The 57,671-nt window shown below is 71.6% G+C and carries 45 protein-coding genes, 4 pseudogenes and 1 riboswitch (1 of these 50 running past the window's edge); of the genes and pseudogenes, 28 read left to right on the top strand and 21 right to left on the bottom strand.

The window, feature by feature from the left end; translation table 11 throughout:
• Window positions 1-960 carry the 3' portion of an ammonium transporter gene (locus tag ABZ795_RS24455; protein ID WP_357532012.1) on the top strand. It extends 690 nt beyond the left edge of the window, so only the last 960 of its 1,650 coding nucleotides appear in the window; the start codon falls outside the window, past its left edge; it ends in the stop codon at window positions 958-960.
• A 42-nt stretch (window positions 961-1,002) separates the two neighbouring features.
• On the opposite strand, the gene ABZ795_RS24450 is transcribed toward ABZ795_RS24455, so the two are convergent.
• Window positions 1,003-1,419 (bottom strand): cold shock domain-containing protein, encoded by a 417-nt coding sequence (locus ABZ795_RS24450; protein WP_357532011.1) that lies wholly within the window; start codon window positions 1,417-1,419, stop codon window positions 1,003-1,005.
• Window positions 1,420-1,780: 361 nt separating this feature from the next.
• Here ABZ795_RS24450 and ABZ795_RS24445 point away from each other — a divergent pair, with 361 nt between their 5' ends.
• Window positions 1,781-2,305 carry a hypothetical protein gene (locus ABZ795_RS24445; protein ID WP_357532010.1) on the top strand — a complete coding sequence of 175 codons (525 nt, stop codon included), beginning with the start codon at window positions 1,781-1,783 and terminating at the stop codon, window positions 2,303-2,305.
• Between the two features lie 31 nt (window positions 2,306-2,336).
• On the opposite strand, the gene ABZ795_RS24440 is transcribed toward ABZ795_RS24445, so the two are convergent.
• The 4 genes from ABZ795_RS24440 to ABZ795_RS24425 form a co-directional block, all read right to left on the bottom strand.
• Complete coding sequence (locus ABZ795_RS24440) at window positions 2,337-3,719, bottom strand: rhodanese-like domain-containing protein (protein WP_327026991.1); 1,383 nt, start codon at window positions 3,717-3,719, stop codon at window positions 2,337-2,339.
• A 122-nt stretch (window positions 3,720-3,841) separates the two neighbouring features.
• Window positions 3,842-4,264, bottom strand: coding sequence for a carbonic anhydrase (locus tag ABZ795_RS24435; RefSeq protein WP_357532009.1), 423 nt, complete (start codon window positions 4,262-4,264; stop codon window positions 3,842-3,844).
• Window positions 4,261-6,015 carry a sulfate permease gene (sulP, locus tag ABZ795_RS24430; RefSeq protein ID WP_357532008.1) on the bottom strand — a complete coding sequence of 585 codons (1,755 nt, stop codon included), beginning with the start codon at window positions 6,013-6,015 and terminating at the stop codon, window positions 4,261-4,263. The genes ABZ795_RS24435 and sulP overlap by 4 nt, the downstream gene beginning before the upstream one ends.
• Entirely contained in the window at window positions 6,012-6,602 is a 591-nt protein-coding gene (locus ABZ795_RS24425) for a rhodanese-like domain-containing protein (protein WP_357532007.1), read from the bottom strand. The genes sulP and ABZ795_RS24425 overlap by 4 nt, the downstream gene beginning before the upstream one ends.
• A 163-nt stretch (window positions 6,603-6,765) precedes the next feature.
• Between ABZ795_RS24425 and ABZ795_RS24420 the strand changes: the two genes are divergently transcribed.
• Window positions 6,766-7,032 (top strand): metal-sensitive transcriptional regulator, encoded by a 267-nt coding sequence (locus tag ABZ795_RS24420; RefSeq protein ID WP_327026985.1) that lies wholly within the window; start codon window positions 6,766-6,768, stop codon window positions 7,030-7,032.
• A gap of 179 nt (window positions 7,033-7,211) precedes the next feature.
• On the opposite strand, the gene ABZ795_RS24415 is transcribed toward ABZ795_RS24420, so the two are convergent.
• Window positions 7,212-12,674 carry a carboxyl transferase domain-containing protein gene (locus ABZ795_RS24415; RefSeq protein WP_357532006.1) on the bottom strand — a complete coding sequence of 1,821 codons (5,463 nt, stop codon included), beginning with the start codon at window positions 12,672-12,674 and terminating at the stop codon, window positions 7,212-7,214.
• A 276-nt stretch (window positions 12,675-12,950) separates the two neighbouring features.
• On the opposite strand from ABZ795_RS24415, the gene ABZ795_RS24410 reads away from it, so the two are divergent.
• From ABZ795_RS24410 to ABZ795_RS24390, 5 genes are read left to right on the top strand one after another with little or no spacing between them, the layout of a single operon-like run.
• A complete protein-coding gene (locus tag ABZ795_RS24410; RefSeq protein WP_327026982.1) occupies window positions 12,951-13,397 on the top strand; it encodes a helix-turn-helix transcriptional regulator in 447 nt (148 codons plus the stop codon).
• A 31-nt stretch (window positions 13,398-13,428) separates the two neighbouring features.
• Window positions 13,429-15,813 carry an excinuclease ABC subunit UvrA gene (locus ABZ795_RS24405; protein ID WP_357532005.1) on the top strand — a complete coding sequence of 795 codons (2,385 nt, stop codon included), beginning with the start codon at window positions 13,429-13,431 and terminating at the stop codon, window positions 15,811-15,813.
• Between the two features lie 57 nt (window positions 15,814-15,870).
• Window positions 15,871-16,281 carry a VOC family protein gene (locus tag ABZ795_RS24400; RefSeq protein ID WP_327026980.1) on the top strand — a complete coding sequence of 137 codons (411 nt, stop codon included), beginning with the start codon at window positions 15,871-15,873 and terminating at the stop codon, window positions 16,279-16,281.
• Between the two features lie 48 nt (window positions 16,282-16,329).
• Window positions 16,330-16,905: a hypothetical protein gene (locus ABZ795_RS24395; RefSeq protein ID WP_357532004.1), complete on the top strand. Its 576-nt coding sequence runs from the start codon at window positions 16,330-16,332 to the stop codon at window positions 16,903-16,905.
• A gap of 52 nt (window positions 16,906-16,957) precedes the next feature.
• Window positions 16,958-18,574 (top strand): GGDEF domain-containing protein, encoded by a 1,617-nt coding sequence (locus ABZ795_RS24390; protein ID WP_327026978.1) that lies wholly within the window; start codon window positions 16,958-16,960, stop codon window positions 18,572-18,574.
• Window positions 18,575-18,579: 5 nt separating this feature from the next.
• Here the strand turns inward: ABZ795_RS24390 and ABZ795_RS24385 are convergent, their stop codons facing one another.
• The gene (locus tag ABZ795_RS24385; RefSeq protein WP_357532003.1) at window positions 18,580-19,146 is read right to left on the bottom strand and encodes a nucleosidase; all 567 of its coding nucleotides are present in this window, start codon (window positions 19,144-19,146) and stop codon (window positions 18,580-18,582) included.
• A 155-nt stretch (window positions 19,147-19,301) separates the two neighbouring features.
• Between ABZ795_RS24385 and ABZ795_RS24380 the strand changes: the two genes are divergently transcribed.
• From ABZ795_RS24380 to ABZ795_RS24355, 6 genes are all read left to right on the top strand, one after another.
• A complete protein-coding gene (locus ABZ795_RS24380) occupies window positions 19,302-20,216 on the top strand; it encodes a bile acid:sodium symporter family protein (RefSeq protein WP_357532002.1) in 915 nt (304 codons plus the stop codon).
• A gap of 153 nt (window positions 20,217-20,369) precedes the next feature.
• Window positions 20,370-21,746, top strand: a complete 1,377-nt coding sequence (locus ABZ795_RS24375; RefSeq protein ID WP_357532001.1) for an FAD-dependent oxidoreductase — start codon at window positions 20,370-20,372, stop codon at window positions 21,744-21,746.
• Window positions 21,747-21,829: 83 nt separating this feature from the next.
• The gene (locus ABZ795_RS24370; RefSeq protein ID WP_327026970.1) at window positions 21,830-22,150 is read left to right on the top strand and encodes a multidrug efflux SMR transporter; all 321 of its coding nucleotides are present in this window, start codon (window positions 21,830-21,832) and stop codon (window positions 22,148-22,150) included.
• Between the two features lie 117 nt (window positions 22,151-22,267).
• Entirely contained in the window at window positions 22,268-23,182 is a 915-nt protein-coding gene (locus ABZ795_RS24365) for a cation diffusion facilitator family transporter (protein WP_357532000.1), read from the top strand.
• A 94-nt stretch (window positions 23,183-23,276) separates the two neighbouring features.
• On the top strand, window positions 23,277-23,933 hold the full coding sequence (locus ABZ795_RS24360) for a thioredoxin domain-containing protein (RefSeq protein WP_357531999.1): 657 nt from the start codon (window positions 23,277-23,279) through the stop codon (window positions 23,931-23,933).
• Between the two features lie 8 nt (window positions 23,934-23,941).
• Window positions 23,942-24,547 carry a vitamin K epoxide reductase family protein gene (locus ABZ795_RS24355; protein ID WP_357532038.1) on the top strand — a complete coding sequence of 202 codons (606 nt, stop codon included), beginning with the start codon at window positions 23,942-23,944 and terminating at the stop codon, window positions 24,545-24,547.
• A 40-nt stretch (window positions 24,548-24,587) separates the two neighbouring features.
• Here ABZ795_RS24355 and ABZ795_RS24350 read toward each other — a convergent pair whose 3' ends face one another.
• From ABZ795_RS24350 to ABZ795_RS24320, 7 genes are all read right to left on the bottom strand, one after another.
• Window positions 24,588-25,193, bottom strand: a complete 606-nt coding sequence (locus ABZ795_RS24350; RefSeq protein WP_357531998.1) for a DedA family protein — start codon at window positions 25,191-25,193, stop codon at window positions 24,588-24,590.
• A 130-nt stretch (window positions 25,194-25,323) separates the two neighbouring features.
• On the bottom strand, window positions 25,324-25,704 hold the full coding sequence (locus ABZ795_RS24345; RefSeq protein ID WP_327026965.1) for a YccF domain-containing protein: 381 nt from the start codon (window positions 25,702-25,704) through the stop codon (window positions 25,324-25,326).
• Between the two features lie 100 nt (window positions 25,705-25,804).
• Window positions 25,805-27,901, bottom strand: a complete 2,097-nt coding sequence (locus ABZ795_RS24340) for a cellulase family glycosylhydrolase (RefSeq protein ID WP_357531997.1) — start codon at window positions 27,899-27,901, stop codon at window positions 25,805-25,807.
• Window positions 27,902-28,071: 170 nt separating this feature from the next.
• Window positions 28,072-28,605, bottom strand: coding sequence for a hypothetical protein (locus ABZ795_RS24335; protein ID WP_327026962.1), 534 nt, complete (start codon window positions 28,603-28,605; stop codon window positions 28,072-28,074).
• Between the two features lie 22 nt (window positions 28,606-28,627).
• A complete protein-coding gene (locus ABZ795_RS24330; protein ID WP_357531996.1) occupies window positions 28,628-29,140 on the bottom strand; it encodes a hypothetical protein in 513 nt (170 codons plus the stop codon).
• Between the two features lie 112 nt (window positions 29,141-29,252).
• Window positions 29,253-32,018 (bottom strand): AAA family ATPase, encoded by a 2,766-nt coding sequence (locus tag ABZ795_RS24325; RefSeq protein WP_357531995.1) that lies wholly within the window; start codon window positions 32,016-32,018, stop codon window positions 29,253-29,255.
• A gap of 109 nt (window positions 32,019-32,127) precedes the next feature.
• Complete coding sequence (locus ABZ795_RS24320; protein WP_357531994.1) at window positions 32,128-33,777, bottom strand: hypothetical protein; 1,650 nt, start codon at window positions 33,775-33,777, stop codon at window positions 32,128-32,130.
• 235 nt (window positions 33,778-34,012) lie between these two features.
• Between ABZ795_RS24320 and ABZ795_RS24315 the strand changes: the two genes are divergently transcribed.
• The 4 genes from ABZ795_RS24315 to ABZ795_RS24300 are packed head-to-tail and all read left to right on the top strand — an operon-like array spanning window position 34,013 to window position 38,912.
• Window positions 34,013-34,846 carry an ABC transporter ATP-binding protein gene (locus ABZ795_RS24315; protein ID WP_357531993.1) on the top strand — a complete coding sequence of 278 codons (834 nt, stop codon included), beginning with the start codon at window positions 34,013-34,015 and terminating at the stop codon, window positions 34,844-34,846.
• Window positions 34,847-34,879: 33 nt separating this feature from the next.
• Entirely contained in the window at window positions 34,880-35,866 is a 987-nt protein-coding gene (locus ABZ795_RS24310; protein WP_357531992.1) for an iron-siderophore ABC transporter substrate-binding protein, read from the top strand.
• On the top strand, window positions 35,863-37,971 hold the full coding sequence (locus ABZ795_RS24305) for an iron ABC transporter permease (RefSeq protein ID WP_357531991.1): 2,109 nt from the start codon (window positions 35,863-35,865) through the stop codon (window positions 37,969-37,971). The genes ABZ795_RS24310 and ABZ795_RS24305 overlap by 4 nt, the downstream gene beginning before the upstream one ends.
• Before the next feature lie 32 nt (window positions 37,972-38,003).
• Window positions 38,004-38,912 (top strand): siderophore-interacting protein, encoded by a 909-nt coding sequence (locus ABZ795_RS24300; protein WP_357531990.1) that lies wholly within the window; start codon window positions 38,004-38,006, stop codon window positions 38,910-38,912.
• A 152-nt stretch (window positions 38,913-39,064) separates the two neighbouring features.
• On the opposite strand, the gene ABZ795_RS24295 is transcribed toward ABZ795_RS24300, so the two are convergent.
• Window positions 39,065-39,580: a 2'-5' RNA ligase family protein gene (locus tag ABZ795_RS24295; protein ID WP_327026954.1), complete on the bottom strand. Its 516-nt coding sequence runs from the start codon at window positions 39,578-39,580 to the stop codon at window positions 39,065-39,067.
• Window positions 39,581-39,611: 31 nt separating this feature from the next.
• On the bottom strand, window positions 39,612-40,658 hold the full coding sequence (locus ABZ795_RS24290; RefSeq protein WP_357531989.1) for an NAD(P)-dependent alcohol dehydrogenase: 1,047 nt from the start codon (window positions 40,656-40,658) through the stop codon (window positions 39,612-39,614).
• A gap of 103 nt (window positions 40,659-40,761) precedes the next feature.
• On the opposite strand from ABZ795_RS24290, the gene ABZ795_RS24285 reads away from it, so the two are divergent.
• Window positions 40,762-41,667 carry a DUF72 domain-containing protein gene (locus tag ABZ795_RS24285; protein ID WP_357531988.1) on the top strand — a complete coding sequence of 302 codons (906 nt, stop codon included), beginning with the start codon at window positions 40,762-40,764 and terminating at the stop codon, window positions 41,665-41,667.
• Between the two features lie 17 nt (window positions 41,668-41,684).
• On the opposite strand, the gene ABZ795_RS24280 is transcribed toward ABZ795_RS24285, so the two are convergent.
• The 4 genes from ABZ795_RS24280 to ABZ795_RS24265 form a co-directional block, all read right to left on the bottom strand.
• Entirely contained in the window at window positions 41,685-42,065 is a 381-nt protein-coding gene (locus tag ABZ795_RS24280; protein ID WP_327026951.1) for a hypothetical protein, read from the bottom strand.
• A gap of 92 nt (window positions 42,066-42,157) precedes the next feature.
• Window positions 42,158-42,787, bottom strand: a complete 630-nt coding sequence (locus ABZ795_RS24275; protein ID WP_327026950.1) for a hypothetical protein — start codon at window positions 42,785-42,787, stop codon at window positions 42,158-42,160.
• An 82-nt stretch (window positions 42,788-42,869) separates the two neighbouring features.
• Window positions 42,870-43,721, bottom strand: a complete 852-nt coding sequence (locus tag ABZ795_RS24270; RefSeq protein WP_357532037.1) for an alpha/beta fold hydrolase — start codon at window positions 43,719-43,721, stop codon at window positions 42,870-42,872.
• Between the two features lie 32 nt (window positions 43,722-43,753).
• Complete coding sequence (locus tag ABZ795_RS24265; protein WP_357532036.1) at window positions 43,754-45,013, bottom strand: hypothetical protein; 1,260 nt, start codon at window positions 45,011-45,013, stop codon at window positions 43,754-43,756.
• A 179-nt stretch (window positions 45,014-45,192) separates the two neighbouring features.
• Here ABZ795_RS24265 and ABZ795_RS24260 point away from each other — a divergent pair.
• The 5 genes and pseudogenes from ABZ795_RS24260 to ABZ795_RS24240 form a co-directional block, all read left to right on the top strand.
• A pseudogene (locus ABZ795_RS24260) lies at window positions 45,193-46,763 on the top strand (ATP-binding protein); the annotation flags it as partial.
• Window positions 46,737-48,209 (top strand): annotated as a pseudogene (locus tag ABZ795_RS24255) (DNA topoisomerase); the annotation flags it as partial. The pseudogenes ABZ795_RS24260 and ABZ795_RS24255, both read left to right, overlap by 27 nt.
• A 6-nt stretch (window positions 48,210-48,215) precedes the next feature.
• A pseudogene (locus tag ABZ795_RS24250) lies at window positions 48,216-48,854 on the top strand (toprim domain-containing protein); the annotation flags it as partial.
• Between the two features lie 31 nt (window positions 48,855-48,885).
• Window positions 48,886-51,369: a DNA topoisomerase IV subunit A gene (locus ABZ795_RS24245; protein WP_357531987.1), complete on the top strand. Its 2,484-nt coding sequence runs from the start codon at window positions 48,886-48,888 to the stop codon at window positions 51,367-51,369.
• Between the two features lie 7 nt (window positions 51,370-51,376).
• A pseudogene (locus tag ABZ795_RS24240) lies at window positions 51,377-51,508 on the top strand (poly(3-hydroxybutyrate) depolymerase); the annotation flags it as partial.
• A 94-nt stretch (window positions 51,509-51,602) separates the two neighbouring features.
• Here ABZ795_RS24240 and ABZ795_RS24235 read toward each other — a convergent pair.
• Window positions 51,603-52,946, bottom strand: coding sequence for a solute carrier family 23 protein (locus ABZ795_RS24235; protein WP_357531986.1), 1,344 nt, complete (start codon window positions 52,944-52,946; stop codon window positions 51,603-51,605).
• 296 nt (window positions 52,947-53,242) lie between these two features.
• Between ABZ795_RS24235 and ABZ795_RS24230 the strand changes: the two genes are divergently transcribed.
• From ABZ795_RS24230 to ABZ795_RS24215, 4 genes are all read left to right on the top strand, one after another.
• Window positions 53,243-54,496 carry an acyltransferase family protein gene (locus ABZ795_RS24230; RefSeq protein WP_357531985.1) on the top strand — a complete coding sequence of 418 codons (1,254 nt, stop codon included), beginning with the start codon at window positions 53,243-53,245 and terminating at the stop codon, window positions 54,494-54,496.
• A 101-nt stretch (window positions 54,497-54,597) separates the two neighbouring features.
• Window positions 54,598-55,014: a hypothetical protein gene (locus ABZ795_RS24225; RefSeq protein ID WP_357531984.1), complete on the top strand. Its 417-nt coding sequence runs from the start codon at window positions 54,598-54,600 to the stop codon at window positions 55,012-55,014.
• Between the two features lie 257 nt (window positions 55,015-55,271).
• Entirely contained in the window at window positions 55,272-56,024 is a 753-nt protein-coding gene (locus ABZ795_RS24220; protein ID WP_357531983.1) for a hypothetical protein, read from the top strand.
• Window positions 56,025-56,324: 300 nt separating this feature from the next.
• A riboswitch (cyclic di-AMP (ydaO/yuaA leader) is annotated at window positions 56,325-56,466 on the top strand.
• Window positions 56,467-56,694: 228 nt separating this feature from the next.
• A complete protein-coding gene (locus ABZ795_RS24215) occupies window positions 56,695-57,567 on the top strand; it encodes a C39 family peptidase (RefSeq protein WP_357531982.1) in 873 nt (290 codons plus the stop codon).
• The last annotated feature ends 104 nt before the right edge of the window (window positions 57,568-57,671 follow it).

The following is a 57,671-nucleotide window of genomic DNA, read 5'->3' as shown; positions in this document are numbered from 1 at the left end:
GACGGGCTCCAGGCCAACGGGGTGGCCGCCCAGGCCGTGCTCAACACCCACCTGGCCGCCGCCGCCGGAATGCTGGTGTGGCTGCTGGTGGAGCGGGTCAAGGACGGCCACAGCACCGTGGTCGGCGGGGTCTCCGGGGCGGTCGCGGGGCTAGCGACCGTGACCCCGACCGCCGGGTACGTCAACACCCTGTCCGCCATCGCGATCGGTGCGATCGCCGGTCTGGTCTGTCATCTGGCGCTGCGGTTGAAGTACCTGCTGCGGCTGGACGACGCCCTGGACGTGCTGGCGGTGCACTTCGTCGGCGGCATGCTCGGCTCCCTGCTGCTGGGCCTGTTCGGCGACAACGGCATCAACCCCCTGGGCCGCGACGGTCTCTTCCTCGGCGGTGGCGCCGGCCTGCTGTGGGACCAGGTGGTCGGGGTGGTCAGCGTGGTGGCCTTCTCCTTCGTACTGACCTGGCTGATCGCGGCCGGGATCCAGGCGGTGCTCGGCCTGCGGGTGCGCGAGCAGGACCAGGACCGGCTGGACCAGGCCCAGCAGGGCACGGACGCCTACCACCTGGGCGGGGTGACCAGCCTGGTCGCCCCGGGCGGACCACAACGCCGATCCCGGCGGACCAGGTCGGGCGGTGCGGGTTCGGTGCCGGCCGGGCAGCAGGTCAAGCTGGTCAGCGCCCTGCTGGACCCCGCCCGGGTGGCCGACAGCGGGAGCCTGCGCGAGGAACTGCTCGGTGCCGGCGCGATCTCCCTGACCGTCTCCGACACCACCGCGGCGACCGAGGGGACCATGCGGCAGGTGCTGCCGCGCGGCTACTGGCAGGAGCAGTCCCTGCTGGCCAGGCTCCGGCTCGACGTGCTGGTGCCTGAGCAGGCCGAGCAGGCCGTGGTCGACCTGCTGAACCGCTACGAGCCCCGCCTGGTCTGGACCTCCGAGGTGGCACCGGTGGTCGTCAAGTAGCTCTCACCCCGAGACCCTCGGACCGCTCAGGGGCCGAGCCGGTCAGCCGTCGACCCAGCCGTGGGCGCGACTGAACTCGATGAATCGTTCCCGCACCGCGATGATCTGGGCGCCGGTCAACGACGGCGAGCAGCGCAGCAGCAGTTCCGTCACCGCCCCGGTGAACTCCGCCGGGGACAGGACATCGCACAACTCCTCGTCGCCCTCGATGCGCGGGCGCAGCCGCCGTTCACCGGTGACTGCGGGCGACTCCGGCTCGATGAGCCGCACCGAGGCGGCCTTCAGGCCACGATCGCTGTCCACCGCCTCGAACTCGACCGGCATCCCGACCCGCACCTGGTGGCGGTGCTCGCCGAAGTCGTTGGCGTGGACGAAGACGTCCTCCCCGCCGGCGGACGGCGCAATGAAGCCGTAACCGCGAACCTCATCGAACCGGATGATCTTCCCCACTGACGCCACGACAACCCCACCCCGTACTCAACGCACACTCACTGCGACAACCCGGGACACCCTGCTCGCGGTCGCGTCCACGCCCAGCGCTGGTCGAGAACTTAGCCGCGGCAGGTCCCGCCCTCGCAGGCTATCGGGTCCGGATGCGGCGGGGAATCCCACCGGGCCCGCCCGGCCCGGGGGCCTCCGGTCAGAGGGCCTGGCGGCCTCCAGCCAGGGGCCCGGGGTTTCCGGCCAGGGACCGGTCAGGGGCGCCGCCGTTTCGCCGAAACGGCGGTATCACGCCGCCGTGGACCCCGCCGTTTCGGCGAAACGGGGCGCCGCGTGCTGGAGAGGCCGGGAGATTGACGGACGGCACTAGGCTCGCGGCATGTCAGCTTCGAGGCGTGAGCAGCCGGTGACCACCAACCTGACCTGGGCTCCGGAAGAGGTACGGCTCGACATCAGCAAGGGCGTCCAGCCTCAGCAGGGCCCGCCGAGGCGGGTGCTGGGGGCGGCGATAACGGCCTTCGTCTTCGTCGGGCTGCCCGCCTTCGTCATCTTCACGGCGACGACCCTCCTGGCGCCGTCGGTGACCAACGAGGCAGGCGTCGGCCGGGTGGCCCTCTGGGCCGGGCAGGTGGCCCTGCTGGTGGCGGTCGGCGCGGCGATCGGTGCCTGGCGCACCCGCGAGGACAAGCCGCAGCCACCCACCACCACCTGGTCGATCGTGCGACGCCTGGGGTGGCACCTGCTGTCCACCGGCGCCTGCGCGGCGCTGGTGCTGGCGCTGCACGGGCTCGCCGTCGGCCAGATCCTCACCCTGGCCCTCCTGCTGGCCGGGGTGCTGCATCTGCTGCCGCTGGCGGTGGCCCGGTTGTTGACCAGGTCGGCCGGTCGGGATCGGGCGTCCTGAGCGACCCCGCGATCCCGACCGGCCGGATCCTTCAGCGCGCGGCGGCCAGCAGGGACTGCCAGGCGCCGTACCCGCCGAGCAGGTCGGACACGTCGGCCCGACCGGCGCTCCGCAGCAGGCTGGCCGCCACCGAGGAGCGGTAGCCGCCGGCGCAGTGCACCACGACCGGACGATCGGTCGGCACCTCGTCGAGGCGGCGGGTCAGCTCGGCCAGGGGGATGTGCAGAGAGCCCTCGACCGCGCCCTGCTCCCGCTCGCCGGCGTTGCGCACGTCGAGCACCACCGGCGGCTCGGGCCGCTCCAGGGCCTCCCGCAGGTCGGTCGCGGTGACCCGGCTGGCCCGGGTCATCTGGGCGATCATCTCCAGGAAGGCGGCCTCCGGCTCCCGCAGGTAGCCCAGCACCTGGTCGAACCCGATCCGGGCCAGGCGTACGACGATCTCCTCCTCGCGGTCCTGCGGCGCCACCACCAGGATCCGGTGCTCCGGGGCCAGGACGCTGCCGGCGGTCTCGGCGAACCGGCCGTCGGCGGGGATGTTGATCGCACCCCGGACATGCCCGGTGGCGAACTCCTGCGGGTCCCGGGTGTCGACCACCACGGCGCCCTCGGCGTGGGCCTGGGCGAACTCGGCCGTGGTGAGGGGGCGGGCCCCCCGGGTCGGGTCGAACAGTTCGCGGGCCTTGCGGTTGAGCACGGCGTCGAAGGCGAAGTAGCCGGGGGCGGCCGGTTGCCCGCCGGTGACCAGGGCGACGAACTGCTCCTCGCTCATCGGGGCGCAGGCGTAGTTGGTGCGGCGCTGCTCACCGATGGTGGACTGCCGTTCGGTGGAGAGGTTCTTGCCGCAGGCGGAACCGGCGCCGTGGGCCGGGAAGACCCGAACCTCGTCGGGTAGGCCCATCAGCTTGCGCTGGACGCTGTCGTAGAGCATCCGGCCCAACTCGTCGGCGGTCACCCCGAGGGAGGCGAGCAGGTCGGGGCGGCCGACGTCCCCGATGAACAGGGCGTCGCCGGTCAGCACCCCGTACGGCACCGGGTCCTCGGCACGCTCGTGGACCAGGATGCTGATCGACTCCGGGGTGTGACCCGGGGTCTCCATGATCTCCAGGGTGACCTCGCCCAGGCTGATCCGCTCCCCGTCGCGCAGCTTGCGGATCGGGTATTCCGTCTCGGCGCGATGGCCGTAGCCGATCCAGGCACCGGTCGCCGCCGCCACCTCCAGGTGACCGGCGAGGAAGTCGGCGTGGAAGTGGGTGTTGATCACCCCGTCGATGGTCAGGCCCCGGGCCCGCGCGTCGGCGAGGTACTCGTCGATGTCCCGGCGGGGGTCGACCAGCACGGCACGCTTGGTGCTCTCGTCGGCGATCAGGTACGACGCCTGGGACAGGCAATCCAGGTAGTACTGGGTGAACAGCATTTCTGGCGACTCCTTCGCAGTGATGACGGGCGATGACCGCTTCCCAATATATACCCCCGGGGGTATGCGTCGGGCGGTCGTGACCAACGCAACTCGATGACCGGTGGGGCTGAAAGACGAGGTCAGGGCCCGGCAGGCGGCGGGGAGACCTCAGCGACGAGCTCGGGATCCCAGCAGCGTTCCCCGCACTGGTCGGCGTGCACCGCGAGGATGCGGGTGCCGGGCAACCGGCGCGCCAGCCGCGCCACACTCCGGCGGAGCTGGTCGCGGTGCTCGTCGGCGGAGACGGGATTACCGGCGCAGTCGGCGTGCCCGACGATGACCAGGGTGCCGCTGCCGTGGGCCCGCTGGGACACCGCCACCTTCTCCAGGACCGCGGTCAGGTGCGATTCCCCGGTGGCGGTCAACACCGCCGCGGGTCCCGGTTCGGTGATCGTGTCCAGGTAGTCGACATCGAGGTGTTCTCTCGCCCACTCCTCCAACGGACGCTGGATGCGCCCGTCGATGCAGGTGACGATCGTGGCGAAGCGCTGGGATTCGGTCATCGCTCCCGCCCGACCTCGGCACCGCCACCGACCCCCGCCAAGGCCGCCGTGGGGCTCCCGGCCGCCGCCAGGGCGGTGGGGATGTCGGGGTGCACCTGGCCCGCTTCGCTGACCGATCGCCACACCCCGGCGCGGTCCAGCAGGTCGCGCACCGGGCCCCGGACGGTGGCCAGGTGCAGGGCCACCCCGCGGGCGGCAGACCGCTCCCGCAGCTCCGCCAGGGCGGTCGCGCCGTCGGTGTCGACATCGGTGATCGCGCTGGCGTCCAACACCACGGCCACCAGACCCTCCCGCTGTTCGGCCAGGCCGAGCAGTTGGTCGGACAGCCGTTGGGCGTTGGCGAAGTAGAGCGGCCCGTCGACCCGGATGATCGCGTATCGCGGGTCGGTGAGCAGGCCGGTGAACCGCTGCACGTTGCGGTACCGGTCGGTGCCCGGCACCCGGCCGAGTTCGGCGGTGTGCGGCCGGGCGGAGCGCCACAGGAACACCCCCAGGCTGAAGGCCACCCCGGCGGCGAGCCCCGGTTCGACCCCGAGGATCAGGGTGACCAGGAAGGTCAGGCCCAGGGCCAGCCCGTCGGCGCGGCGTACCCGCCAGGTGGTGGCCGCGCCCCTGCCGTCGACCAGACCCAGCACGGCGACCACGACGATCGCGGCGAGGACCGCCCGGGGCAGGTGGTGGAAGGCGGGGGTCAGCAGCAGGGCGGTGATCGCCACCATCGCCGCGGTCACCAGGGTCGCCACCGGGGTACGGGCCCCGGCGGAGAAGTTGACCGCGCTGCGGGAGAAGCCACCGGCCACCGGAAAGGCCTGGAACAGGCCGGCGGCCACGTTCGCCGCACCCACCGCGACCAGTTCCTGATCCGGGGCCACCTGCTGGCGGGACTTGGCGGCCAGGGTCTTGGCCACCGCGATGCCCTCCAGGTACGCCACCAGCGCGATGGCGATCGCCGCCGGCAGCAGCGCCTGGAGGTCCTGGCCGGACAGGCTGGGCAGCGCCGGTGCCGGCAGGCCCGCCGGAACGTCCGACAGGATCTTCACCCCCCGCTCGCCGAGGGAGAACGCCGCGCTGACCGCGGTGATACCGGCCACCACCAGCAGGGCGCCGGGCAGTCGGGGTACGTACCGGCGCAGCAGCACCAGCGCGAGGACACTGACCAGGGACACCCCGATGGTCAGACCGTGGGCGGTGCCGGCGGAGTCCCACAGCGCCGACACGGTCTGCCCGAAGGTGTCCGCCCGGCCCATGTTCAACCCGAACAGGTCCTTGACCTGGCTGGCGGCGATGACGATCGCCGCCGCCGAGGTGAACCCGGACAGCACCGGATGGGACATGAAGTTGACCAGCACCCCCAGCCGCAGCACTCCCAGCAGCAGTTGGATGGCACCGACCAGCAGGGCCAGCAGTGCGGCCAGGGCCGCGTACCGGGCCGGGTCACCCTCGGCCAGGGGAGCCAGCGCCGCGCCGGTCATCAGGGCGGTGATGGCCACCGGGCCCACGGCCAGGGAGCCGGAGGTACCCAGCAGGGCGTAGACCACCAGCGGCACGATCGAGGCGTACAGGCCGGTGACGGCCGGCATACCGGCCAGGGGGGCGTACGCCATGCTCTGCGGCACCAACATGACGGCCACGGTCAGACCGGCCACCAGGTCGTGCCGGAGGATGTTGCGGTCGTAGTGCCGCAACCAGCCGATCAGCGGCACCACCCGGGCCAGGCCGGTGTGATCCTGCCGGGGGTAGGTCGCACTCATGCCCGCAGCCCGGGCTCGCTGAGCCGGGCGAGGGAGGCGTCGGTGTCGCAGCCGGCACCCCGGTTGTAGGGCAGCTTCGTCAGCATCATGCCCATGGCGCAGGTGTTGGTCAGGGCGGCGAAGGTCAGACCGGCTCCGATGAAACCGGCCACGAACCGGGCCCCCGGCACCCAGATGCTGATCAGGATCGACAGCAGGACGATGCTGCCGGCCACCAGGCGCACCTGGCGCTCCAGGCCCCACCGCTCCCGACCCCGCTGCACCGGGCCGCCCGCGGTGATCCAGGCGTTCATCCCGCCGGTGACCACGGTGGCCGCGGGCAGTCCGGCGTTCACCAGCTTGGTGCAGGCCTGGCTGGCCCGGGCACCGGACTGGCAGATCAGCAGCATCCGGCCACCGGCGTCGTTGACGATCCGGCCCAGGTGCGCGTCGACCTGGTCGAGCGGCAGGTTGATCGAGCCGGGGACGTGAGCGCTGTCATATTCCCCGGGCGTACGCACGTCGACGATCAACGTGTCCGGGTTCTCGGCGATCAGCGCGCGGGCGGTGGCGACGTCGATGGCGGCTGAGGTGTTGCTGGCGGTCACGTGACTCTCCTCGATCAGTGGATCTGGATACCCCGGGGGGTATGTCGTAACCGAGTATGTCCGACGGAGGGCCGAGCGACAAATGCCTGGTGGCGGGCGGTGAAGCAGTTCGAGGGTATACCCCCGGGTGTACTGTTGGGGCCGCCGATCGAGAGGGGTGGACATGCAGGTCGACGAGAACGCCGTCGGTGACGTGATCAAGAGGCTGCGCCGCGCCGAGGGGCAGATCCGCGGGGTCATCGGGATGCTCGAAGACGGGCGGGACTGCGCCGAGGTGGTGACTCAGCTCGCCGCCGTGTCCCGGGCCCTGGACCGCGCTGGATTCAAGATCATCGCAAGTGGTCTCCAGCAGTGCGTCACCGCCGCCCCCGGCGAGGAACGCAAGGCAGACCTGGATCAGATGGAGAAGCTGTTCCTGTCCCTGGCCTGACAACTGCCGCCCGGGTGGGTCACTGCCGCATCACCCAGATCGGCAGAGGCTCGTCGGGGTGGCGGTCCTGACCTCAGTCGACTGCACAGCGTCGTACGGTAATCGCCCCGCCGCGACCGGTGGGGGCGTCGCACCGCCACGGCGGGGCCGGCTCACCGCCGACCCCGCCGTGTCCGGTCTCACCCCAGGCGGGCCTCGATGGCCTCGATGATGCGGGGACGCAGCTCGGCCGCGCGGATCACCGCGTCGACGGAGCCGACCTGCACCGCCCGGTGGATGTCGTGCACCCGGTCGAACTCCGCGGCCACCTCACCGAGCTTCTCCGCCCGTACCGCCGAGCGCAGCTCGTCGAGTTCCGCGGTCAAGGTGGCGCGTTCGGCACCGGCCGCGGCGGCCACCCGGGCCTGCAACTCCCGCACCCGGGCGTCGGCGGCGGTACGCGCGTCGACGTCGCGGGCGAACACCACCGCGGCGGCCGGCGCCCCACCCAGCACGGAGGCGAACGAGCCCTCCAGGGCCAACACGGTCATGTTGGGGTTCAACGCCTTGGAGAAGACCACGAAGGCGCCACCGTGGTACCGCGAGATCACACAGAACACGATCGGCCCACGGAAGTTCACGATCGCCCGACCGATCTCGGCGCCGTACTCCAGTTGCAGCTTGCGCATCGACTCCGGCGAGCCGTCGAAGCCGGACAGGTTGGCCAGCACCACCAGCGGCCGGTTGCCGCTGGCCGCGTTGATCGCCCGGGCGGCCTTCTTCGACGACCGGGGGAACAGGGTGCCGGCCGTGTAGGTGTCCGGGCCGTCGGTGGGCGGGAACCCGTGCCGGGGCACCGACCGCGACTCGATGCCGAGCAGACACACCGGGATGCCGCCGAGGTGGACGTCCTGCACCACCGCGGTCTCCGCGTCGGCCATCCCCGCCCAGCGTTCCAGCACCGGATGGTCCTGGTCGGACAGGGCCCGCATCACCGTACGGATGTCGAAGGGCTTCTTGCGGTCCGGGTTGGACTCGGCGGAGAAGATCTCGCCGACCGTGCTGAAGTCGCTGCCGGCCACCGAGTGCGGGAAGTCGGAGATGTCCCGGTCCACCGGGTCGGTGGTGTCCGTACGCCGAGGTGCCGACTCGCCCGGCGCGACGTAGGTGTGGTCGTAGTGCGCCATCAGCACGTCGCGGGCGGCGGGAAGGTTGGGCGCCCAGTACTGCGCCTGCCCGTTCGGGCCCATCACCCGGTCGTAGCCACCGATGCCGAAGTTGTCCTCCGCGGAGACCCCGCCGGAGAAGTCCAGCGACTGCTTGCCGGTGAGCACCATCGCCGAATCCGGCGTCATCACCAGCACACCCTTGGTGTGCATGAGCATGGTGGCCTCGGCGTTCCAGTACGGCTGGGCGCCCACGTTGATGCCGGCCACCACGATGTTGATCTCACCGCCGTCCTGGGTGAACTCGACGATCCGCTTGAGGGCCGCCGCCACCCAGTCCATGTTCTCCGTGCCCGAGGTCATCGAGATCCGGGCACCGGCGGACAGGGCGTACCACTCCAACGGCACCTGCATCCGCTCGGCCAGATCCAGGGCGGCGATCACCCGCCGGCACTCCGGCTCGGACAGCGCGCCCAGGGCCTTGGTGGGGTCCCCGAGCAGGATGACCCGGGTGACGCCCTCGGGGTGCCGGGCGGTCTTCGTGTTGACCACACCGGCGACGATCGCCGCGCTGTTGCGGCCCTTGGGCCGGTCCACCGGCACCAGGGTGTGGGTCTCGTCGAGGTCGTACTCGACGAAGTCCCCGAGCAGCCGGGTCAGCTCGTACGGGTAGACGGTGTTGCGGCTGCTGGCCCGCAGCACCTTCAGCCGGTAGTCGTCCAGCGGCTCGATCGGCTCGACCGGCGGCTCACCGACGGTCAGTTGCGCCCCACCGGTGGCGTCGAAGGTGATCCGGATCCCGACCTTGGTCAACTGGCCGGTGGCCCGGTCCTGCTGCCGGGCGATGAACAGGATCTCCTCCAACCCGGCGCCCGCGGTCGTCGGGCGTACCCGCTCGGCGATCATCTCCATCTCGGTCCGGGTCAGGCCGCTCGGCGGCCACACGTAGATCACGATGCGGTTGGTGGGGAAGCGGTTCTTCGAAGGCTGCAGGGACCGGGCCCGGCGGATCGAGTCCAGGCAGGCCGCCACCGCGTCCTCCGTGGTCGGCAGCGCGACCAGCCGACCGTCGTGGTCCCGCAGCTCGGTCAGGTCCCGCACCTGGGCGAAGGCGACGAGCCGGTCGTCGGAGGGATTCTCCCGGGCCACGCACTGGAACAGGTAGACCTCCTCGTCCGCCGAGGGCAGCCGGGTCAGGTCGAACTTGTGCAGCCGCTCCAGCTGCATCCGCTGCGCGATGTACGGGTGCAGGCCCCGGATCAACCGCTCCTCGGCCATCCCGCCGTCCGCCGGACGGAAGGTGAAGTGGTGGTGCATGACCGCCCCGCCGCTGCCGGCGACCGTGGTGGTCAGCCGAAGTACCTGCGGGGGCAGGGGCTGCGCGTTGATGACCGCGAGCAGCGCCTGCGCCATCGCATCGAAGTCCTCCGGCTGGTTCTCCCAGGCCAGGTAGATGTCGGCGTTGACGGCCTCCTCGTCGACGGCCAGCTCGGCCAGCCCGCGCAGCGCGTCGCCGAAGGCCTCGAAGCCCACCGCGGCGGACACCAGGGAGGAGTCGGCCCGTTCGGCGACCACGAAGGTGCAGCCGGCCGCCGGGCGGGTGCGGACCCCGATGAGCTGCTTGTTGCCGTAGTAGCGCCGGGTCAGCACCTCCAGCATCACGGTGTTGTCGAAGCGGTCGCGCAGCAGCCGCTGACCCAGCAGCCGGACCAGGGGCTCGGTGCTGCGTACCATCGCGGCCACCCGCTCGGCCCGGTCCGGGGCGTCCGGCTGGGCATCCAGGTGGCGCAGGTGCTTGCGGACCTCGGCGTAGACCCGGGCCCGGTTGCGGCGCAGCAGCGGCTGGGCGAACCAGGCGAAGACCACCCCCCGGGCCAGGTCGGCGATCACCGGGAAGCGGACCTGGGTGGCGGCCAGCAGCCGCTCCAGGGCCAGGCCCACCGGCTCGCGCAGGGCCTCCTCCGGCGGCGGCTCCGGCAACCAGGCGCGCAGCAGCGCGGTGACGACCGCGGCGTCGGCGGTGGCCCGCTGCTGGGCCAGGAAGATCCGGAAGACTGCGGCCTCGACCTCGGCGCAGCGGTCCAGTTCGGTCACCCCGTAGTGCCCGAGGGCCCGGGCCAGCTTGGCCTGGAAGGTGGCCGGCAGGCCGGCCCGTTCGACATCCAGGCTCTGCAGATAGGTGTGGAAGTACTCCCGGTCGCTGTGCACGTGGGCACTGCCACCGTCCTCACCGGTGGGCCGGTTGCGGCTCAGTTCGGCCAGGTCGGCGAAGACGTTGAGCAGGTCGAGTTCCTCGGCCAGCGGCCGGTGCCCGTCCTCGGTGGCCGCCTGCCGGGCCAGCAGGTAGTCGTCGAGCACCCGCCGGTCGTCGTGCGGGTCCACATCGAAGCCGAGTAGCAGACCCCGCAGGTCCTCCTGGCCGCGTCGGGTGCGCTCCAGCACCGGGACCTGCTCGGGGGCGGCCGGCAGGTCCAACTCGACGGCCGAGGCGGCCGGGTCCTCACCGGCCTCGGCCTCGCCGTCGCCGATCGGGTCCAGCCGCAGCAGGGGGGTGCCCGCCTCCACCTGGTTGCCGACCGCTACCGCGCATTCCCGCAGCCGGGCCCGGAACGGCGCCCGCAGCACGGTCTCCATCTTCATGGCTTCCAGCACCAGGACCGGCGCCCCGGCCTCGACCTCCGCGCCGACCGCCAGGGGGGTGGCGACGACCAGGGCGGGCATGGGCGCCCGCAGCACCCCACCCTCGTCGCGGCTGACCCGGTGGGTCACCCCGTCCACCTCGACCAGGTGGATCGGCCCGTGGGTGGCGGTGAGCAGCCGGTGCTGGGCCCCGTTGACGACGATCTGTCCGGTGTGCCGATCGAAACGGTCCAGTTCGACATCCGCGGTACGGACCTCGCCGCCGGTCTCGATCCCCACCCGGAACCGGTGCGCCCCGGTGCGGGCCACCCGCATCCGGTAGCCGACCCCGCGCAGTTTCAGGTCCAGGGGTCGGCCGCCGACATGCTGCACCTGAGGGCGCCCACCGGCCGCGGTGGCCAGCAGCCGGTGCCGCTCGTCGCGCTCCTCTTCCTCGTACGACTCGATGGCGGCGGCGGCCAGGGCGACCGCGGAGTGCCGGTGCCCGACGAGTTCGCCGTCGGCCCGCACCCGGTCGATCCAGCCGGTGTCCGCGCTGGCGTCGATGACCTCGGGCCGGTCGAGCAGGTCGAGCACGAAGCTTTTGTTGGTCGCGCCCCCCTCGATGATCACCGTGGTCTCGGTCATCGCCCGGCGGAGTCGACCCAGGGCCTCGTCGCGGTCCCGACCGTAGGCGATGATCTTCGCGATCATCGAGTCGAAGTCGGCCGGGATGGTGTCACCCTCGCTGATGCCGGTGTCCACCCGGATGCCCGGTCCGGCGGGCAGGTCCAGTCGGGCCACCCGGCCGGGGGAGGGGGCGAAGTCCCGGTCGGGGTCCTCGGCGTTGAGTCGGGCCTCGATGGCGTGCCCCCGCTCGACGGGCGGCTCACCTTCCAGTCGCCGACCCGCGGCCACCCACAGTTGCGCCTTGACCAGGTCGAAACCGGTGGTGGACTCCGTGATCGGGTGCTCCACCTGGAGCCGGGTGTTGACCTCCAGGAAGGCGAACAGCCGGTCGCCGGGGTGGTAGAGGAACTCGACCGTCGCCGCCCCCCGGTAGCCGACGGCCAGCGCCAGTCGCTCGGCCGAGGACTTGAGCTCGGCGGTCTGCTCCGGGCTGAGCACCGGGGAGGCCGACTCCTCGATGATCTTCTGGTTGCGGCGCTGCACCGAACAGTCGCGTACCCCCAGGGCCCAGGCGGTGCCCTGACCGTCCGCGATCACCTGGACCTCGACGTGCCGGGCGCCGGTGACCAGGCGCTCCAGGAACACCACTCCGCTGCCGAAGGCCCGCGCCGCCTCCTGGCTGGTGCGCTCGTACGCCTCGGCCAGCTCGGCCTCGCTGGTGATCACTCGGATGCCGCGCCCGCCACCGCCCGCGGTCGCCTTGAGCATCAGCGGGTAACCGATCTCGGCGGCGGCGGCCCGCGCGGCGTTGAGGTTCTCGACCGCGCCCCGGCTCCACGGGGCCACCGGCACCCCGACCTGCTCGGCGATCAGCTTGGCGCCGATCTTGTCGCCGAGCTGGCGCATCGCCTCCGGGCTGGGCCCGATGAAGGTGACCCCGATCTTCTCGCACAACTCAGCGAAGGCCGGATCCTCGGCGACGAAGCCCCAACCGACCCACGCCGCGTCGGCGCCGGTAGCCAGCAGGGCGCGCTCCAGGGTGGCCAGGTTCAGGTACGGCCGGGCGGAGGCGGGGCCCAGCTCATAGGCCAGGTCCGCTTCCCGTACGAAGGTGGCGGTGCGGTCCACATCCGTGTAGAGGGCGACGGTCTCGATCCGTGTCCCGGTCTGCGCAGCCAGTTCTCGGGCCGCGTGAATGAGCCGCATGGCGGCCTCACCACGGTTGACGATGGCGATACGGCTGAACACCCGATCGACCCCTCCGGTAGATCCTGTGACGAACGAGGCGGCAGGACGGCGGCCCCGGCAGTGAACACTGTTCTGCCTGAGAACGGGTCGCGCCATGCCGTAACCGCCGAACCCTGCGCGGCCGGATTGTAGGAACCACACAAAACCTTTTGGTGTCTTCACCTCACCTGCGCGATACCGTCATCGACCCCCATCTCGACGGTAAAGGCCCGGTGCGGTGTGCCGCACCCGCGTGCTTGCTGGGCAACCACTCGGCATCGTGGCACGATTTCGCGGGTGACCGGCAGAGCCTCGGCCGAGCAGCTGAAGGATCTGGCGCGGCTGCGTCGGGTCCGGGATCGCATCGACCGCGAGTACGCCCAGCCCCTCGACGTCGAGGCGCTGGCCCGTGGGGTGAACATGTCCGCCGGTCACCTCAGCCGCCAGTTCCGCCTGGCCTACGGGGAATCGCCGTACGCCTATCTGATGACCCGGCGCATCGAGCGGGCGATGGCGCTGTTGCGGCGCGGCGATCTGACGGTCACCGAGGTATGTTTCACGGTCGGTTGTGGGTCGTTGGGTACCTTCAGCACCCGGTTCACCGAGCTGGTCGGAGTACCGCCCAGCATCTACCGGCGGCAGGCGCGCACGAGGGCGGCCGAGATGCCCGGGTGCGTGTCGCGGCAGGTGACCCGGCCGATCAGGATTCGAGAAGCGTCGACGGAACGGCCGCGGCTAGCGTGACCGGCGAACGCTCACGGGGATGGAGAAGACGATGACCAGGACCACGAGCGCCGGGACCCCCTCGGCGCACGTCGCCGACAGCCATGACCTGATCCGGGTGCACGGCGCGCGGGAGAACAACCTCAAGGACGTCAGCATCGAGATCCCCAAGCGTCGGCTGACGGTCTTCACCGGGGTCTCCGGGTCGGGCAAGAGTTCCCTGGTCTTCGGCACCATCGCGGCCGAGTCGCAGCGGCTGATCAACGAGACCTACAGCGCCTTCGTGCAGGGCTTCATGCCGACCCAGGCGCGGCCCGAGGTCGACGTGCTCGACGGGCTGACCACCGCGATCATCGTCGACCAGGAACGGATGGGTGCCAACTCCCGCTCGACGGTCGGCACGGTCACCGATGTCAACGCCATGCTGCGGATCCTGTTCAGCCGACTGGGTCAGCCGCACATCGGCTCGCCGCAGGCCTTCTCCTTCAATGTCGCCTCGGTCAGCGGGGCGGGTGCGATCACCCTGGAACGCGGCGGCACCACGACGAAGGAACGCCGCAGCTTCAGCGTCACCGGCGGCATGTGCCCACGGTGCGAGGGGATGGGCCGGGTCAGCGACTTCGACCTGTCCGCGCTCTACGACGACAGCAGATCCCTCAACGAGGGCGCCCTGACCATTCCCGGCTACAGCGCGGACGGCTGGTACGTCCGCATCTTCAGCGGCAGCGGCTTCTTCGACCCGGACAAGCCGATCCGCGCCTTCACCAAGCGCGAGCTCAACGACCTCCTCTACAAAGAACCGACCAAGATCAAGGTCGACAGCATCAATGTGACCTACGAGGGGTTGATCCCCCGGATCCAGAAGTCCTTCCTGTCCAAGGACCGGGAGGCGATGCAGCCGCACATCCGCGCCTTCGTCGACCGGGCGATCACCTTCGCCACCTGCCCGGACTGCGGTGGCACCCGGCTCAGCGAACTGGCCCGTTCCTCGAAGATCGACGGGCGCAACATCGCGGACCTCTGCGCGATGCAGATCAGCGACCTGGCCGAGTGGGTGCGGTCGCGCAACGATCCGAGCGTGGCGCCGCTGCTGACCTCGCTGCGGCACACCCTCGACTCCTTCGTGGAGATCGGGCTCGGCTACCTCTCCCTGGACCGCCCCTCGGGCACCCTCTCCGGCGGCGAGGCCCAACGCACCAAGATGATCCGGCACCTGGGCTCCTCGCTGACCGATGTCACCTACGTCTTCGACGAGCCGACCGTCGGGCTGCACCCGCACGACATCGCCCGGATGAACGACCTGCTGCTGCGGCTGCGGGACAAGGGCAACACCGTACTGGTGGTGGAGCACAAGCCGGAGATGATCGCGATCGCCGACCATGTGGTCGACCTGGGCCCCGGGGCGGGTACGGCCGGCGGCTCGGTCTGCTTCGAGGGCACCGTCGAGGGTCTGCGGGCCAGTGACACCCTGACCGGACGGCACCTCGACGACCGGGCCACCCTCAAGGAGAAGGTGCGTACCCCCACCGGGGCGCTGGAGGTCCGGGGCGCGGCCACCCACAACCTGCGCGACGTCGATGTCGACATCCCGCTGGGGGTGCTGGTCGTGGTCACCGGGGTGGCCGGCTCCGGCAAGAGTTCCCTGATCCACGGCTCGGTGGCCGGGCGCGACGGGGTGGTGGCGGTGGACCAGACCGCGATCCGTGGCTCCCGGCGAAGCAACCCGGCGACCTACACCGGCCTGCTGGAACCCATCCGCAAGGCCTTCGCCAAGGCCAACGGGGTCAAGCCGGCCCTGTTCAGCGCCAACTCCGAGGGCGCCTGCCCGACCTGCAACGGGGCCGGGGTCATCTACACCGACCTGGCCATGATGGCCGGTGTCGTCACCACCTGCGAGGACTGCGAGGGCAAGCGGTTCCAGGCCTCCGTGCTGGAATACCACCTGGGCGGGCGCAACATCAGCGAGGTGCTGGCCATGTCCGTCACCGAGGCCGAGGCCTTCTTCGGCGAGGGGGCGGCCCGTACCCCGGCGGCGCACGCCATCCTCACCCGGCTGGCGGATGTGGGGCTCGGTTACCTGAGCCTGGGGCAGCCCCTCACCACCCTCTCCGGTGGTGAACGGCAGCGGCTGAAGCTGGCCACCCACATGGCCGACAAGGGTGGCGTCTACGTTCTCGACGAGCCGACCACCGGCCTGCACCTGGCCGACGTCGAGCACCTGCTGGGGCTGCTCGACCGGCTGGTCGACGCCGGCAAGTCGGTGATCGTCATCGAGCACCACCAGGCGGTCATGGCCCACGCCGACTGGATCATCGACCTCGGTCCGGGGGCCGGGCACGACGGCGGCCGGATCGTCTTCGAGGGCACCCCGGCCGACCTGGTCGCCGCCCGATCCACCGTCACCGGTGAGCACCTGGCCGGCTATGTGGGCCGGTGAGGAAGCGGTCAGGATTCGAGAAGCCGCACCGGTCCGGGCGCGATTAGCGTGACCAGCATGAACATCACCATCCATGCCAGCTTCCTGCCGCACACCGACCCGGAGGCGGCACTGGCCTTCTACCGCGACATCCTCGGTTTCGAGGTCCGCCTGGACGTGGGGCACGGCGGGATGCGCTGGCTGACGGTCGGTCCCCCCGGCCAGCCCGACACCTCCATCGTCCTGACCCCGCCGGCGGTCGACCCCGGCATCACCTCGGATGAGCGCGCCACCATCGCCGAGATGATGGCCAAGGGCACCTACGCCGGCCTCCTGCTGGCCACCCCGGAACTGGACGAGACCTTCGACCGGCTCCAGGCCGCCGGGGTGGAGGTGGTCCAGGAACCGACCGACCAGCCGTACGGGTTGCGGGACTGCGCCGTACGCGACCCCTCCGGCAACCTGATCCGCCTCCAACAGCTGCCCTGAACTCCGCCACCACCAGGGGTGGGAACGGGGGGTGGTTAGGCTGCGGGCATGGAGGTCGGCGAGCAGGGGCGGTGGCTGGCGGGGTCGCTGGCGCAGCGGGTCGACCGGCTGGCCTTCACCGACCTGACCACCGACCAGGTCACCGCCCGGCTGGTCGACACCGTGGTCGGCTGGGCACGTGAGCAGGGTTGGCGGGTCTACCGTCGGGCCCCCAGCGTGCTGCCGCTGCCGCCGCCGATGTCGGCCCAGCAGTCCGTGCTCGATGTGGCCTGCGCCCGTCCCGACGGGCCGCCGGTCGTCCTCGAGGTCGACCACGGCACCCGCCGCCGTACCTGGGAGAAGCTGCTGGCCGAGGCGGAGGCCGGGCGGATTCCCCTCTGGCTGCGCTGGGGCACCGGCCGGTTCACCCCACCCCCGCCCCCGATCCAGATGGTGACCTGCGAGGTCACCGTCCGGTCGGAGCCGGCCGGGCGGGGCCGGTTGCACACCCGGCTGCCCCGGGCCGAGAAGCAGCCACCGGCCCACTCCGCCCTACGGCTGGATGGGCCGGCGGCGATCGAACTGCCGCTGCCGACGATCGGGTCAACGGGCGGACCGCCCGCCCGGCCGGGTCATCCCGACTGAGTCGTTGCCGTACCATCGGGCTGATTTCCTACCTGGGCGGTGCGGAGGCCGCATGGACGAGGTGACCCTCGGGGCGCTCCGCCTCCTTGAGGAGGCGCAGGCCGGTGCTGCGGCGCAGGTGCTGACGGCCGCGGAGGCGGCGCTTCGCGAACCGACCGGACAGCTCAGCGACGGTCCGGCGGCGATGCACTTCGCCCGGGTCGTGGCGCTGACCCGGCTGGGTGAACTGCGCGCCGCGATCGACGCCACCGACCTGATGCTGGCCGCGGCCGACCGGGAGGGCAGCGCCGGATGGCGTTCCTGCGCCCTGTCGCTGCGGGCGACCCGACGGCTGCGCCTGGGCGGCCAGAACATCGCCGAGTACGACATCGAGGCGGTGCTGCGGGACCTGGTCAGCGCCCAGACCGCCCTGCTGGCCGACGAACCCAACCCGGTGATCGTGGGCAACGCGCACACCGGAATCGCGATCGGCTACGCCCAGCTTCGCCTGTACGAGTTGGCCGCACCCCAGTTCGAGGCGGCCTACGAGGCGACCCGACGAGAGTCCTATCCGGACAACGGCAACCGGGCGATGTGGCTGTGCAACCTGGCCGAACTCAACCTGATCTGGGCCCTGGAGCTGTACCAGGTCGGTCAGGTGGCCGAGGCGGAACGGCACACCGGCGCGGCGGAGGAGTACGCGATACGGGCCGCCGCCGAGGCCTCCGGCCCCAAGGCGGAGGTGTGGCGGCTCTCCGCCCTGCTGTACGCGGCCTGCTCCCGTGCCGACCGTCAGGACCCGGCCGGTGCGGCTGCCGACATCCCCCGCTACACCGAGCTGCTGCGCATCCACGGGGTGTCCGAGCAGCATCAGGAGATCCTGCTGTGCCGGCCCTTCCACGCGGTGGCCCTGCGCCGATCGGGGCGACCCGAGCAGGCTCTACGGGTCATCGAGGAGGCCGTCACCCTGCTGTCGGCGGAGACCGACTGGCTGATCTCGGCCGCGGTGCACCGTACCCACGCGGTGCTGCTGGCGGCGACCGGCTCGCCCGGTGCCCGGCCGGGGCTGACCTACGGCGACGCCCTGGCCGAGTTGCTGTGGCGGCAACGGAATCACTGGCTGCACACCGCGATGACCATGCAGGCCTACGATGCGCTGCGCTGGCAGCACGAGCAGGCCGAGCGGGCGGCGCGGACCGACCCCCTGACCGGGGTGGCCAACCGGCGGGGGCTGGACCGGTTCCTGCGTGAGCTGACCGATCCCGACCTGGCCGACCGCCCGGTGGCCGTGCTGGCGGTGGACATCGACCGGTTCAAGCACATAAACGATTCCCTGGGCCACGCCACCGGTGACGAGGTGCTGCGGGCGGTGGCGGACCTGCTCACCGCCAGCGTTCGGCCGGGCGACTTCGTGGCACGGTTGGGCGGCGACGAGTTCGTCGCCATCCTGCCGGGGGCGGATGCCGCACTGGCCCGGCAGGTGGGCCTGCGGACGGTGGCCGCCGTCGGCGGCCTGACCGCCTGGCCGGTACGGGTCAGCGTGGGGGTCGCCCACGGTCCGGCGTACTGCCTGGAGCAGGCCCTCAGCGTCGCCGACCAGGCGATGTACGCCGCCAAGCGCGCGGGTGGCAATCAGGCCAGCTGCCTGGCGGCGGAGTTGCCCGGCTGCGCCCCGGCGGCCGCCGACTGACCGACTCAGAGGTGGTCGCGGACCCAGTCGGCCAGCAGCCGGGCGCACTGGTCCACGGACTCCTGCCAGCTGCTCGCCGCCCCGGCGCCGGCCTCGTCGCTGACCTGCTTGATCAGACGCACCGGTACGCCGAACCGCTGGGCGGTCGAGGCGACCGCATAGCCCTCCATGTCGACCAGGTGGGCGCGGGTGGCCAGGGCGGCGCGGGCCCGGTCGTCGGCGATGAACTGGTCGCCGGTGGCCAGCACCGGACCTTCGCCCAGGGTCACCGGCGCCCCGACGGTCTGCCCGGTCAACCGGTGGAGGAAGGCGGTGTCCAGGTCGTGTTGCAGCACGCTGCCGACTTCGTGGATGCCGGCCCAGCCGGGGTGCAGGGCGCCCGCGGTGCCGAGGTTGACCACCGCCGAGGGCTGCGGCTCGCGGGCCAGAGTCCCCGCGATCGCGGCGGCAGCATTGATCTTCCCCATGCCGGTGAGCAGCACCGGTAGGCGCCCATCGAGGTGCGCGGCCTCCTCCGCGAGGGCCAGCACAAGCAGCGGGCGATCAGGGCTGATCGTTCCTCGAAGATCCATCGGGCGATGGTAGCCGGGCACCGGGGCGGCCCTCGGTGCAAGGTCCGCTCGGCCGAGGGGCTGCCCCGGTCGCCGTACAACCAGGTCCTGGCTTTCGCGTATCCAGCCACACGGATGATGGTGAATGCGTTACCGGGTGGTAACGATGTTGTGTCATGGACTCCCCCCTGACCTTGATCGGACTACCCATCGCCCTCGGCGTCATCATGCTCGGTCTGGGTCTCGGCCTGACCGTCGCCGATTTCCGCCGGGTGGCCCACCATCCCAAGGCCGCCGTGATCGCACTGGCCTGCCAGGTGCTGCTGCTACCGGCGCTCTGCTTCGGTCTGGTGCTCGCCTTCGGCCTGCCGCCGGAACTGGCCGTCGGGATGATGCTGCTAGCGGCATCTCCCGGCGGCACCACGGCCAACCTCTACAGTCACCTCTTCGGCGGGCACGTGGCGCTCAACATCACCCTCACCGCCATCAACTCGGTGCTCGCCGTGTTCACCCTGCCGATCGTGGTCAACCTCTCGGCGGCGTACTTCCTCGCTGACGGGCGCAGCATCGGTCTCCAGTTCGACAAGGTGCTCCAGGTCTTCGCCGTCGTGCTCGTACCGGTCATCCTCGGCATGCTGGTCCGGGCCTGGGTGCCCCGCCTGGCCGCGAGCCTGAACCGGCCGGTGCGGATCCTGTCGGTGGTCGTACTCGTGGCGGTGATCGCCGGTACCGTGATCGGCGACCGGGAGAACCTGGCCGACTACTTCGTCTCGGTCGGTCTCGCCGTGCTCGCGTTCAACCTGCTGAGCCTCGCGATCGGGTACGGCGTACCCCGACTGGCCGGGGTGGACCGCGATGCGGCCAAGGCGGCCGGATTCGAGATCGGCATCCACAACAGCACCCTGGCCATCACGATCGCACTCAGCCCGGCCCTGCTGGACAGCAGCCGGATGGCGGTCCCGGCGGCCGTCTACGCCCTTGTCATGTTCTTCACCGCGGCTGCCTTCGGCTACCTGGTCAACCGGCTGGGCCCCCGCACCACCACCGCCCCGGGCGACACCACCCTCCATCCAGGAGGCCGAGTGTCGTGACCCGGACACCCGGCGGCGGGTCGGACGCCAGGCCCCGGCTGTGCAACGATCGATGAGCGCCATGCCGACCCGCCCGCCCGCCGGCCGGTCGCCGTGCCGGCACCACGGCAGGCGTACGGGGTGGGCGGCACCTCGTACCCCCTTGGAGAGCCCATGTCCCTCTCTGCGGCTCAGGTCTTCGCGGCGTTGAACGCGGTGCGGCCCCCCGACGAGCCGTCACCGTTCATCGACAAGGCCGTCGTGCTCGGTGGCAGTGTCGCCGGCCTGCTGGCCGCGCGGGTGCTGGCCGACCACGCGGCCGGCGTCGTCGTCATCGACCGGGACGACCTGCACCTCCCGGGCCCCCGGCCCGGGGTTCCGCAGGGCACCCAACTGCACGCCCTGCTGCCGGGCGGCTTCCTGCACCTGGAACGACTCTTCCCCGGGTTTCGTCGGCTGGCCCTGGCCCAGGGGGCGATCGAGGCGCCCCCTGCGGCCCGACGCACCTACCTGGACGGGCGGCTGAAGGTCGTCGTACCGGACGACGCCGACAGCCTGGCCGGCAGCCGCCCCCTGCTGGAGGGGCTGATCCGGCAGCAGGTGCTGCGGCTGCCCAACGTCAAGACGGTCACCGCACGGGCGACCGGTCTGCTGATCGAGGGGGACCGCGCCACTGGAGTCCAGTACGAGGTCGGCGGTCGGCCCGGGGTGGAGCAGGCGGATCTGGTGGTGGACGCCATGGGCCGGTCCAGTCGGCTCTCCGACTGGCTGGAGCAGGCCGGGTGGGAGCGGCCCGCGATGCGCCGGATGAACGTGCAGCTCAACTACGCCACCGTCGTGTTCCGGCGTCGACAGGACGATCCGGAGCACACCGTCGTGATGGCCCTGAACAGCTATCGGAGGTCGCCGGAGGTGGCGGGGGCGGCCTTCTTCGCCATCGAGGAGGGCCGGTGGATGGCGATGATGGCCGGCTACGCGGACAATCGTCCGGGCCGTACCCCGGAGGACTTCCTGCGTCGGCTGCGCGAGCAGTTCCCACCGGAGTTCCGCGAGGTCGCCGACAGTGAACTGCTCGGCGAGGTGCAGACCTACCGCCACGGCGACAGCCGACGGCGGGACTTCCACACCCTGCGCCGCTTTCCCGCCGGGCTGGTCCCGGTCGGTGACGCGGTAGCCTCCTTCAACCCGGTGTACGGGCAGGGCATCACGGCCGCGGCCCTGCACGCCGCCTGCCTGTCGACCTACCTGCGGCCCGGGCCGGATCTGCGCCAGCCGGCCCGGGAGTTCCTGGCCCTGCAACAGGTGGTGGTCGACGCCGCCTGGTCGATGTCCACCTCCGCTGATCTGGCCCTGCCGCATGTCGACGGCCCCTACCCCCGGGGCTACCGGCTCTCCAGTTGGGTCAGCCGGCAGATCGTCAACGCCACCATCACGGATATCGCCACCGCCCGCCGGTTCAACGAGGTGGTGTCCATGCGTGAGCATCCGGACTCGCTGGCCACCCCCGGGGTCATCCTGGGTGCCCTGCGGGCGAACCTGCGAGCCCGGTGACCAGGGCACCCCTCTGGTGATCGCGTCGCCGGACCGGCAGAGTGACCTGGGTCGACTGATCACAAGAGGAACCGGGGTGCATGGTGGCGTACGTCTTCCTGCTGCTGGCTATCGCCGCCGAGGTCACCGGCACGAGCCTGCTCAAGGCCACGGAGGGGTTCACCCGGCTGTGGCCGACCGTGGGGCTGGCCGTGTCCTACCTGACGGCGTTCGCCCTGCTCGCCCAGGCGGTCAAGGGCATCGAGGTCGGGGTCGCGTACGCCCTCTGGTCCGGCCTGGGCACCGCGGCGATCGTGGCCATCGGCGCGACCGTGCTGGGGGAGCCCCTGACGGTCACCAAGGTGGTCGGGGTGGGTCTGATCATCGCCGGGGTGGTCCTGCTCAACCTGCGCGGCGCGCACTGACCTGCGGTCCGGCCTTTCTGCCGAAACGGCGGTGGAGCAGCCGGTCGACCACTAGAGTTGCACTTATTGCTATGCCCGCATATGTTGATCGCCGTCGGCGGGGCGGGAGGGCGCACGATGGGTGCCGGACATGACCACGGCCAGCAGGTGCTGCGCGCGGGGGAGAAGCACCGTGGGCGGTTGTGGGCGGCTTTCGCCCTGCTGGCCGTCTTCATGGTGGTGGAGGCGATCGGGGCCTGGGTGACCGGCTCCCTGGCGCTGCTGTCGGACGCCGGGCACATGTTCACCGACGTGCTCGGCATCGGCATGGCCCTGGCGGCGATCACGGCGGCCAGCCGGGGATCCCGGGACGGCCAACGCACCTTCGGCCTGTACCGGATGGAGGTGCTGGCGGCGCTGGCGAATGCGGTGCTGCTGTTCGGGGTCGCCGTCTACGTCGTGGTGGAGGCGGTACGCCGGTTCGAGGAACCACCGCAGGTGCTGGTCGGCCCCATGCTGACCGTGGCCGTGGCGGGTCTGCTGGCCAACATCGTGGCCTTCCTGCTGCTGCGTTCCGGCTCCAAGGAGAGCCTGAACGTACGCGGGGCCTACCTGGAGGTCCTCGGCGACCTGCTCGCCTCGGTCGGGGTGATCGTCGCCGCCGTGGTGATCGCGCTGACCGACTGGTGGTACGCCGACCCCATCATCGCCGTGGCGGTGGGGGTGTTCATCCTGCCCCGCACCCTCAAGCTGGGGCGGGCCGCCCTGCGGGTGCTCGTGCAGGCCGCCCCGCCGCACCTGGACATCACCGAGGTACGGACCGAACTGCGCGGGGTGGAGGGCGTAGCCGACGTGCACGACCTGCACGTGTGGACCCTGACCTCGGGCATGGAGGTGGCCTCGGCGCACCTGAAACTGACGGCCGGGGCCGACCTGGGCCAGGTGCTCAGCACGGCCCGGCAGGTGCTGCACGACCGCTTCGAGATCGAGCACGCCACCCTCCAGGTGGAGCCCCAGGGCGCCGAGGACGTGTGTCACGGCGCGCACTGGTGAGACCGGGCTCGCGGTGGTTGCGCGGGCTTTCAGCTAGCTGTCAGGAAACCGGGCCAGCATGGGGCGCGTCCCCACACGGAAGGCTGGCAGCGGCATGACGAGGAACACCCGACTGACCCTGGCGATGATCCTGCTGGTCATCCTGGTCATGATCGTTGGGATCGCCGTCAACCGGAACATCGGCCGACCCGCCGCCAGTGGCGCACCGGTCGACGAGGCCGTACTGGTCCGCGACGACAGCCACCGGCTCAGCACGGCACCCGACGGCAAGGTCACCCTCGTGGAGTTCCTCGACTTCGAGTGCGAGGCGTGCCGGGCGGTCCACCCGTCGATCACCGAGATCCTGGACACCTACCAGGACCGGATCACCTTCGTGGTGCGGTACTTCCCGATCTCCAGCCACCCCAACGCCGAACTGGCCGCCCGCGCCGCCCAGGCCGCCGCCGAGCAGGGCCGCTTCCCGCAGATGTACGCCGCGTTGTTCGACAACCAGGAGCAGTGGGGACACCAGAACACCCCGCAGACCGACCGGTTCGTCGGGTACGCCCGCGATCTCGGCCTGGATGTGGACCGCTTCCGGCAGGACCTGGAGGCCCCGGCCACCGCCCAACGGGTGGCTGCGGACCGGGCCGACGGTGAGACCGTGGGGGTGCGGGGCACGCCTACCTTCTTCCTCAACGGCCGGGAGTTGACCGGGGTCCGGACCCAGTCGGACATGATCGCCGCCATCGACGCCGCCCTGGCCGGATGAGCGCGACGATGGCCCGCCGGGCGGCGGCTACGGCGCGGCACCGCAATTTCCTGGCCCGGGTCACCGCCTGGGTGCTGACCCTGGGCGGCGGCATCGGCCTGCTGGCCGCCGGCACCCTGACGGTCGAGAAGATCAACCTGCTGGCGGACGCCGACTACGTGCCGACCTGCAGCATCAACCCGATCCTGTCCTGCGGGTCGGTGATGACCACCCCCCAGGCCGCCGCCTTCGGCATCCCGAACCCCCTGCTCGGCATCGCCGGCTTCGCGGTGGTGACCACCCTGGGGGTTCTGCTGCTGGCCCGGGTGCGGCTGCCCGGCTGGTGCTGGCTGGGTCTCCAGGTCGGGGCCACCTTCGGGGTGGTCTTCGTGCACTGGCTGATCTACCAGAGCCTCTACGTCATCTCGGCGCTGTGCCCGTACTGCATGGTGGTCTGGGTGGTCACCATCGCGATCTTCCTCTACACCACCCTGCGCAACCTGGGGGCGGTCGCGCCGGCGTCCCCACTGGCCCGGTTGGCCGGTTACCACAGCCTCATCCTGGTCGTCTGGTACCTGGTGATCATGCTGGCCATCCTGGTCCGGTTCTGGGACTACTGGTCCACCCTCTGGTGAGCCCGCCCGCCGGCACCGGTGTCCGTCGGCCGGGTCCGGGTCAGTGGGCCCTGCGGTGGCGCCGCCAGGAGCCCAGCAGGGCCAGCACCACGATCAAGGCCAGCAGGGTGTACGTGCCGATGCCCAGCTCCCGCTCCAGGTAGCGGTAGGAGGCCGAACCCAGGTAGCCGAGGGTGGAAACGGCCGCCGCCCAGAGCAGCCCGCCGGTGAGGTTGGCCCAGCCGAAGATGCGCCGGGGCATTCCACTGGCACCGCTGACCAGGGGCATCAGCACCCGCAGCACGGCCACCCAACGGCCGATCACCACCGCGACCGCCCCTCGGCGGGCCACCAGGCGTCGGGCCCGGTCCAGGTCCAGGCGGCGACGGAGCAGGGCCGGCGCGTGGGCCAGCACCCCCGGCCCGTAACGGCGACCCACCAGGTAGCCGACCTGGTCGCCGAGGCAGGCCCCGACCGTCGCGGCGATGATCACCGCCCACAACGGCAGCCCACCCAGGTGGGCCACCACCCCGCCGACCAGGACGACGGCCTCACCGGGCACGAACAACCCCAGCAGGGTCGAGGACTCCAGGGCCGGCAACAGGAACACCAGGGCCAGTACGAGCAGCGGAGGCAGCGCGGCGAGCACGGCCAGGATGCGGTCCATCCGCTGATTCTGGCGGCGGGTACGTCCGGAAATCCCCTGCTCTACGGGGTTGGTAGCACGATCCGGTGGCCGCTGGGCTGCCCGCCGCCGGCCACCGGCCCGGCGTGGTCCGCCGGGCCGGTGGCGTGACTCAGGGGGCGGGGACGACCTCCTGGCCCAGCGGCCAGACGGCGGCCGGGACGAGCTTGAAGTTGGCCACCCCGAAGGGGATGCCGATGATGGTCAGGCAGAGGCTGACCCCGGCGACGATGTGGGACAGGGCCAGCCACCAGCCGGCGAGGACCACCCAGATGACGTTGGCGACGCCGGAGGCGACCCCGACTCCGGGCTTGGGGACCAGGGTGCGCCCGAAGGGCCACAGCGAGTACGACGCCAGCCGCAGCGAGGCCACCCCGAAGGGGATGGTGACGACGAGGACGAAACAGATCAGAGCGGCGATGCCGTAGCCGATCGCCAGCACGAGCCCGCCGCCGAAGATGAGCCAGAGCACGTTCAGTACGAATCGGATCATGAACCAATGATGACCGGTGCGCGCCACCGGCCACCGGCGGGGAGGCCGGTGGCCGGTGTGGGCCGGCGAGGGGGAAGGCCGGCCGGTTACGCGCGGTCGGTCAGCCGGTCTGGCCGGTGACGTTGCCGCCGGACTTCGTGACCCGGTAGGTCACCTGGGCACCGCTCCAGAAGTGGAAGGTGAGGGTGACCGGGCTGCCGTCGCGTACCTCACCGAAGAAGGTGTCGGTGAGGGTGATCCGGTTGCCGGTGTAGTCGGGGGCGAAGGTGACGTCGAACTCCTTGAACGACGTCCAGTCGTGCGGGCCGGCGTTGCTGCCGTCGGCGTACCGCGCCTCCATGGTGGCCAACTGGTCGCCCCGGAACTGGGTGGGAATGGCGAAGGCGGCCGTCGTCCCGGTGGCGTTGGACAGCACCGGCGGGTCGTAGCTGATCACGTCGATCCGCCACGGCACGCCGCCCGAGAACCGGGCCTGGAGGGTGGCGTTGACGCCGTACGCCCGGTTGCCGACCAGCCGGGTCACCGCGCTGGCGGTCAGCGTCAACTGGTTGCCGGAGACGGTGTAGTCCGTGCCCCGGACCAGTTCGGTGCTGCCCTGACGCAGACCGGAGAAGGTGGTGCCGTTGAGGTTCAGGGTCAGGGTCTTGGCGGTGATCGAGCCGGTACGCGGCACGTACACCTGGTCGGAGGAGGCGGTGCCGGAGCGGGTCGTCCAGCTCGACTTGATCTGGTTGATCAGCTCGGCGTCCCGCCAGGCGAAGGTGGTCCGGTTGAAGTGCTGACCGTTGTCCCACAGTTGGGTGGTCAGTTGGCGGTGCCGGGCGTAGTACCCGAAGTACTCGAAGAACTTCAGCTTCTCGCCCTGCTGGATGGTGCCGGTGTGCCGGTCGAAGCCGAGCAGCCCGTACTCGCCGATGATCACCGGGATGCCCCGGGCGACGAAGGCGTTGTAGACCCGGTCGAAGGCGTCCACCAGGTCCTGCTGGGTGGTGGCGTCGAAGCGGGTGCCACCGGCGACGTTCACGCTGAAGGGCCAGTAGCCGTAGAAGTGCACCGTGGCGATCAGGTTGCGGTCGCCCAGCTGGTTGAGGGTCGTGGTCAGCTCGTTGATCCGGGCCTGCTCGGAGGAGGTGTGCAGGGTCGGCAGGACCAGCATCCGGGTGGCGTTGTTGCCGCCGGAGGCCCGGACGATCCGGTGGAAGTTGACATTCAGCTCGTGCAGCAGTTGCGCGTTCTGGGCGTCACCGGAGCTGTTGGCGAACTGCGGCTCGTTGACGCTCTCGAAGTGCAGCCTGGGTGAGGCGTCCCGGAAGGCCGCCGCGATCTGGGTCCAGAGCGCGTTGTAGCGGTTGAGCACGGTCGTCCGGTTGCTCGGCATCTCGTGGATCCACTGCCACGAGTCGTGATGCAGGTTGATCATCACGTAGAAGCCGTCGTCCAGGGCCCAGCCGACGACCTCCTTGATCCGGTTCAGCCAGGCCGCGTCGATGGTGTACGACGGGGCCGGACCGTGGCGGTTGCTCCAGGTGACCGGGATCCGGATGCTGTTGAACCCCTGGGCCCGGATGGCGTCCAACTGGGCCGCGGTGACCCGCGGGTTGCCCCAGGCGGTCTCGTCGGCGCCGACGGAGTCGAAGGTGTTGCCCAGGTTCCAGCCCGGCTGCATCGCGGCCACGTAGGCCATCGCGTCACCGGTCGGCGGCGGGGTGGTCGGGGGAGGGCTGGTCGGCGGCGGGGTGGTGGGGGGCGGGGTGGTCGGGCCCACGCTGCCGGTGCAGGTGACCCCGTTGAGGGCGAACGAGGTGGGGGCGGTGTTGCTGCCGGACCACGAGCCGTTGAAGCCGAAGGACACCGTCTGGTTGGTGCCCAGCGCGGCGTTGTAGCCGACATTGGTGGCGGTGACGTCGTTGCCGCTGGAGGTGACGGTGGCGTTCCACGCCTGGGTCACCCGTTGCCCGGAGGGGAAGGTCCAGGTCAGTCGCCAGCCGTTGAGCGGGTCGCCGAGGTTGGTCAGGTCGACGTTAGCGGTGAAGCCGCCCGGCCACTGGCTCGGCGCGGAGTACACCACTTTGCAGCCGGCCGCCGCCTGGGCGGCACCCGTGCCGACCAGCCCGATCCCGGCCAGCAGGGTGGCGACTCCGACGCCGACCACCCCCAGTCGCCATCGTGTCCTTCGTGGTGTGCGCAGCCCAGCCATGGCGCTCCTCGCGTGGTGATGGTGTCGGGTGGCTGGCCGCCTGTCGCCGGACCGCCGGCAACCTCCGGCCGGCTCGCACAATAAGTTGGGATCATGAACTTTGTCAATCGACACACCACGATGTTAGGGGCTGCTGTGCAGGTGATACCGAGGTCGCCGCCGGGTTGGGGTCAGAGCCGTCCGGCCACCGTCCGCGCCAGCTCGGTCAGCCGCTTGTTGTACTCCTCCGGTTCATCCGTACGGACCAGCCGGATGGCCACCCAGACTCCGGAGACGTTGACGAAGACGTTCCAGTCCTCCAGGTACGCCTCGTCACCGATGCCGGACAGGGTCTCGAACTCATGATCGAGGTCGCGGTCGATGTCCAGCATCTTCTTGGCCCCGTCCCCGACATGCACCTCCACCTGCGCCACCGGCCCGGAGACCGGCCCGGTGAACCAGCAGCTCTCCCCGCTGGGCAGCGGGTCGTCCAGGGGGGTACCGGCCACCTTCTCGGCATCCTGCTTGGAGACCAGGGCGCAGGCGTCCACCGGGGTGGCCGCGGGCGGCTCGGGTGCCTCGGTGACCTCGGTCGGCGCCACCGGTTCCGAGGGCGGCGCCGGTGCCGGCGGCGCCGCTGCGGGCTCCGCTCCGCCACAGGCGGCCAGGGTGGCCAGGGCGGTGGCCGTCACGGCGAGTCGAGCGACGGTGGTCAGGTGGCGCACGGTGTCTCCTTCGTCGAGGGTTTCAGCGCGGCAGGGCGTCGACCAGCTCGCGCATCACCTGGGCGTATCCGTCCGGCTGGGCGCCGAGACGCGCGAAGCTGCTCAATGTCACGGTGAAACTGCCCGCGCCGTTGATCACCACCGCTTCCGCCTCGATGTCCTTGACCGCCAGGTAGCCCTTGTCCCCGACACCGAGGTCGGTCACCGACCGGTAGGTCTGGTCGGCCTGCTGGCGCTGGTAGTCGTAGGTCATCTCCCCAGCCTCCCGGGAGGCCGTGGTCACGGTGAGCAGCGCGATCCCGTCGCCGAAGCTGCAGTTGCCCTGGTCGTTGAGTTGCTGGCCGACGATCTCGGCGATCTGCTCGGCGGTGAAGGGGCAGGCCGGGCGGACGGACCCGCCGCCGTCGACCGGCAGGTCGAGGTCGGCGTCCGAGCCGGCGTCCGGACCGGCGGCCGGTGTCGTCGGCTCGCTGTCGCCGCAGCCGGTCAGTGCCAGGGCCGCCGCCAGCACCACCGGCAGGATCAGTCGTCGCACCTGTCTGCTCTCCTACTCCAGCCCGGCCGGCAGCGCTGGGCACCAGCGCCACTGACGGTCGGGGTGACCTTGACGGTACGGCCGTGACCAGGCGAAGGAATCCGGTGTTTCCCTAGCCTTTGTGGCCCAGCGTCGCCCCGGGGAGGTCGACCCCGGCCAGCGCCGCGTTGAGTTCGGCCCGCCGGGAGATGCCCAGCTTGCGGTAGACCCGGGAGAGGTTCGTCTCCACCGTCTTGGGGCTGACGAACAACTCGTCGGCGATGGCCCGACTGGTCCGTCCCAGGGCGGCCAGCCGGGCCACCCGTTCCTCCGTGGCGGTCAACCCCGAGGGTGCCGGAGGCCGGCCGCCCAACCGGGCCGCCTCCGCCCGCGCCCGGGCGGCGAAGGCCGCCGCACCCAGCGCCTCGAACTCGCCCGCCGCCGCCGCCAGGGCCTCCCGGGCCGGGCGCTTGCGACGCTGTCGCCGGTGCACGATGCCGACCACCAGCAGGCAGCGGGCCCGGTCCAGCGGCAGGACCTCCGGTGCCACCGCGGCGCGGGCGGCGACCAGGTCGTCCAGGGCAGCCGAGGGGTCCCCACCGGCGGCGCTGTCCAGCAGGACACGACTGCGTGCCAGGCCCAGCAGGGTCCAGGGCCGGGGCAGGCGGCGGTGCCGTTCGGTCAGCCGGTGCAGGGCGGCGCGGGCGGTGGCCAGGTCACCGGCGGCCACACATGCCTCGATCCAGTCCGGTTCGAAGCGCTGCGCCAGGGGCTCGGTAAGGCCCATCTGGTCCACCGTGGCGGCCAGCCGACCGTACCCGGCCGCCGCCTCGGCGACCCGCCCGGCGCAGAGCGCGACGAAGGCAGCCAGTTGCAGGTGGATGCGGCGGCACCAGTCGTCGTCGAGTTCCTCGCCCAGCCGCAGGCCCGCCTCGGCCACCCGTCCCGCCGCCTCCAGCCGTCCCCGCAGGGCGTCCAGCAGGCCGGTCAGCCAGATCTCCGCGGTCAACTCGGTGCCCAGCAGCTCACCGAGGTCTCGGGCCGCCGCGATGTGCCGCTCGGCCAGCGCCCACCGCCCGGCCAGCAACTCCGTCTCACCGAGATGCTTGAGCAGTTCGTACTGGGAGGGTTCGTCGCCGCGCGCCGCCGCCCGGTCCAGCAGCCGGGTCAGCCGCTCACGCGCCCGGTCGGGTTCGTCGATCCCCTTCCACCAGATCGCCGGGATCGTACCGGCCAGCCAGGAGGGTTCGGCCCCCTCCATGCCCAGGGCCCGGTCCAGCAGTTCGGTGCGGGGTGGCTCGCCGGCGCGTACCTCGCTGAAGAACAGGTGCAGCAGGGCCGCGGCCAGCAGCTCCCGGTCGCCACCCGGGCCGGTGAGCAGGGCGATGGCCGCCTCCGCGTGAGTCCGCGCCGGGTCCGGCAGGTCGACGAAGAGGGCCAGGTGGGCGTGGATCCGCCCGGCCAGGGGGGAACCGGGCTGGGTGGCGGCCAGGGCCCGTCCGGCGGCCGCCAGGGCGGTGCCGCCCGGCTCGTCCGCGCTCCAGGCGACCACCGCGCGCAACAGCAGCGCCTCGGCCCGCAGGTGGCCGGTGAACCCGGCGGCCACCTGTTCGGCGGCCATCCGTGCCCCCGGGTGATCGCCGCAGTCGAACCGGCACCGGGCCGCCGCCAGCAGCCGCTGCCCCAGGGTAGGGCGGTCCTCGGCCGGGGTTAGTCGGGCAGCCGCCTCGTAGAGGTTCGCCGCCGCCTCCGGTGCACCCCGGGTGTGGCGGCGTACGGCGGCAGCGGCCAGGGCGTCGGCGACCACCGGATCGGCCGTGGTGGTGCAGGCGGCCAGCTGACGCACCCGTTCGTCGGGGTCCGCCACCGCCTCGGCCAGCCTGCGGTGCAGCCCTCGCCGTACCCCCGGCGGGATGCCGGCCCGTACCGCCGCCGCGTAGACCGGGTGGGCGAACTGCACCCGGGTCGGGGTCACCATCAGCAGTCCGGCCTCCTCGGCGGGATCGAAGGCGCGCGGGCCGACCCCGGCCGCCGTCAGGTCCCGCAGCAGGGGCACCCCGAGCAGCGCCGCCAGCCGTACGGCGTTGCGGCACCGGATCGGCAGCCCGGCCAGCACCTCCGCCAGGAGTTGGTGGATGGAGGAGGCCACCGGCAGCTCCTGGGCCGGCTCCGGTGGCTTCGGCAGCCGCTGCACCGCCCGGGCCACCTCGATGGCCACCAGCGGATTGCCGCTGGACTCCCGGGCGATGCGGGCCAGCAGGGGACGGTCCAGGACGGCACCGACCCGCTCCCGCAGGACGTGGTGCAGCGCGTGCACACCCAACGGGGTCAACGCCAGCCGGGTCGGTGCGGTGGCTCCCGCGTCGAGCCCCAGTGGGGTGGCCGGCACGGTGGGCCCGCTGGCGCTGCGGCTGCTGACCAGTGTGGCCAGTCCGGGGCCTACCCGGCGCAGGGCGAACCGCAGGGCACGCTCACTCGGCCGATCCAGCCAGGGTGCGTCGTCCACGGCCAGCAGCACCGGCCGCCCCGAGGCGAGCGCCGCCTCCAACAGCGACCGGGTGGCCGCCCCGATCACCCGTTCGTCGATCGTCTCGTCGCTGTCGCCGGTGACCAGCACCGTCTCGGCCGCTACCCGCTGCGGGCGCGGCAGGTCCGCCGCCAGGCCCGCCAGGGGACGCAGCAGGTCGGCCAGGGCGGCGAAGGGGAGGTCGGCCTCGCATTCGGTCGGCGCGCAGGACAGCACCCACCAACCCGCCTGGGTGGCCTCGGCCACCAGGGCCCGCAGCAGGGCCGTCTTACCGATCCCGGCCGGCCCCTCCAGCAGCACCTGCCCGGCCCCGCCCAGCGCGTGCCAGGCCTGGTCGAACACCTCGTCCCGGCCCACGAGCGCACGCCGCATGGGGCGATTCTGGCACCGCTGGGGGTCCCCGACCATCCTGCGGACGCCTGACGCGCCGGGCACGTTCAGCGCCCCGCGCTCCACAGTGGTACGCGGGGCGCCCTCCCGGTCAGGGGGTCGAGGGCTCCGGCTTCCGGTCGGTCGGGGCCTCGTACTGGCCCTTGTCCTGGCCCTCCGGCTGCCCGGCGAACCAGTTGATGCCGGGGGGTCCGCCGGCCGCCAGCGCCGCCTCGGCCCGCGCCAGGGCGTTCTGCGGAAGCGCCACGGTCGGCCCGAGGTACGACTGGTCCTCGGCAGCCGGTTCGCCGCCTGCCGGTGCCTTGGGGCTGACCGTCGGGGCCTCGACGGCGGCGTCACCCTCGGCCGCCTCCGGCTCATCGCGCTCGGCGGTCGTACCCTGGCTCACCGGCTCGGCCTCCGCCGCCCGGGTGGGCGGGCGTTGCACGGAGCGGGCCCCGACCATCGGATACTCGGCGGTCTCCCCACCCCCGGCCGCGGCGGCCATCACGGCCGCAGCTGCCAGGTCGGCGACCCGCTTGGCCTCCCGTTGCACCCGGGCCCGGGTCTCCTTGGCGTGCCGCTCGGCCGCCTCGACGGCCCGGCGTACCTCGTCCAGTCGCCGGCTCTCCGCCGTCAGATCCCGGACGGTCTCCTCCAACTGCTGGCGCATCCGGGACAGCTCGGCGTCGGTGACCTCCCGGTCCCGCTGGATCTCCGCCAGCTGCCGCCGGGCGGTCTCCAACTCCTCCTGTACGCCGGCCAGGGCGTCCTGCTGCTCGCCGATCTGCAACTGGACGGCGTGCAGTTGCTCCTCGGCGACGGCGGCCTGCTCGTCGCTGTGTCGGCGTACCTCGGCGGCCTGCTCGTCGGCGCGTTTGCGGATCTCCGCGGAGTACTGCTGGGCGTCCGCGATCATCGAGCTGACCCGCTGCTCGGCGGCGGTGCGCTGGGCGGCCAACTCGCGTTCCGCCGCGGCCCGCTGCTCGGCCAGATCCTCCTCGGCGGTGGCCCGCCGCTCGGCCAACTCCTCCTCGACGGCGGTCCGTCGCTGGGCCAGTTCCTGCTGGCTCTTGGACCGGGCCGCCTGGATCTCCTGGTGGATCTGGGTACGCGCGGAGGAGGTCAGCGCCTCCGCCGCCGCCCGGGCCTGCTCGACCTGTTGGCGGCACTGCTCGCCGATGCGCTGGGCCTCCTGCTGGGCCCGCTCGTGGGCGGCCTCACCCTCGGCGCGCAGCCGGTCGGCCCGCTCCCGGGTCTCCGCCAACTCGGCCTCGGCCGTGGCCCGCAGTTCCTCGTACTTCTTGTCGTGCTCGGCGCGGCGGGCGGCCAACTCCTCCTCGAGGTCGGCCAGCGACTTGACGGTGCGCTCCCGGGCGTTGGCCAGGGTCTTCTCCGCCTCCGCCTGGAGCTTGTTGGCCCGCTGGGTGTGCGTGTCGATGATCGCCGCGGCCTGCTTCTCCGCCAGGTCCAGGATCTGGCCGACCATCGGGCCGACATCCTGGAAGGTCGCCTTGTCCAGTTGCGCCGGTCGTTGCCGCAGCTCGGCCACCTCGGCCTGGGCGGCCTGGAGCTTGGCGGTCAGCTCCCGGGTCCGGCCCAGGGCCCGGTCCCGTTCGGCCGAGACCGTGCTGAGTTGACCGTCCAATTGCTCCACATAGCGGTCGACCTGCTTTCTCTCGTAACCGCGCAGGGTCACCTCGAAGGTCGGCCGGGAGGCCAGGTCGTCGCGGACTGCGTACGGCTCCTCGCCGATGGACATGCCTCATCCTCCGTACGAACGCGGGTCGGCGCACCGGCGACCCGGCGGCGATGACGCGCAACGCTACCGCCGCTCGCACCGGTCTGTCGTCCCCCACCCCGACACCTTCTCGTGTTCTCCGCGAGCCGGTTCGCGGGTGGGGTGGCATCGAGGCGGGGGCTGCCCGGTCGGGGGCGGGCGGAGGTGAGGAGGACCCACATCTTGACCCGAAGTTAGGTTAGGTTAACCTAAGCGTATGTCGAGCGTACTGGCGTCGAACGACGCTGAGCAGCGCCTTCGTGGCGTCGACCTCTGCCTGGGTTATCACCGTAAGGCAGTGGTCCACGGCGCCTCGATCGCCCTGCCTGCCGGTAGGGTGACCGCCCTGGTCGGGCCGAACGGCAGCGGCAAATCCACCCTCCTGCGGGCGCTGGCCCGGCTGCACCCGATCGACACCGGGGCGGTGTTCTGCGCCGACGGGGTCGCCGCGGCCAGCCTGCCGGCCAAGGAATTCGCCCGCCGGGTCACCCTGCTGGCGCAGAGTCGACCGGTGCCCAACGGGGTCACCGTCCGGGACGTGGTCGGCTACGGCCGCCACCCCTACCGGGGCCGCTGGCGCAACGAGGACCCCGAGGGCCCGGCCGCGATCGCCCGCGCGATGGCGGTCACCGGGGTGGCCGCGATGGCCGACCGGCCCGTGGACGAACTCTCCGGCGGCGAACTCCAGCGGGTCTGGCTGGCCACCTGCCTGGCCCAGGACACCACGGTACTGCTGCTCGACGAGCCCACCACCTTCCTGGACCTGCGCTATCAGGTCGAGATCCTCGACCTGATGCGCGACCTGGCCGACGAACACCACGTCGCGGTCGGGGTGGTGCTGCACGACCTCAACCAGGCCGCCGCGGTGGCCGACGAGGTGGTCCTGCTGCACAACGGCCGCATCCGCGCCGCCGGTACTCCGGAGCAGGTCTTCACCGAGACGGACCTGACCGAGACCTACGGCATCCGCATCGAGGTCAGCACCGATCCACTCACCGGTCTGGTGACCACCCGCCCCGTGGGGCGGCACCTGACCCGTATCCCGGTCTGAACCCGGACCGGTCCGGCAACGAGAAAGAACATCATGTCCCGTACCCGTGTCACCGCCCTGGTCGCCGCCGCCGCTACCGCGCTGCTGCTGACCGCCTGCGGCACCACCGAGAACACCGCCGAGCCCACCCCCTCCGCCTCCGCCGCCGGCGGACCGGTCACCGTGACCGACAGCCGGGGTAAGGAGATCAAGCTCGACAGCCCCGCCACCAAGGTCGTCGGCCTGGAGTGGGGCGAGGTCGAGATGCTGGTCAGCCTCGGCGTCATGCCGGTCGGGGTCGCCGACCCCAAGGGGTACGCCACCTGGGTGACCGCCGCCAAGCTCGACCCCGCGGTCAAGGATGTCGGCACCCGTGGCGAACCCAGTGTCGACTCGATCGTCGCCCTCGCCCCCGACCTCGTGGTCGTCTCGGACGGTCGCGGCGCCGCCCTGCTGGACCAGCTGGAGAAGTACGTCCCCGTGCTGGTGACCAAGAGCAGCGACGCCACCGACAACGTGGGCCGGATGCGCGCCGACCTCAACATGATCGCCAAGGCGGTCGGCAAGACCGCCGAGGCGGAGAAGTTGCTGGCCGACTTCGACGCCGCCCTGGCCGACGGCAAGAAGAAGATCGCCGAGGCCGGTGCCGCCGGTAAGCCGTTCGCCATCGCCGACGGCTGGAAGGAAGGCAGCACCGTCAGCATCCGGATGTTCGGCCAGGGTGCCTTCGTCTCCCAGCTCGGCATCCAGCTCGGCCTCACCAACGCCTGGACCGGCAAGGTCGACGAGGTGTGGGGCCTGGGCCAGACCGACGTCGAGGGCCTGACCGGGCTCAAGAGCCCGGACCTGCACTTCTTCTACAACGCCTCGGACGGCACGGACGTCTTCGCCGAGGGCCTGGCCGACAACGCCATCTGGAAGTCGCTGCCCTTCGTCCAGCAGGGCAACCTGCACCGGATGCCGGACGGCATCTGGACCTTCGGCGGGCCGCTCTCCGCCAAGCAGTACATCGACCAGTTCGTCAGCACCTACGCGGTGTGACCGGGCTGTCCGCGCCCGCGCGTCCGGAGCCGGCCCTCGGGTCGGCTCCGGCCGGACGCACCTCCGCTTCCCGCATCGTCGGGGCCTTCATCGCGGCCACCGCGCTGGCCCTGGTGGTCGCCGTCGTGCACCTCACCCAGGGCACCTCCGCTGTGGGCGCGCTCGACCTGCTGCGACTGCTCACCGGCGGTGACGACGAGACCGTCCGGGTGCTCGTCGCCTCCCGGGTGCCCCGGTTGCTCGCCGGGCTGGCCATCGGGGTCGCCCTCGGCTTCGCCGGAGCGGCCCTCCAGTCCATCGCCCGCAACCCGCTGGCCTCCCCGGACACCCTGGCCGTCAACGCCGGTGCCCACCTGGCCATCGTGTCGGTCGCCGCCTTCGGCATCGCGTTGCCCGCCTTGCCGGCCGGTGGACTGGCCTTCTGCGGCGGCCTGGCGGCGGCCGGACTGGTGATGGCGATGTCCTCCGGCGGGCAGGCCGGCACCACCCGGCTGATCCTGGCCGGTTCGGCCACCGGGCTGGCGCTCAGCTCGGTGAGCATGCTGCTGCTCCTGCTCTTCGAGCAGGCCACCATCGGCCTGTTCGCCTGGGGCAACGGGTCCCTGGTGCAGAGCGACCTGAACGCCCTGACCCAGCTGGCCCCGGTCATCGGCCTGTCCATCGTGGCGCTGATGCTGCTCGGTCACCGCCTGGACATCCTGGCCCTCGGCGACGACACCGCCGCCGTGCTCGGCCTCGACGTACGGCGTACCCGGCTGATCGTCACCGTGCTGGCCGTGCTGCTCTCCGCCGCGGCGGTCACCCTCACCGGTCCGGTCGGGTTCGTCGGCCTCTGCGCGCCGGTGATCGTCCGACTGCTCGGCCCGCTGGTGCCCGGAGTGCACCGCCACCGGGTGCTGCTACCCCTCTCCGGCCTGGCCGGGGTGATCATCGTGCTCGGCTCGGACGTGCTGCTCCGGGCGGTCATGGGCGCCCAGGCCGGGGTCGACATCCCCACCGGGGTGGTCACCACCCTGCTCGGTGCGGCCGTACTGATCTGGCTGGCCCGGCGACACCGCGACGCCGGACCCACCCGCCGACCCCCGGGCGGTCACGCCGCCGTACGCTCGGCCGCCTTCCACCGCACCGTCGTCGGGGTGACCGCCACGGTCGTCACCGTGGCGGTGCTGGTCGGGATGCTGGCCGGGGACACCTGGGTGCTCCTCGGTGACCTGGTCAACTGGGTCAACGGCAGCACCGGCCCGGCGTACACCTTCGTGCTGGACCAGCGATGGCCCCGAGTCGCCGCCGCCATGCTGGCCGGCGCGGCCCTGGCGGTGGCCGGTACCACAGTGCAGGCGGTCTGCCGCAACCCGCTGGCCGAGCCCGGCATCCTCGGCATCACCGCCGGGGCCGGACTGGGCGCCGTATCGCTGATCACCTTCGTGCCGCTGGCCAGTGTGTGGGCCGTCTCCGGGATGGCCGGGCTCGGCGCGATGCTCGCCTTCGCCCTGGTCTACGGCGTGGCCTGGAAAGGTGGACTCAGCTCCGACCGGCTGGTGCTGATCGGATTCGGGGCCTGGCAGGGCGGCATGGCGTTGATCACCTTCCTGATCGTCGCCCACGACCCCTGGAACACCGGCAAGGCGTTGACCTGGATGTCCGGCTCCACCTACGGCCGCACCGCCACCCAGGTGCTGCCGGTGGCGATCGCCCTGCTGGTGCTCACCCCGGCCGTGCTGGCCGCCCGCCGCGAACTGGACCTGATGGCGTTGGACGACGACACCCCCCGGGTGCTCGGAGTCCGGCTGGAACGCACCCGGCTGGTGGCCCTGGCCGCTGCGGCGCTGCTCACCTCCACCGCGGTCTCCGCCGTCGGGGTGATCGGCTTCGTCGGGCTGGTCGCCCCCCACGCCGCCCGCGCCCTGGTCGGCGGCCGACACAGCCGGGTGCTCCCGGTCGCCGCCCTGCTGGGTGCGGCCCTGGTCAGCCTCGCCGACACCCTGGGCCGCACGGTGATCGCCCCGGCCCAGATCCCGGCCGGGCTGGTCACCGCCCTGATCGGTACCCCGTACTTCGTCTGGCTGCTGTGGCGCTCGCGCGCCTCGGCCGCGCAGTCCCGGTAGCCCCTCCCGTGGCCCGTACCAAGGAAGGCAGCATGACCAACACCCTGCCCGTCGCGCCGTGGCGGTTGTTCTCCGTCGAGATCCGCGCGGTACGCCGGCTCAGCCCCTCCTTCGTCCGGGTCACCTTCACCGGCCCGGACCTGGACCGCTTCGCCGACAACGGCTACGACCAGCGGATCAAGCTGGCCCTGCCGCTGCCCGGCCAGCGGACGGTCGACCTGCCCCAGGGCCCCGACTGGTACGCCCAGTGGCGGGCCCTGCCGGAGCACCTACGCAATCCGATCCGCACCTACACCGCCCGAGCGGTCCGCCCGCACCTGCACGAACTCGATGTGGACCTGGTGCTGCACGGCGACGGCGGCCCGGCCAGCCGGTGGGCCCAGCAGGTCCGCCCCGGCGACGAGATCGCCATCGCCGGCCCGGACGCCGGCTACGAGGGCGACCACGGTGGGCGCGAGTTCCGCCCGCCGTCGACCGGGTGTCTGCTGCTGGCCGGGGACGAGACCGCCGTCCCGGCGATCAGCGGCATCTGCGAGCGGCTGCCCCTGGACGCCCGGGGCCGGGTGCTGCTGGAGGTCCCCCACGCGGCGGACGTCCTGCCGCTGGACACGCCCCCCGGCGTAGAGGTGACCTGGCTGCCCCGCGAGGGCGGACGCTACGGGGACCGACTGATCGGCGCCGTAGCCGAGGCGGCCCGGGACCTGCTGGCCGTAGCGCCGCCCGCCGGCCCCGGCCCTTCGATGGAGGAGACGGAGGTGGAGGCGATCCTCTGGGACATACCCGAGGTCCCGCCGACGGCCCCCTGCTACGCCTGGCTGGCCGGGGAGGCAGGCGTCATCCGCACCCTGCGCCGCCACCTGGTCACCGACTGCGCCCTGGACCGCCGCGCCGTCGCCTTCATGGGCTACTGGCGCCACGGCCACCCCGACCCCACCTCCTGATCCCTTCCGCCCTCCCACCCCTTCTATCCCCGGCGATCTTGCACTTTTGGTCGCTGATTCGTCCGCTATGTGCGGTATGCGGGGGCAGAAAGTGCAAGATCGCCGGGGAGGGGCGGCGGGGGAGAGGGGCGGCGGGGAGAGGGCGGGGGATGTTAGGGGAGGGGGTGGGAGATGTTGCGGGCGTGGTCGGTCAGGGCGGCGCTGGTGATGGTGGCTTCCAGGGGGAGGATCTCCAGGCAGCGGCGGATGGCCGGGGTCAACAGGGTGTTCGGTACCCGCATGGACAGGGTGCAGTGCGGGATCCAGTTGCCCGGGCGGTAGTGCTCGGTCAGGGGGATGCCGGCGGCGGTCAGCCGGTCGTGCACCCGCCGATGGTGCTCCAGCAGCTCCACGGTGGGCGCCAGGCCCAGCCAGAGCACCCGGCCGACGAACTGGCCGACGTACTGGAAGGACAGCCGCAGGGGCGCGGCCACGGTCGTACCCTCCAACGCCGCCGCCACCCGCTGCGGGTCGAAACGCGGTGCCACCGCCAGCGACACGTGCGGCCGGTGCCGCTGCTCCAGCAGCGAACGCAGGCTCTGCACGCCCTCGGCCTCCAGAGCGTCCCAGAGGACCCGGATGCGGCGGGTGGCGACGGTGTCCAGATAGAGCTCCAACGCGGCGACCACATGATCACTCTAGGGGCCGCCGCGTCGGTGGTCACGGCACGATCACGGCCCGGCCCTCCAGGGTGCCGTCCTGCATCTGCCGGTACGCGGTCATCGCCTGATCCAGTTTGAAGGTGGTCGTCTTCGGCCGCAGCAGCCCACGGGCACCCAGGTCCAGCACCTCGACCAGCTCCGGTCGGCTGCCCCAGTAGGTGGTCTGGATGCTGACCTCGTACGGCACGGAGAAGAAGCTCACCGGCAGGGTCCCGCCGCCGATGCCGACGATGGTCAGGTCCCCCACGGTACGCGCGGCGGCGGCCCCCATCTTCAGGGTGGGGTCCGCGCCGACGAAGTCCAGCACGACGTCCGCACCCCGGCCCCCGGTGGCCGAACGGATCTCCTCGACGGTCCGCTCACCCGAACGCAGCGTCAGGTCGGCACCACACTCCTCGGCCAGCCGCAACGCCTCGTCCCGGGTGTCCACCGCGATGATCCGGGCCGCGGTGGTGGCCTTGAGGATCTGCACCCCCACATGCCCCAGCCCACCCACGCCGATCACCACGGCGGTGCTGCCGGGCGGCAGCTTCGACCAGGACCGGCGGATCGCGTGGTACGGGGTAAGCCCCGCGTCGGTCAGCGGTGCCGCCTGCACCGGATCCAGCCCGTCGGGCAGCGGCACCACCAGCCGGGCGTCCGGCACCAGCTCGTAGTCGGCCATCCCGCCGTCCAGACCGAGACCGCCCCCACCGCCGGGAATCGGCGCGGCGGCCGGATTCTCGCAGTAGTTCTCGGCGCCGAGCCGGCAGCGGGGGCAGACCCCACAACCCCACGGCCCGTACACGGCGACCGGTTGGCCCAACTCCAGTGCGGTCACCCCGGAACCGAGGGCGTGCACCCAACCGGCGTTCTCGTGCCCCAGGGTGAACGGCGGGTTCCAGGGCAGACTGCCCGCCTCGAAGTCGTGCATCAGGTGCAGGTCGGAGTGGCAGGCACCGGCAGCGCCGATCTTCACCACCACCTGACCGGGGCCGGGTGTCGGCTCATCCACCTCGACCAGTTCCGGGTCCGTCTTCCATGCAGGCAGCCGTAGCGCACGCATCCTTGCCTCCTTGTCCGCTGTAGCCAACGCCTCGGCTGCCCGGTGAGGATCGATTCAAACCCAGCGGTTGCCGATCGCACCGGGTAGCGGTGCACTGAATTACATGAGTGTCATCAAGGTGGGCACGTCCTCATGGGCCGATCAGACCCTGGTACGGTCCGGCTGGTACCCACGGGCGGCGAACACCCCGGCCGGTCGGCTCGACTACTACGCCGGCAAGTTCCCCCTGGTCGAGGTGGACACCTCGTACTACGCCGTGCCGACGCCGGAGACCACCCAGGGCTGGGTAGCGGCCACCGGGGACGACTTCACCTTCAACGTCAAGGCGTACCGCCTCTTCACCGGTCACCCGACCCCGGTCGCCACCCTCCCCGCCGACCTGCGCCCCAGCGGCGGCCCGGCCCGGATCCGCCGCCGGGATCTGCCACCGGCGGCGTACGACGAGCTGTGGCGCCGGTTCCGGGCGGCGCTGGAGCCGATCGCGGCGGCCGACCGGCTCGGCGCGGTGCTGTTGCAGTTCCCGCCGTGGCTGGCCCGCGGCGAGGCGGCCCGGCACCGGATCGCCGAACTGGCCGAACGCTGCCGACCCTGGCGGGTGGCCGTCGAGTTGCGACACGGCTCCTGGTTCGACGGCACCGCGGCGCTGGAGACCCTGGCCTTCCTCCGCGAGCACGGGCTGACCAACTGCGCCGTGGACATGCCGCAGGGCCACCCCGAGTCCGTGCCACCGATCCTGATCGCCACCGCCGACCTGGCGATGGTACGGATGCACGGGCACAGCACCGCCTGGGCCGGCGGCGACAAGGAGGAGCGCTTCCGGTACGCCTACGCGGACCGGGAACTGCGCATCTGGTCGGAGTTGCTGACCGAACTCGCCGGGCAGGCCGACGAACTGCATGTGCTGTTCAACAACTGCTGCGCCGGGCAGGCCCAGCGCGACGCCGAGCGGCTGGCCGGTCTGCTCGCCGCGGGGCGGGTAGCAGCCGGAGCCGAACGGTCGTCGCGCTGAGCCGGGTGCCCAGGTGCTCAGCGGCGCCAGGACACCCCCTCCGGTCGCGTACCGGTCGCCTCCTCCAGCGCGTTGTCCGGCAGGTCCTCGCCGACGACCTCGTCGGGAAACGAGCGGCGTGACGGCGCCGGATCGGGGGGCGCCCCCGGCCCGGCGGCCGGCGTCCGGGTCGGCTCCACCGACCCGAACCCGTGCCGGCCGGCGCTCGGCCGTCCACTCGGTGTCTCGCCTGCTCGCCGTTGCCCACGCCGGCCCTCCGGCACAGCGGTCTCCTCGCTGCCCTCGTCCCCCGGCGAGTCCTCGCCGAGACCCCACGGGGGGTCGGCGTCGAAGCCGCCCGTGGTCCCCCAGGGCTCGACCCCCTCGGGCCCCCGGTCCTGCCTGTGCCTGTCCGTCATGACCGGCTCCCTCCCTCGGCCGCGGCGATCCGGGCGCCGCCCTCGGGCCCGGTGGCCCGCACGTCGCCGTTCACCGCCGGGCCGGCGGCCACTCAGTGGCCGTTGTGGCTCATCGCCTTGGACATCTGCATCAGCCCGCCGCCCTTGGCCATCGCCTTCGGCGACTGCATCAGGCCGTTGGCCCGGCCGAGCACCCCGCGCAGGACCTGCCCGGGTTTCTGCTGCTCACCCATGTACGCGGTGACCACGATCAGCGCGCCGGTGAGCGCCGGAATGGTCCACTGGAGCAGCTTGAGCTGCCGCTGACAGGCGGCCACGTTCTGCGGGGTCTGCTGGTTCGGCTCGGTCACCCCGGCCACGCTGGGCCCGCCCGCCCGGGCCAGGCGGTTGCCGAGCATCCGGCTGTACCCGGTCACCGCCAGGGCGCTGAGGGTCAGGGCGGTCTTCAGGGTGCTCACCCGCCCGACACCCCGCTGGGCGGCCATCCGAGGGCTCTCGGTGACCAGTTCACCTACCGCCCCGGCCAGGTGGGCGCCGATGGCGGCGGCGTTGACCGGGGTCCACCGGGACCACCCGGCCGAAGCCACCGGCAGCCGCTGGGTCGAGTCGCCGACCTGGGCCGCAGCGCCGTTGACGCCGAAGGCTCCCATCAGGGAGCCACCGAACCAGGCCGCCAGGCCCAGGTCGTGCATGGATCGAAGAGCGGTGTGTGTGTCCGACATGTTTGTCCCCCTCAAGCCGTTTTCGAGCGCTGCGGCTTACCCGCCCTGGCAGGGCCTAATCACCGGGTGGGGGTGGGAGGGGTCAGCGGGCCGGCAGAGTGGCGGCGAAGTCGGCCACCCGGGCGGCCAAGGGCTCGGCGGCGTGGCGTACCCAGGTGAAGTGGTCCAGCCGGACCCCCTGCGGGTCGGGATACCGCACGCGTGCCACGGCAGCCCCGGGAAGCTTGGCGCAGAGCCGGTCCAGGGTGGCATGCGGGGTGTACTGGTCGTGCGCGAAGCTGACGGCCAGCACCGGGGTACGGATCTGCCGCACGGCCGCCTCGGTGTCCACCCCCTCCAGGTCGGGGAAGCGACCGGTGCGGGCGGTGTAGGCCCAGTCGCGGATCACCCCGCGGGCCTGCCGGCCACCGAACCCCCAGCCCGGCCAGACCCCGAGCAGCCGGGCCGTGGCGGCGATGCCCTGGGTGTACGGCAGCACGCCGTAGCGCCGTGGGCCGGTGAAGTCCCGCCAGTACGGGATCCCCACGGCCGTCAGCACCAACCCGTCGACCTCCTGTTCGCCGTGCAGGGCCAGGTGCAGCACCGCGGCCTGCCCACCGAGGGAGTGCCCCAGCAGCAGGGTGCGCCGACCGTCGAACCGGGCCTTGAGGGCGGCGCGTACCGCACCGATGTCGGCGGCCAGCTCCGGGTAGCCGTACCGACAGGCCCGGCTGGCTCTGGGGGTGCTCTCGCCGGTGCCCCGCAGGTCGGCCACGACCACCCGCAGTCCGGCGGCGCGCAGGGCGGTGGCGAAGGGCCGGTAGTACCGGGCCCGCACCCCCATGGCCGGCACGACCAGTACCACCGGTGCCTCCGCCGGGCCGGTCGGCTCCGGATAGACCTGGATGCCCAGGCGGGCGCCGTCGACCTGGACGAATTCCTGCACGTACTCCACGGTCTCGGTCACCCGATCAGGTTACCGGCGAGTCATGACACGCTGATCGTGCCGTTCGAGGCGCGTACGCAGGCCACCGAGCGGGCCGTGGTGGTGGCCGCCCCGGCCAGGCACTGGCCGAGCACCTGATGCCCGGCGGCGTTCGGGTGCCACGACTCCTGGCAGGTCTGGAAGTAGGTAGCGCAGGTGTTCGCGATCCGCTGGATGGCGATCTTGTCCTTGCCGGAGAGGCTGGTGACGAAGGTGCCGTTGGGCGGGTTGTCCATCAGCCGGATCGGGGTGGCCAGCGTGCCGGTCGGGCTGTTCGAGGTCTCGCAGAGCCGGGCGCCGTCGAAGGCCCGCTGGACGTTCAGATAGACCAGGTCGGTGCTGGGGAACTCGGCGGCCAGGGTGTCCCGGGTGGAGCGGACGATGGTGCCGAGACCCTGGGAGAACCGGTGGCCGGGGGCCAGGCTGGCCCGGTGGATCGGGCAGCCGGCGGCGTACCGCTCCGCTCCGAGGGCGCGGAACTTGTCCCGGGTGTCGTCCCGGCTGTCCTCGGAGTGGTACGGCGAGGCCAGGTCCAGCGGCAGCGGGTTCGTGTAGTCCTGCAACACCACCCGGTGCTGACCGTCGGCGTCCACCTCGCGCAAGGTGGTCAGGATCTGGCGTACCGCCGCGGTGGTCTCGGCGGTCGCGGCGCTGATCTGCGCGGCGGTGGCCAGGTCCGCGTCCGTGCAGGGCTTCTGCTCCACCGGGCCGCCCAGGTACGCCCAGAACTCCCACCAGCCGGTCCAGGCGTCGGCGATGAACCGGTTGGCGCACTTCTCCGCCACCCCGCCGAAGGTGAACGAGCTGTTGTTGGAGCCCAGACCGATCAGGACCAGGTCGATGTCGTGGGTCCGGGCGACCGTGCGGAGCTGGTCGAGCTGGGCGGCCACCTGTCGACCGCCGGTCCGCGCCGACGAGGCGGCGGCGATGTCGCGCGGCTGGCCTCCGGAGCAGGCCAGATTGAACCGGTCCTGGATGCCGGGCAGTGACGCCTGGTGCAGCGAGGCATTTCCGGACCGGTGGCAGAAGAAGGCGTTGCTGTTCGGCGCGGTCCAGCCCGGGAAGCCGCGGGCGACCCCGGTCGAGTCGACCACCGGCTGGTACCCCCCGGCGCCTTCGCCGCTGATGAAGCTGTCGCCGAGGGCGACCGCGGCGGTGGGTGCCGCCGCGGCCGCAGGGGCGGCGCCGGTGAGAGTCGTGGAGAGGGTTGCCGCGACGACGGCCAGGGCCATCGCGGCGGCGGTACGACGCAACCTGGGCATGGTTTCCCATCCATTCATGGAAATATGAAAGATCCTCTTCTCGTGATGGAATCACGCAGGTGTGACGTGCGTCAACAACGGGAAACGCATGTGACATGTGGGTCAGGGGGGAGTTAACTCCGCCCGTGCCGCATCCGGCCCGGGCATAAGGCCGGGCGACGGGGCGTTGACCGCGGCAGGTGCCACCAGCAGAGGCCGTGTGCGGCGTGCCGCACGGGTGTCCGCGTCAGGTGTCGGGGCGTACGGCTACGCTCGCTGCGGCCGTCCCACGCTGGGCCGACCACCGACGGTGTGGGGCAGCACATCGCCGAGACCGGGGAGTACGACGGAGTTGACCGCAGAGCCTGAGACCCTGTACGGGGCCGATGACCTCACCCATCTTGAGGGGCTGGACGCCGTTCGCAAGCGGCCCGGCATGTACATCGGCTCCACCGACAGTCGTGGCGTGGGTCACCTCGTCAACGAGATCCTGGACAACTCCACCGACGAAGGCGTCGCCGGCCACGCCACGAAGATCGAGGTCACCCTGCACCCCGACGGTTCGGTGCAGGTGGACGACGACGGGCGGGGCATCCCCACGGACGTGCACGCCCGCTCCGGCATCTCCGGGGTGGAGCTGGTGCTCACCCGGCTGCACGCCGGCGGCAAGTTCGGCGGCTCCGGCTACAAGACCTCCGGGGGTCTGCACGGGGTAGGCGCCTCGGCGGTCAACGCCCTGTCCCGCCGCTTCGACGTCACCGTCCGGCGCGGCGGCAAGGTGCACACCATGTCGTTCCGGCACGGGGTGCCCGGCATCTTCGAGGGCGACGGCCCGGAGGCGCCCTTCACCCCCGGCCCCGGCCTCCAGGTCGCCGGGGCGATGAAGCGCGGCCAGCGCACCGGCACCTCGATCCGCTACTGGTACGACCCCCGCTACTTCGAGACCGGCGCCACCCTCGACCACGACGCGGTACGCGCCAAGCTGCGGCACACCGCCTTCCTGGTCCCCGGGGTCAGCTACACCCTGCGCGACCGCACCGCCCAGGAGCCGACCGAGGAGCAGTTCCACTATCCCAACGGGCTCACCGACATGGTGGACTTCCTCGCCCCGGCCGGAGACCGGCCGGTCTCCGGCACCCTGCTGGTCACCGGCGAGGGCACCTACCGGGAGAACGCCGCCGACGCCAACGGCGTGATGCAGTCCAACGTGCAGCGACGCGCCGAGATCGAGGTGGCCTTCCGCTGGGGCACCGGCTACGAGCGCACGGTCGAGTGCTTCACCAACACCATCCGCAACGCGCACGGCGGCACCCACCGCAAGGGCTTCGAACGGGCCCTGGCGCGTACCCTCGCCGACGCCGTACGCAACACCCGTGGCCTGCTCAAGGCCAAGGAGGACGCCCCCACCCTGGACGACGTGCTGGAGGGCATGACCGCGGTGGTGCACGTACGGGTGCCCGAGCCGCAGTTCACCTCCCAGACCAAGGACGAGCTCTCCACCGCCGGGGTCACCAAGGTGGTGCAGGGGCTGGTCGAGCAGCACCTGAAGTCCTGGCTGGAGGACCGCAAGACCAAGACCGAGGCGCGCACCGTCCTGCAGAAGATCGTCGACGCCGCCCGGGTACGCCTGACCCAGAAGCAGCAGAAGGACGCCGCCCGCCGCAAGACCGCCCTGGAAGGCGCGGCCATGCCGGCCAAACTGGTCGACTGCCGCGCGACCGGCGTGGACCGCAGCGAGCTGTTCATCGTCGAGGGAGACAGCGCGCTCGGTTGCTTTACCGGCGACACCATGGTTGCGCTGGCCTCAGGCATCAGCCGCTCGTTCGCGGATCTTGCCGAGGACTGGCAGCGGGGGGTCACCCACTTCGGCTACACCACCAACAAGGCGGGTCGGGTGGTCGTCGCGCCACTGGTCGAACCGCGCCTGACTAAGCGGGCCGCGCCGCTGGTGCGGGTGACCCTCGACAACGGCGAGTCGGTCAGATGCACCCCGGATCACCTTTTCCGCCTACGCGACGGCTCCTACCGCCGTGCCGACGCCCTCACGCCCGGCGATTCCCTCATGCCGCTCTACCGCAGCCTGTCCAGCAAGGCCGCTGGGCAGAAGCTACAGGGATACGAGCGGGTCTGGATGAATGACAGGGATGAGTGGGTCTATACCCACTACCTCGCCGACGCCTGGAATCTCAGGCACGGCCGGGACAGCGCGGCCAACGGCAACGTGCGTCACCATATCGACATCGACAAGCGCAACAACGACCCGCGCAACATTCAGCGCATGACCTGGGCCGACCACTCGGCGCTGCACGCCTCGATGATGGGCGAACATGTCCACGCCGGGTGGCGTGAGTGGTTCGCGAACGGTGGTCGTGAGTTCAAGTCGGCGATGCTGACGGCTCAGTGGCGGGACCCTGATTTCCGTGAAGCATGCCTGGCACGGCTCTTCGCGCTCAACGAGTCACCCGCCTTCCGGGCAAAGTTCGAGCAGGGATTCCAGGATTGGTACGCCGCGCTCAGTGACGACCAACGGCGTGCCTACGCAGACCGGATGCGCCAGCGGCAGGCTGGTTACTGGTCGGATCCGGAGCACCGGGCGACGGCTGCGGAGCGGGTCAGGCGGTACTTCGCCGACCCGGCCCGGCGTGAGCAATGGCGGGAGCGGTCCGTGCGGCAGTGGCAGGACTCCGAACTGCGTGCCTGGCGGTCGCAGAAGACGATCGAGCAGTTCTCGGACCCTGCGGAAAGGACCCGGCAGCGCAACGCGGTTTTGGCTTGGCACGCGGACAATCCGGAGTTCGGCGAGCATCACTCGCGCCGGATGAAGCAGCGGCTGACCGATCCGAACAACGACCACCTCGCCAAGGTGCAGGCTGGACGAGCCCGGTACGTGGCGACCGTGCCGCGTGGCGAACGGGTAGGTCGCCAGCAGGACGGGCGCCGGCTTGCCGCGCTGCGCCGACTCGCGCCGATGCTCGCCTTGGAAGACGGTGACCTCGCGGCGGCGTACGAGGCTGAGCGCCTGCGTTCGGCCCGTACCGGGCTGCGCTTCGACCGGCTCCTCAAGCTCTACGACGGTGACTATGCCCGCCTTCGTGAGGCTGCTGCTCTGGTCAATCACCAGGTGGTGTCCGTCGAACCGCTCGATGAGACGGCGGACGTGTATGACCTGACGGTCGAGGGTTACCACAACTTCGCGTTGGAGGCGGGCGTCTTCGTGCACAACAGCGCTCGGGTCGCCCGTACCGCCGAATATCAGGCGCTTCTGCCGATCCGCGGCAAGATCCTCAACGTGCAGAAGGCCAACCTCCAGCAGGTGCTGGACAATGCCGAGTGCGCCGCCATCGTGCAGGTGCTCGGGGCGGGCTCCGGGCGTACCTTCGATCTGTCCTCGATGCGGTACGGCCGGGTGCTCATCATGGCCGACGCGGACGTCGACGGCGCCCACATCCGGACCCTGCTGATCACCCTGTTCGCCCGGTACATGCGGCCGTTGATCGAGGCGGGTCGGCTCTACGCCGCGATGCCGCCGCTGCACAAGATCACCACCAAGGGGCGTAACCCGGAGACCATCTTCACCTACACCCAGGCGGAGATGGAGGCGACCGTCCGCAAGCTGGAGAAGGCCGGCAAGCAGATCGTCACCCCCATTCCCCGGTTCAAGGGTCTCGGTGAGATGGACGCCGACGAGTTGTGGGACACCACGATGAACCCGGCCACCCGGTCGGTGCGCCGGATCACCCTGGAGGATGTCGACGCCGCCGAGCGGATCCTCGAACTGCTGATGGGGGAGAAGGTCGAGCCGCGCCGCAACTGGCTGATCGACTCCGCCGACCGGGTCGACCGCGACGCCATCGACGCCTGACCAACGGGTTCTTCGGAAGGAAAGCTGAACCATGGCACGCCGCAAGGAAACGAAGGTCGACCACTCCGCGTTCGACCGGGCCGGCGCGCGGGTCTTCGACAACCCGCTGGTCACCGAGGTGTCCGACTCCTACCTGGAGTACGCCTTCTCGGTCATCCACTCCCGGGCCCTGCCGGACGCCCGCGACGGCCTCAAGCCGGTGCACCGGCGCATCCTGTACGCCATGTACGAGTCGGGTTTCCGGCCCGACCGGGCGCACGTCAAGTCGGCCCGGGTGGTCGGTGACGTGATGGGGCGCTACCACCCGCACGGCGACACCGCGATCTACGACGCCATGGTCCGGATGGCCCAGGACTTCTCGCTCAACGTCCCGCTCATCGACGGACATGGAAATTTTGGCAGTCCTGACGATGGACCGGCCGCCGCGCGTTACACCGAAGCCCGGATGTCGCGGGAGGCCATGCTGCTCGTCGGCGAGCTGGGTGAGGAGACCGTCGACGTCGAACCCAACTACGACGGGTCGCTGACCCAGCCCACCGTGCTGCCGGCCGCCTTCCCGAACCTGCTGGTCAACGGCACCTCCGGGATCGCGGTCGGGATGGCCACCAACATGATCCCGCACAACCTGGGGGAGGTCGTCTCGGCGGCCCGCTGGCTGATCCGGCACCCCGACGCCACCCTGGACAAGCTGATGGAGTTCGTGCCCGGTCCGGACCTGCCCACCGGTGGGCTGCTGCTCGGCCTGGACGAGGTGCGCCGGGCGTACGAGACCGGCCGGGGCGTGGTGCGGATGCGCGGCAAGGTGGAGATCGGCCCGTTGGAGGGCAGCCGGGGTCGGCAGGCCATCACGGTGGTCGAGTTGCCGTACGGGGTGGGTGCGGAGAAGGTCATCGCGGCCATCACCAACGAGGTCACCAAGACCAAGCGGCTGACCGGGATCGCCGACGTCAAGGACCTCACCGACCGGGAGAACGGCACCCGCCTGGTCATCGAGTGCAAGGTGGGGGTCAACCCCCAGGCCTTGCTGGCCGACCTGTACCGCCTAACCCCCCTGGAGCAGTCCTTCGGGGTGAACAATCTGGTGCTGGTCGACGGGCAGCCGCGCACTCTGGGGTTGAAGGCGCTGCTGGAGGTGTTCCTGGCGCACCGGTACGAGGTGGTGACCCGGCGCAGCGCGTACCGCAGGCGTAAGCGCGAGGAGCGGCTGCACCTGGTCGACGGTCTGCTGATCGCCCTGCTCGACATCGACAAGGTGGTCAAGCTGATCCGGGCCAGCGAGGACGCCCAGGACGCCAAGGACGGCCTGATGCGCCGGTTCAAGCTCTCCGAGATCCAGGCCGGCTACATCCTGGACACCCCGCTGCGTCGGCTGACCAAGTACGACCGGCTGGAGTTGGAGGCCGAGCAGGAGAAGCTGCGCGCCGAGATCGCCGAGCTGTCCACCATCCTGGACGACGAGAAGGTGCTGAAGAAGGTCGTCTCCGACGAGTTGGCCGCAGTGGTCAAGCAGTTCGCCGCCCCGCGTCGTACCACCCTCGTCGACGGTGATCTCAAGGAGGTGCTCGCCGCCTCCGCCCCGGCCGGGCCGCTGGAGGTGGCCGACGACCCCTGCCAGGTGATCCTGTCGGCCACCGGGCTGGTGGCCCGTACCGCGGCCGAGTCGGAGGAGGCCGCCGAGGGGCGGCGCCGGCACGGCCGGGTCAAGCACGACGCGGTACGCGCCATGGTGCACTCCACCGCCCGGGGTCGGGTGCTGCTGGTGACCAGTTCGGGTAGGGCCTTCAAGGTGGATGTGCTGCCCCTGCCGGTGCTGCCGGAGCAGTCCGGCACGGTGTCGCTGCGCGGCGGGATGTCCGCGGCCGAGTTGGTGCCGTTGGAGCCGGGGGAGACCGTGGTGGGTCTGGCGCCCCTGGGCGGCACCGCCGAGGGCTCTCCGGGTCTGGCGTTGGGTACCCGTCAGGGGGTGGTCAAGGTCTGCGCCCCGGACTGGCCGGTCCGTTCCGACGAGTTCGAGGTGATCGGGCTGCGCGACGGCGACGAGGTGGTCGGGGCGACCTGGCTGGTCGACGGTACGGAGTCCCTCGCCTTCCTGACCAGCGCGGCGTCGCTGTTGCGTTTCCCCGCCGGCACGGTTCGTCCGCAGGGGCTCAAGGGTGGCGGCATGGCCGGCATCGCCCTGTCGGCCGGGTCGCAGGTGGTGTACTTCGGTGCGGTGCGTACGGACGATCCGCAGCACGGTGAGCCGATGGTGGTGACCTCCACCGGTGCCACTGTCAAGGTGACGCCGTTCGCGGCGTACCCGGCGAAGGGGCGGGCGACCGGCGGGGTGCGCGCCCAGCGCTTCCTCAAGGGGGAGACCGACGTGGTCGTCGGCTGGATCGGCCCTCGCCCGGTGGGCTCGACGGCCAATGGCGAACCGGTCGAACTTCCGGCCGCCGATCCCCGTCGGGACGGCTCCGGTTTCGCCGTCATGCTCGGCCCCACCGTGATCGGTCATCAGATCGATCGCCAGTAGGCGGAGTTGCCGGTCCGGCCCGGTGCAGTGGGGTGCGTTCGACGGTGGTCACACCCCCGGTCCCGTGGACGGTGGCGGCGACAGCGGCGCCAGGACCTGGACCAAGGGTGAGGTCTGGCGGTTCTTTTCGCAGTTCTGATCAAGGAGATGTCGAAGTCCCCGGTCCCGGCCGGGGACTTCGACACACGGTCCGGCCTAGATGCCGCCGGCCAGCCGAGCGGCGGCGGAGCTGCTCAGAGTTCCGGTTCGGGGCCCTGGCGGGAGGTCGGGGTGGTGTTGCGCAGCCGGGCGATCAGGCGCATGCCGTGGTAGATGATCAGGGCGGCGGCGGAGCCCAGGGCGATGCCGTGGAAGGAGAGGTCGCCGACGGTGAGGGTGTAGTCGGCGGCCCCGATGATCACGGCGACGGCGGCGGTGAGCAGGTTGATCGGGTCCTGGAAGTCGACCCGGTTGTCCAGCCAGATCCGGGCACCGAGGATGGCGATCAGCCCGTAGAGGGCGGTGGTGGCGCCGCCGAGCACCCCGGCCGGCACGGTGAGGATCAACGCGCCGACCTTCGGGCTGAGCCCGAGCAGCACTGCGGCCAGCCCGGCGACCCAGTACGCGGCGGTCGAGTAGACCCGGGTCGCCGCCATCACCCCGATGTTCTCGGCGTACGTGGTGGTGCCGGAGCCGCCGCCGGAGCCGGCGAGCATGGTGGCCACGCCGTCCCCCATGAAGGCCTTGCCCATGTCCCGGTCCATGTTCCGGCCGGTCGTGGCGGCTACGGCCTTGACGTGGCCGGCGTTCTCCGCGATCAGCACCAGGACCACCGGGATGACGAGCACCACGGCGCGCAGGCTGAAGCTGGGCGTGTGGAACTCCGGCAGCCCGACCCAGGCGGCCTCCCGTAGCCCGGTGACCGTGGCCGGGTCCAGTCCGCCGGTCAGCGCGGCGAGCACCCAGCCGACGAGCACCCCGAGCAGGATGGACAGCCGGCCCAGGAAGCCCCGGAACAGCACCGTGAAGATCAGGATCGCGGCCAGGGTGACCACCGCGACCAGGGGTTGGGCCTTGACCCCGCCGTTCCCGCCGCCGTCCCAGGCCACCGGGGCCAGGTTCAACCCGATCAGCATCACGATGGCGCCGGTGACCAGCGGCGGCATCAGCCGGTTGATCCAGCCCGCTCCGGCGAACTGCACCACCATGCCGACCAGGGCGATCGCCGCCCCGACCACGACGATGCCGCCGAGGGCCGGGCCGATGTCGCCGCCGGCCTTGGCCGCCAGCACCGGGGCGATGAAGGCGAACGACGAGCCGAGGTACGACGGCAGCCGGTTGCCGGTGATCAGCAGGAAGAGCAGGGTGCCCAGCCCGGAGAAGAAGAGGGTGGTGGCCGGCGGGAAGCCGGTGATCAGGGGCACCGTGAAGGTGGCCCCGAACATCGCCACCACATGCTGCACCCCGATGCCCAGGGTACGGGGCCAGGAGAGCCGTTCGTCGGGGTGCACCACGTCCCCGGGGCGTACGGTGCGGCCGTCGCCGTGCAGGGACCAGGGTGACCAGCGGGAACGCGGTTCGGTCGGGGACTGGGTCATGATTGGCCCTTCGCGTCGAAGTGCTGACGGGGGCGAAAACCCTGGACGTTTCTAGCATGGGCGATCGTGCGCGGTTCTGGAGGTCAGAAGGGTGTTCCTGCACCGGCCGGTGCCCTTGCCTGCCTGGTGATCGCGGTGCCGCCCGGTCCCCAGAAGTGGGTCGATCTCTGATTGGGTAGGGTGCCACGACGGGCGGCGCCGAACGGGTGGCCGCTGGTAGCCGATCGGATCGGGCAGGTGGCCCGTTGGGAGGAGGGGCGCGTGCCTCCGAGGCCGTCGACGTCTCAGGTGCCGGCATGACCAGCGCACCGGTGGCGGCCGGCATCGCATCCGGCCGGGGCCAGGCTAGCCGACTACCCTCGCTGACCGGGCTGCGGTGGGTGGCCGCGCTGCTGGTCTTCGGCTTCCACGCCGGCACCATGCGGATCATCGCGGAGCCGGACTACCAGGCGGTCGTCGGCAAGATCTTCACCCTGGGCCTGTCCGGGGTGCAGTTCTTCTTCATCCTCAGCGGATTCGTGCTGGTCTGGTCGGCCCGGCCGGGAGACTCGCGACGGGGGTTCTGGCGACGTCGGTTCGCCAAAATCTATCCGAACCACGTACTGCTCTGGGTGCTGGCCATGGCGGCGGCCCTCTGGTTCGCCGATCCGATCAACCCGGTCGCGGCCCTGGAGAACCTGTTCCTGCTCCAGGCCTGGGATCCCCGCCCCGGCTTCTTCTACAGCGTCAACAACGTCAGTTGGTCACTGTCCTGCGAACTCTTCTTCTATCTGTGCCTGCCGCTGGCCCTGCCCCTGGTGCGGCGGGCCCGCCCCTGGCTGCTGTGGGCGGTGGTGATCGCCGTACCGCTGCTGATCCTGGCGCTGTGGCCCGCGCAGACCCTGGTGCCGGAGCAGAGTCGGTGGTGGTTCACCCAGGTGTTCCCGCTGGTCCGCTCGCTGGAGTTCTGGATGGGGGTGGCCGCAGCCGAGCTCATGCTGCGGGGCCGCTGGCGGGGTCCCGGCCTGCCCCTGGCGAGCCTCATCTTCGTGGTCACCTGGGTGGTCGCCGCGCAGTGGATTCCGGCCGAGTTCTGGGCGGCGCTGCTGTCGTCGGCGTACGTGGTGCTCATCGCCGCCGCGGCGGACGCCGATGTGCGGGGCCTGCGCTCGCCCCTGCGCTCGCGCCCGATGGTCTGGCTGGGGGAGGTGTCCTTCGCCTTCTACCTGGTGCACGTCTTCGTGATCATGACGATTCTCCGGGTCACCGGAGACTGGGGAACCGGTCTGCCCGGCTGGTGGGGCCCGGCCGCGGTGATCGGCTTCCTGCTGCTGACCCTGGGCCTCGCCGCCCTGGTGCACCGCTTCGTCGAACAGCCGATGATGCGCCGCCTGGCGCCTCCCCGCCGCACGGCCCGCCCCAGCGCCACCGACCCCACGCCCGACACCGAGCCTGCGCCCGCCTCTGGCACCAAGCCCGCCTCGGGGGCCACGCCCGGTGCGGTGCCCGGCCCCCGTGCCGAGACTGCGCCCGGCACCGAGACATCGGCCGACCTCCATGCTGGACGGTAGGGTCCTGGCCCGCCGACCAGGCCGGCAACCCGAATCAGGTTCCTTGCGGCGACACGCCGGGCGGCGGTGCGGGCTGCGGATGCCGGCGGTAGCGTGACACCGTGCTCCCGGTCCTTCCCACCCGTCCCCTGTGGTGGTTTGCGCGCCGGGTGGTACGACTGCTGACCGGGTTCGCGGTCGCCGCCGCCTTCACCATCGGGGTCTGGGCCATGCCCGCCCACCCCGGGGCGATCGAGGACCTCGGTCCGGCCGGGCAGCCCACCATGGCCGGCCCCACCTGGTCCTTCGAGGGTGCCCCGGCCTCCTCGGTCGCCGGTGGGTGCGCCGCTGTCGCCCTGCCGGTCGAGATGTGGGGGCCCGGGGGCGACGACCGCCCGGAGGCGGGCCCCGCGACGACGCCGGTGTCGCCGTTGCCGCTGCCGCCGGAAGCCGCCCCGATCATCAGGGCCGCCCACGGTCAGCCGCCAGCGGTGGTCACCCTCGGTCCGGGCTGCGCTCGCGCACCACCCCGTCGCTGATCGTGCGCCCTTACCGCCCTGGTCACCCGGACCTGGCCCGCCTGGGCCGGTAGTGCTCCGGAGATCGCCCGGGGCTCCGGAGTGACCTTGACGGCCCGGGCCTCCGGGTCGGCCCTGCCGCCGACCGTACCGGCCGGAGGTCCGGGACGGGTCGCAGTGTTCAAGGACCTTTCGCGGACGGGTTCGCGGGGTGCACCCGCTGGCCTGATCCGGTCCTGCCGCCGAGACCGCCACATCAGCTTCCCCGAGGTGCCGACATGGAGCAGACCCTTCTCTACCAGTTCCTGATCGACGTGCCCCGAGCCGCCGCCATCTGGTCGGTGCTGCTGGTGCTCGCGTTGGGTGTGCTCACCGCGCTGGTGGCCCGACCCGAACCGGCCCCCTCGACCGACCGGGACCCGGACCCCTCCGAGGAGGATGCCGCCGCCGTGGACCTGCGGCGCTATGCCGGCGAGGTGGCCGTGGCCGCGGCGGGGGCCGCCCAGAACGCCGCCCGCCGCCGGGAGGCGTGGCAGCGTGCCCAGACGGAACTCGACCGGGCCTGGGCCGCGTACGACGAGGCGGAGACCGCCGCCCGACGACTGGCCGCCGCCGGCGCGCTGCCCACCCCCGGTACGCCCCACACCCCCACCGAGTACGCCGCCAGGGAACGCTGGCTGCGCCACGCCGCGATGACGGCGTACTGGCGGGGTGACCTGTCGGCCCGGCAGCTCACCGACGCCCTGGCGCACCGGGCCGGTTGGGATCCCCGACGTCACCCCGCCGAGCAGGAGATCTTCCTGGCCCGGGTGGTACGCGACGGGCGTCAGGCGGCTTATCAGACGGCTCGGCAGCAGGAGCGCGAGGCCTGGCGGGCCGCGGAACTGGCCGTCGACGCGGCTCGGGCGCTGTCGACCGAGGCGTACGCCGCAGCGCAGCGGATGCGGGCGTACCCGCTGCCGACCTCACCCCGGGTCGTCCTCGGCCCTCAGGGAGCCGTGGCGCGCTGGCGGGTGGCCCGGGCCGGTTGAGTTGGAGGGCTCTTTTCCCATTTATTCGGTGACCCCGGTCACAGTCATCGCCGAATCGGTCATCGGAGGGCAGACATCGAAGGCCGGGCGTAATTTCCGGGGCTTTGCCAACCTCGGGTCCTGTTGTCGACCGGCGGTGCCCTCCTGACCCGGAGTCCCATTGAGCGACGACAGTTCCCCGGTACCCGAAAAATTTAGGCTGCGAGAAGGTTTAGGCAGCTCAGGGCGGCCTTGGCAGGAGCTGTAACGCACAGTAATGTCGGCCCGTCCGGTGCGGTCACCGTTCGCAAGTGGCGACGCCGCGCCGACCCGCTCAATCGTGATCTCACGAACCGGGGACCCACTGCACCACTGGGGTGAATCCGCGAGCCACGGCCCGCGGTAGGGCGATCTTCCCGCCCGAATCCGTCAGCTAACCCGGTCGGCGGTGTCGGAAGGAGCTCCTTTCCTCGTGCAGCACAATCAGCGCCCCCCGATATTCCTGCGCCTCCACGGCCCCGTGGTGCCTGCGCTCGCCGGTCCGCTGTCCGCGCGCTGACCCAGGCCCACCGCAGTCGCCCGATCCCCGGGCGCATCCCGTGAAACGGCACCGCCCCGTACTCCGCCTCCGGGTGTCCACCGGATGGCCGGAGCCGCTGTGCCACACCACCCCTGAGCCCGTGGAGGATTCGTGAAGCACACCCTCAAGCGTCAGCTGCGCCGGCTGGCCACCGAACGCCCCTACCAGCTTGTGGCCACCTCGGCGCTGGCGTTGGCCCTGGCCGCCGGTGCCGGCGCCGTGGTCACCCAGATCGACGACCCGGCCGAGACGCAGACCACCACCGTGGTGGCCGAGTTGCGCGAGGAGCCGGCCGCCTCCCGTGGCCTGGCCCGGGTAGCCACCGCCCCCAGCAGCGCCGCACCCAGTAGTGCCGCCCCGAGCAGTGCCGCGCCGAGCGCGGAGCCCGGCAGCGCGCCGTCCAGCGCCGCCGCCTCGCCGGAGGCCGCCTCGGCGGACCCGGACCTGGCCGGCGAGGAGGCCGCGCCGAAGGCCCCGGCGAAGAAGGTGCTGTCGTACGACTACCAGGCCCAGATCAACGGGTGGTACTGCGGTCCGGCAGCGGTGCGTAACGCGCTCAGCGCCGCCGGCATCGACCGGGACCAGGAGACCCTGGGCGCTGCGCTCGGCACCACCTACGCGGGCACCAACTCGGCCCGGGACACCACCCGGGTCCTCAACGCCATGGTCAAGGGCAGCCCGTACCGGACCACGATGATTCCCGGTGGCGCGGCCACCCCGGCCCAGATGGATCAGCTTCAGGCCGATGTCGTCACGGCCATCTCCGACGGCCGGGGGGTCGTGGTGAACGTCGCCGGCAGCGTCACGGACACCGCCGGGGGCTGGCACTCCTTCCCGGGTGGCCACTACGTCGCCGTGGTCGGCTACGAGGACGAGGGCCGGATGGTCAAGATCGCCGACTCGGCCGACCCCTCGTACTACTCGTACTGGCTGAGCACGATCGATCTGGCCAACTGGGCCGCCACCCGCGGCTACTCCTCCTGATCGACCTGTTTCCTACCGGGCGCCGACCCCTGTGGGGTCGGCGCCCGGTGCTCGTGTTTTGACCGTTGTGTGGGCAGGGTGGTCTGGCGGTGTGGTGTGGGTGT

Source organism: Micromonospora sp. NPDC047134, assembly GCF_040643455.1.
In the GTDB taxonomy this organism is placed as follows: domain Bacteria; phylum Actinomycetota; class Actinomycetes; order Mycobacteriales; family Micromonosporaceae; genus Micromonospora.
The sequence above is the reverse complement of the archived record's forward strand: the minus strand, read 5'-3'. Positions and strand labels throughout refer to the sequence as shown.

Bases quoted from the DNA above. Each gene is read 5' to 3' on its own strand.
- ABZ795_RS24445 (WP_357532010.1), top strand. From the start codon at position 1,781: ATGTCAGCTTCGAGGCGTGAGCAGCCGGTGACCACCAACCTGACCTGG.
- ABZ795_RS24440 (WP_327026991.1), bottom strand. From the start codon at position 3,719: ATGCTGTTCACCCAGTACTACCTGGATTGCCTGTCCCAGGCGTCGTAC.
- ABZ795_RS24435 (WP_357532009.1), bottom strand. From the start codon at position 4,264: ATGACCGAATCCCAGCGCTTCGCCACGATCGTCACCTGCATCGACGGG.
- sulP (WP_357532008.1), bottom strand. From the start codon at position 6,015: ATGAGTGCGACCTACCCCCGGCAGGATCACACCGGCCTGGCCCGGGTG.
- ABZ795_RS24420 (WP_327026985.1), top strand. From the start codon at position 6,766: ATGCAGGTCGACGAGAACGCCGTCGGTGACGTGATCAAGAGGCTGCGC.
- ABZ795_RS24405 (WP_357532005.1), top strand. From the start codon at position 13,429: ATGACCAGGACCACGAGCGCCGGGACCCCCTCGGCGCACGTCGCCGAC.
- ABZ795_RS24400 (WP_327026980.1), top strand. From the start codon at position 15,871: ATGAACATCACCATCCATGCCAGCTTCCTGCCGCACACCGACCCGGAG.
- ABZ795_RS24395 (WP_357532004.1), top strand. From the start codon at position 16,330: ATGGAGGTCGGCGAGCAGGGGCGGTGGCTGGCGGGGTCGCTGGCGCAG.
- ABZ795_RS24390 (WP_327026978.1), top strand. From the start codon at position 16,958: ATGGACGAGGTGACCCTCGGGGCGCTCCGCCTCCTTGAGGAGGCGCAG.
- ABZ795_RS24385 (WP_357532003.1), bottom strand. From the start codon at position 19,146: ATGGATCTTCGAGGAACGATCAGCCCTGATCGCCCGCTGCTTGTGCTG.
- ABZ795_RS24380 (WP_357532002.1), top strand. From the start codon at position 19,302: ATGGACTCCCCCCTGACCTTGATCGGACTACCCATCGCCCTCGGCGTC.
- ABZ795_RS24375 (WP_357532001.1), top strand. From the start codon at position 20,370: ATGTCCCTCTCTGCGGCTCAGGTCTTCGCGGCGTTGAACGCGGTGCGG.
- ABZ795_RS24365 (WP_357532000.1), top strand. From the start codon at position 22,268: ATGGGTGCCGGACATGACCACGGCCAGCAGGTGCTGCGCGCGGGGGAG.
- ABZ795_RS24360 (WP_357531999.1), top strand. From the start codon at position 23,277: ATGACGAGGAACACCCGACTGACCCTGGCGATGATCCTGCTGGTCATC.
- ABZ795_RS24355 (WP_357532038.1), top strand. From the start codon at position 23,942: ATGGCCCGCCGGGCGGCGGCTACGGCGCGGCACCGCAATTTCCTGGCC.
- ABZ795_RS24350 (WP_357531998.1), bottom strand. From the start codon at position 25,193: ATGGACCGCATCCTGGCCGTGCTCGCCGCGCTGCCTCCGCTGCTCGTA.
- ABZ795_RS24345 (WP_327026965.1), bottom strand. From the start codon at position 25,704: ATGATCCGATTCGTACTGAACGTGCTCTGGCTCATCTTCGGCGGCGGG.
- ABZ795_RS24340 (WP_357531997.1), bottom strand. From the start codon at position 27,901: ATGGCTGGGCTGCGCACACCACGAAGGACACGATGGCGACTGGGGGTG.
- ABZ795_RS24325 (WP_357531995.1), bottom strand. From the start codon at position 32,018: ATGCGGCGTGCGCTCGTGGGCCGGGACGAGGTGTTCGACCAGGCCTGG.
- ABZ795_RS24320 (WP_357531994.1), bottom strand. From the start codon at position 33,777: ATGTCCATCGGCGAGGAGCCGTACGCAGTCCGCGACGACCTGGCCTCC.
- ABZ795_RS24315 (WP_357531993.1), top strand. From the start codon at position 34,013: ATGTCGAGCGTACTGGCGTCGAACGACGCTGAGCAGCGCCTTCGTGGC.
- ABZ795_RS24310 (WP_357531992.1), top strand. From the start codon at position 34,880: ATGTCCCGTACCCGTGTCACCGCCCTGGTCGCCGCCGCCGCTACCGCG.
- ABZ795_RS24300 (WP_357531990.1), top strand. From the start codon at position 38,004: ATGACCAACACCCTGCCCGTCGCGCCGTGGCGGTTGTTCTCCGTCGAG.
- ABZ795_RS24290 (WP_357531989.1), bottom strand. From the start codon at position 40,658: ATGCGTGCGCTACGGCTGCCTGCATGGAAGACGGACCCGGAACTGGTC.
- ABZ795_RS24285 (WP_357531988.1), top strand. From the start codon at position 40,762: ATGAGTGTCATCAAGGTGGGCACGTCCTCATGGGCCGATCAGACCCTG.
- ABZ795_RS24280 (WP_327026951.1), bottom strand. From the start codon at position 42,065: ATGACGGACAGGCACAGGCAGGACCGGGGGCCCGAGGGGGTCGAGCCC.
- ABZ795_RS24275 (WP_327026950.1), bottom strand. From the start codon at position 42,787: ATGTCGGACACACACACCGCTCTTCGATCCATGCACGACCTGGGCCTG.
- ABZ795_RS24265 (WP_357532036.1), bottom strand. From the start codon at position 45,013: ATGCCCAGGTTGCGTCGTACCGCCGCCGCGATGGCCCTGGCCGTCGTC.
- ABZ795_RS24245 (WP_357531987.1), top strand. From the start codon at position 48,886: ATGGCACGCCGCAAGGAAACGAAGGTCGACCACTCCGCGTTCGACCGG.
- ABZ795_RS24235 (WP_357531986.1), bottom strand. From the start codon at position 52,946: ATGACCCAGTCCCCGACCGAACCGCGTTCCCGCTGGTCACCCTGGTCC.
- ABZ795_RS24230 (WP_357531985.1), top strand. From the start codon at position 53,243: ATGACCAGCGCACCGGTGGCGGCCGGCATCGCATCCGGCCGGGGCCAG.
- ABZ795_RS24220 (WP_357531983.1), top strand. From the start codon at position 55,272: ATGGAGCAGACCCTTCTCTACCAGTTCCTGATCGACGTGCCCCGAGCC.